Origin of the sequence: Lactobacillus kefiranofaciens, from assembly GCF_900103655.1 — a bacterium.
GTDB classification, from domain to species: domain Bacteria; phylum Bacillota; class Bacilli; order Lactobacillales; family Lactobacillaceae; genus Lactobacillus; species Lactobacillus kefiranofaciens.
The window spans coordinates 57,672-113,012 of sequence record NZ_FMXC01000004.1 but is presented as its reverse complement, the minus strand read 5'-3'; the positions used below and the strand labels follow the sequence as shown (position 1 = coordinate 113,012).

Here is a 55,341-nt window from a genome sequence, read left to right as displayed (position 1 = left end):
CAGATGTTTGGCAATGATCGTTTTGTTTGGAATCAAATGCTGGCCATGATGAATGAGCGCTATCAGAATAATAAAGCTTTGCCTTTTTTAGGCAAGTTCAAGCTGAATTATCTGCTTAAGCCGCTTAAAAAAGAATATCCTTTTTTGAAAAACAGCGATTCTTCAAGCTTGCAGGTAGTTAATGAATTTCTAACTCAGTCTTGGAAGAACTTCTTTCAAGATAAAACTGGCCAAGTAGGCAAGCCTCGTTTTCATTCACGCAAGTATCTGAAAAAGTCTTATACGGGCAAATCAACCATAAGAATTACAGGTAAAAGGTACTTGAAGATTCCCAAATTAGGCTATGTCAAAACCAGCAAGACTGGAGTTTTGCAAAACACTAAGATTAAGCGCTACACTGTTCTGCTTGAACCAACAGGAAAATATTATTTGTCTCTACAGGTAGAAATATCTGAACCAGAGAAGTACAGCTTAACTGGCAAACGAGTTGGGATTGATGTTGGCGTGGCTGATTTAGCGATTCTGTCTAATGGGCTAAAATATCCTAGTTTTAATAGCTCTTATTTTGAAAAGAAAGCCAAAGTCTGGCAAAGAAAATATTCTCGCCGCAGACATTTAGTTAAATTACTAGTTTTACAAGACAGGAATAAAAAGGTGCTTTGTCCTAGAAGCTTAGAAAGCTTTACTAATTGGCAAAAAGCGCAAAAGTCAAAAGCCAGATACCAAGCTAAAGTAGCTAATCAGCGCAGAGATTACCTGCATAAATTAACTACGCATTTAGTTAAGCAATATGATGTAATTGCGATTGAAGATTTGAAAACCAAGAATCTTCAGAAAAATCATCACTTAGCTAAGTCAATTGCCAATGCTTCATGGCGAATGTTTAGACAAATGCTAGAATACAAATGCGAATGGTATGGCAAGAAACTAATTGCAGTTGATCCCAAGAATACTTCCAGAATTTGTTCAAAATGTGGCTATAACAGTGGCGCTAAGCCATTAGAGATTCGTGAATGGATTTGCCCTAAGTGTCAAACCAAGCATGATCGAGATATTAATGCGGCAGTTAATATCCTGCATAAAGCAACGCCAACTGGTCAGGGACTGGCCATGGTAACAAGCTGAGTTCTGTGAGTTAGGTATTTGACTAGTTCAATGTAAGATCCTAAACACTACTCAGTGTTCCCAGAAACCCGGCACTTCAGTGTCGGTTTAGTTCATCAAATTAATGACCTAGCTCAAACACAACAAGTCGTAGAAGATGGACTTGAAGTAGGCTATCGTCTAGTCGATACCGCGCAAGTGTACGGCAATGAACAAGCTGTGGGGGATGCAATTAGACACAGCAACATTCCTCGAGAGGATATTTTCGTCACTTCTAAAATCTGGGTCGATGATTACGGCTACGATGCAACGCTCAAGGCCTTTGACGAGACAATGAAAAAATTGCAGCTCGATTATCTTGATCTATATCTGATTCATAAGCCATATAACGATTATTATGGCACTTGGCGTGCAATGGAGCGTTTATACAAAGAAGGCCGCATCCGCGCAATCGGCGTCAGCAGCTTTTGGAACGAACGTCTAGCTGATTTAATCACCTTTAATGATGTGAAACCTGCGGTAAATCAAATTGAAACCAATGTCTGGAACCAATAGTGGAGATCGCAGACGTATATGGAAAAAGAAGCTGTACAACCTGAAGCTTGGGCGCCATTTGCGGAAGGGGCTGACCATATTTTTACCAATCCTGTTTTAGCAGAAATTGCAAATAAGCATGGCAAGACTACAGCCCAAGTGATGATTAGATGGTTCTTGCAAAGAAATTATGTCATGATTCCAAAATCTGTTCATAAAAAGAAACTAGCAGAAAACTTCAATGTCTTTGACTTTAAGCTTGATGCTGAAGATATGGGCAAGATTAAGACACTGGATCAAGGGCACAGCGTTTTAGAGGATGAGATGGATCCAGAGATCGCAGAAAGCTTTAGATAAAAAAGAAAAGCAGTTAATTATCATCATGATAGCTAACTGCTTTTTGTTTAGTATTATTTCAAATTACTGATAAATCTTACCGTCTTGTTTTTGCTTATTCTTTTCTTCAAGTGCCTTTTCACTAGCAGCCTTCTTAGGAAGAACCCAGTTCAAGATCATACCGATGATAGTTGAAAGAGCAACTGAAGTTAATTGGAAGTTGCCGAGTTGGAGGTAAGCACCACCAATACCGATAACCAAGATAACTGAGGCAATCAACATGTTGCGCTTTTCACCAAAGTCAACCTTGTCGTCTACCAAGATCTTCAAACCGTTAGAAGCAATTGTACCAAAGAGCAAGAACGAAATTCCCCCGATTACTGGCATTGGAATTGATTCAATCAAGGCAGCAAGCTTACCAACAAAACTGAAGATGATGGCACAAACTGCGGCACCAGCAAGGACCCAAACTGAGTGAACCTTAGTCATGGCTAACACACCGATATTTTCACCGTAAGAAGTGGTAGGAGGACCACCGATGAAACCGGCAATAATTGTGGAAATACCGTCACCCATCATGGTTCTGTGCAAACCAGGATTCTTGAAGAAGTTACGCTTAGTCAATGAATTAAGCACCATAATGTGTCCCATGTGTTCCGTCATCGTAACGAAGGTGATCGGTGCCATGGCTAAAATTGCAGCTGGATACCATTTAAAGTGGTAGCTAATACCCATCACATCAAGTGAAGGAATAGAGAACCAAGCAGCATTTTCAACTCCTGAGAAGTCGACAATGCCTAAGAAGCAGGCTAAAACATAACCACAGATGATACCGAGCATGATTGAAACTAAACTAGTGAAGCCTTTGAAGCACATTTGGAAGACCAAGGTCATCACCAATGTGAAAATGGCAACACCGAAGTAAGTTAAATCATACTTTTGGTTGTTCATCATCGCATCGTTTGCGGCAGTAGTTGCAAGTGACAAACCGATAACAATGATAATTGGACCAACGACAATTGGTGGCAAGACCTTGTTAACCCAGCCAGAACCAACTTTAGCAATGATCAAAGCAACGATTACATAAACTAAACCAGAAGCAATCGCACCTTGAGCAACGGCAGGATAACCGTCAGCCTTCATCAAGGCTTGCATAGTAGCAACGAAGGCAAAACTTGAACCTAAGTATGCTGGAATCTTGAAGTGAGTCAAGATCATGTGGACTAAAGTACCAATCCCTGAAGAAAGCAAGGCGATACTTGGATTGATCCCAATCAAAATTGGTACTAATACAGTTGAACCGAACATGGCAAACATGTGCTGCAGGGACAAGAGCACGCCCTGACCAAACTCCGGTTTTTCGTAGACGTCTAAAATCGCATCCGGATTTCTAAAATTCTCTTTTTTACTCATTCAAATACTCCCTATTTGTTGATGATATCAATGCCGTCTTTATCGTCGACTTCAGTCATTGATACTTTGACTTCTTCATCCATGGCAGTTGGAATGTTTTTACCGATAAAGTCTGGACGAACAGGCAACTCGCGGTGACCACGATCGATTAAAACCGCTAAGTTGATTTTGGCAGGGAGACCCTGATCCATTAATGCGTCAAGGGCTGCTCTAATTGTTCTACCAGTAAACAAAACGTCGTCAACTAGGATCACATTCTTATCGGTAATGTCAAAATCGAGTTGTTGGCCGTGAATCATTTTTTCTTTTTCTGCTTCAGGCAGATCATCACGGTATTGAGAGATATCGATTGCGCCCACTGGCACCTCAACGTCTTCTAAATTTTTCAAGTTCTTAGCGATTCTTTGTGCTAAGTAAAGACCACGCGTCTTAATGCCGACTAAAACTAAATTCTCTGTGCCTTTGTTGCGTTCAACAATTTCGTAGGTCATACGCATAATGGCACGCTTCATGCTTAAAGCATCTACTATTTCTTTTGCCATATATTTTCCTTTCTCGGATGACCAAAAGAAAAAAGACCAGCAAGGACACTGAGTCCAAGATGGTCTTTCTGTTATTGCTAGCACAAATAAGACTAGCTAAACGCAGATTTCCTTCTTAGCCTCACGGGACTAACTTTAAAGGTCATCACTATTTTTCTTATATTAAACAAAGAAAGCGAATAATTGTCAAGTTTCAGAAGTAAAAATTTTTCTTTGACAAACATTATAGTCATCAAGCATACTATCAGTTGAAAGACTTAATTATAGGGATATGTGTATGAATAAAGGAATGATTGGATGAATAAAAGACAGATTACAATGGTCACTTGGGCACTAATCTTAGCTAATATTATGTCAGGGTTAGATGCCACGATTATCAATACCGCGATTCCGGCGATCGTGTCAGATTTGCACGGAATTCAGTATATGGGCTGGATTGTAGCCTGCTTTTTATTAGGGATGTCAGTATCGGTGCCTATCTGGAGTAAGTTAGGCGAACGCATGGGGAATAAATTTGCCTTTGAATTATCATTAGTGCTGTTTATTGTAGGCTCTATTTTAGAAGCCGTAGCACCGGATATTTATTTCTTTCTTATTTCCCGGGTATTAATGGGTGTTGGTGCCGGCGGAATGGGATCCTTACCTTATATTATTGTGGGTTATATCTATCCTAATATTAAAAGAAGAACCGTTATCTTGAGTTATATTGCAGCGAGTTTTAGTGCGGCCAGCATTGCTGGACCACTAGTTGGTGGCTGGATTGTTGATGCTTTGTCTTGGCACTGGGTTTTCTATATTAATGTGCCGCTCGGTTTAATTGCTATTATTTTGAGCATTATCTTTTACCGCGGTATTCGTAAACCCGAAAAGAATGTTCATTTTGATAAAACTGGAGCTACAACTTTGATTGTTGGCCTAAGCTGCTTTTTAATTGGGATGCAGATGTTAGGAATAGCCAGTACTACCATGGTCATCTCATTTGTAGTTCTAGGGATAATTTTACTAGCTATCTTTATTGTAGTGGAAAAGAAAGCTGAAAGTCCGATCGTACCGTATTGTAGTGGAAAAGAAAGCTGAAAGTCCGATCGTACCGTTAAGTGTTTTTGCCAATCGTGCTTTAGTAGGTGACTTTGTTTTATTCGCTCTGGCTTGGGGAGCATATATTGCGGTTAATACCTATTTGCCAATGTGGTCCCAGGCGATTCTAGGCACGTCAGCTTTAATTGGAGGTGTAACGCTGATTCCTAACTCCATTTTAGATATTGGCGGGTCTCAGAGCACTCCAGCTTTAATGCGGCACTTCAACAATTATCGTTTATTGATTTTTAATTTAACTTTATTAGCTATTTCTGCAGTTGGCTTAATTTTGGTACCAATTAATACGCCTTATCAAATTCTGATGATCATTGCTTCATTTTCTGGTTTTGGCGTGGGAGCAATTTTCGTAATTTTGCAAATTAAGGTGCAGGTTGATGCCAGTGAAAAAGATATGGCACCGGCAACTTCACTTAGTTTTTTAATCAGAATTTTAGCGCAAACTATTATGTCGGCAATTTACGGCGTAATCATGAATTTGGCTTTAGGGCGTGGAATTGCCAGTCATCACGGGATCACGATGACGATGATGAATAAATTAAGTGACGCAGAATCTGCTAAGAGTTTGCCGCAGGCTTTGATTCCTACGATGCGGACGATTTTTCATTCGGGGATCACGCAAATCATGTGGACTTCAGTCGTTTTATTAATTTTGGCATATATCGCTAACTTTATTTATAACCACCACGAGGCTAAGAAAGCAGCGGAATAAGAAAAAGCTTGAATTTTTCAAGCTTTTTTAGTTTAGATTGTTAATGACATTAATTTTGAAAAGAATTAAATTGAAAACGACGATACCCGCAGTGACGAGGAATACCGTGCTGTAGTTGGTTAGACCTGAAATCGTTGAACCTAGAAGCGGACCAAAGATATTGCCGATATACATGGCTGACTGGTTCCATGAGAAAATACGTCCAGTTACGGCAGCGGGAGAATTTTTAGTTAACATCGTTTGAACTTGTGGGAATAAGCAAGCGTCAGAAAAACCAACCAAAAAGCGCAAAATTCCTAATTCGATTGTGTTTTGTACAAAAGCGGTTAAGAAGAAGAAAATTGTTGCCGCAATGAATCCTGCAACGATGATTTTGTGAGTACCGATTTTATCACCGAGCGCTCCGAAACGGGATGCTACTGCGAATGTAGCGATTCCAGGAAGAGCAGCGATAACCCCAGAAATAAAAACAACGTTGCCGTGTCCATCAAGCAATTGCCGCACATACAGTGAAACGATCGGATTGATTGAATTGTTAGCTGCTTGAATAATTAAGGTAGTTAATAATAAACCGAAAATTAAATGAGGTGAATTAAGCGACTTGATAACACCACTGGCTTTATCCAATTTCTTGGCGGTAACTGGCTTGAAGTCATCCTCATGAACGAAGAACAAGACCAAAACTGAACAGATTAGCAGTAAACCACCCGTGATCATAAAGGTAACGCGGTATGAAAAAATCGAAGTTAAAGCTCCACCAACCAGTGGCCCAAGCAAAGTTCCAGCAGTTGTAGCAGAAGCAATAGTCCCTAGAGCTTGACCGGAATTCGTTTTTGGCGTTTCAGTGGCAACTAAGGCATTGGAGTTAGAAATAAACCCAGCAAATATCCCCTGTAACATTCTAAGTAAAAGCAGCTGCCAAACGTTTTGGACTAGCCCCATACTAGCTATTACAATTGACATTCCGATTCCGGCGCGTAAGATCATGGGCTTACGTCCTTTTTTATCAGCTAATTTCCCCCACCAAGGGGAAACAATTGCTGAAATAATGAATGTACCGGAATAAACAATCCCAGACCAGAAGTTAAGTTGCTGGTGAGAGAAATTGCCTAATGTGTTAATGTATAGCGACAAGAAAGGCATAATTTCTGAAAAGGCGATTCCTGCGATAAAAACAGCAATCGATAAGACGAATAGATTTTTCTTCCAAATGGTTTTTTCTGTCATGATCTCATCCTTTCAATATGTTTCCATTTTACTCTGCTCATCAGTAAAATAGTAAAAATATGTTAAAGCTTCATTTCTATATTTATTTAAGATGATTTTTTTAGTATACTAATACATAATTTTACATTTTAAACTAGTGAGGTATAACGATTGATTACAGTATCCGACTTAAGTCTTAAATTTGGCGGCCGTACGCTTTATGAAGATGTCAACTTAAAATTTACGCCGGGCAATTGCTACGGCGTAATTGGTGCCAACGGCGCCGGCAAATCTACTTTTCTTAAATTGCTTGAAGGCAAGCTTGAGCCTACAACGGGTTCTATTAGCATTGACCCTAATGAAAGAATGTCTAGTTTGAATCAAGATCACTTTGCCTTTGAAAAATTCACTGTCATGGACACGGTAATTCAAGGACATAAAGAACTCTATCAAGTAATGAAAGAAAAAGATGCTTTGTATGCTAAGCCTGATTTTGGTGATGAAGATGGTGTTAAGGCAGCGGAGCTTGAAAGCAAATTTGCAGAACTCGATGGCTGGAACGCCGAAGCCGATGCCTCCAAGTTGCTGCAATCATTAGGCATTCCCGAAAGCGAACATCAAATGCTAATGAAGGAATTGCCAGAATCCGAGAAGGTGAAGGTATTGCTTGCTCAAGCGCTTTTTGGCAGTCCCGACATTCTTCTCCTTGACGAACCAACCAATGGTCTTGATGTGCACACGGTTGAATGGCTAGAAAACTTTTTAGCTGATTATCCTAACATCGTGATCGTTGTTTCCCACGACCGGCACTTTTTAAACCAAGTATGTACCGAAATGTGTGATGTTGACCGCGGCAAGATTCAATTATATGTGGGTAATTATGATTTCTGGTACGAATCAAGCAAATTGGCTAACGAATTAGCTGCTAACCAAAATGCTAAAAAAGAAGAGAAGATCAAGCAGCTGCAAGAATTTATTGCGCGCTTTTCTGCCAATGCTTCTAAGTCACGGCAAGCAACATCTCGTAAGAAACAACTTGATAAGATCACTTTAGACGACATCAAGCCATCATCACGCAAGTACCCATTTGTTAAATTTGAAATGCACCGTGATTTGGGCAATGACCTTGTTAAGGTAGAAAATGTTTCCTACTCAGTTGATGGGGAAAAGATTTTAGATAATGTTTCTTTCATTGTGCGTCCTGGTGATAAAGTGGCGTTTTTATCACGTAACGCCTTGGCTACGACTGCTTTGCTTGATATTATTGCAGGCAAAATTAAGCCAGATTCTGGCAGAGTTACCTGGGGTCAAACTACTGCCTTCAATTACATGTCACGTGACTTGAATGCTAACTTTAACAACGATGATCTGACTATTCTGGATTGGCTGCGGCAATATGCGACAAAAGAGCAGGACGACAACACATTCCTGCGCGGCTTTTTAGGTAGAATGCTCTTTAGTGGGGATGAGATTGAAAAGAAGATCAAAGTCCTTTCCGGTGGAGAAAAGGTTCGTTGTCAATTGTCACGCATGATGCTCGAGCCAGCCAATGTCTTAATCATGGATGATCCGACTAACCACCTTGATTTAGAATCTATTACCGCATTAAACGATGCATTGGTTGCTTACCCTGGTTCAATTCTATTTACATCCCATGACCACGAATTTATTCAAACTATTGCCAACCATATTATTGAAGTTGGTCCTAGGGGAATTGTCAGCAGGCAAGATACTAGCTATGATGAATTTCTGGATAAAAAGAACATTCAGGAGCAAGTTGCTAAGATTTATTAATAATTGTGCTGAAAACTAGCTGCAAAAGGCTAGTTTTTTATGTTAACTTAGTTATAATAAAAACTAAGAGTTATGAGCGATTTAGGGGGATTAATAATGGAAGAACGTGAGGATAATATAATTTATGAGGACTTTATCCAAGATCGTGAAGTTAAGATGATCAACGAACTTTGTCCTAAACTTAAAAGACACGTGTATTTGGTCCATGTTCAGGTTTTTACAACTGATAATTTACCTTTTTCGCCAATGACTGGTAAAATGGACCACATCTTTTTTAACTATAATCAAGTGAGTACGGAAGACGTAGATATTAAAGGAGTAGTTGGCAATTTTTATAATTCAATTACTCATAAATATGAGACAACTGATCATACATTTGTAGTTGGAGTGACTAGACGAAATGATATTGCAGAAAAGACAGCAATTAGATTATTGCGCCAAGCCGCTAAAAAAGTAATTGGAGAGTTGAATAAACGTGTTGTTATGCCACATATGGCTCGACCACATATTTTGACTGATGTGCAGAGAGCAGAACAATTGCTGACTGATCGTAACGTGAAGATAACCAAGTTAAGCAGAAAAACGGGAATTCCTGCTTTTACTTTGTATAATTATCGCAAGAATCCAGAAGCATTAAAGAAAACATCACATGTTAATATTGAACGATTAATGACGCAATATTACGAGACCTACTTTAACCGTAATGAAGTAGAACGTTTTCGCTTTATGCTAATTAAGACGGTGAGAGCTTACTTGAAGGAAACTAAGAATAATCCGATAGTTTATAATCCAGTTTATTAGCTCTACATGATGTGTCAACATGGTGATTGGCATCGTTTAGCTAAGATGGAAGAATTGTGGAGGGCAAGTTATATAGCAGATAATCAATTTTAGGGAGAATTTTATGCGTGTTAATGTGTTGCAGCATGCACCAAATGAGGGCCCAGGTTCTATCCAAGATTGGTGCCATGCAAGAAATAATAAGATGTTTGTTTATCACCCAGCCGATTTTGGTATTTTGCCTACAGTAGATGAGACTGATTTATTAGTTATTCTAGGTAGCCCCAATAGTCCTAATGATGATTTGGACTGGATTAAGAAGGAGCGCGTTTTAATTAAGCAGATGCTCGCTGCTTCTAAGCCAATTCTGGGCATTTGTTTTGGCAGTCAGCAGATTGCGAAGACGTTAGGTTGCCAAGTTCTAGATGCACCAGCTAAGGAAGTAGGTTGGGCACTTGTTTATTTACAAAATCAGATAATTAACGGCTTGCCGCATCAGTTAACGGCGCTTCATTGGCATCAGCAGATGAGTGAGATTCCGGCCAAGGCTAAGTTACTGTTTTCCAGTGATTTAGTTAAAAATCAGGGTTATCTCCTGGGAAATAATGTAATTGGGCTGCAATTCCACTTTGAACCTAAAGAAGATAATGTCCGTGAAATTGCTATTAATGATGGCGCTTATGCTTTAGAGAATAATGATTTGCAGCAGACGCCAAGTGAGATTATGAAGCACGGCGTACCTAAGGAAAATAAGACCGTAATGTTTAAGTTACTAGATTACATTACGAGATAAAGAAAAGGATTGACATGTATTTAGAATGTCAATCCTTTTTTGTCATTACTTTATTTCTTTAACTTTCAAGCCAGGAATTTTACCAAACCATTTATTAACTAAACGATTGTAGGTCCCGTCTTTTTCTAGCTGGGTTAAAGCAGAATTGATCTGCTGATGCATCTCAGTTTGTCCTTCGTTAACGGCGATTCCATATGGTTGATCGGTGAAATTGCCCCCGACTAATTTATAGCCTGGGTTATCACGCAGAATACCGGCTAAGATCCCGTTATCCGTAACAAAAGCATCCCCCTTGTCCTGCTTTTAGCGCAGCAAAGGCTTGGCCGTAGTCGTCAAACTGCAAGATTTCTGCCTTAGGTGCGAATTTTTTAACGGCATCTGCCGAAGTTGTCCCCTTAACGATTAATACCTTTTTATTGTTTAAATCTTTGACGTTTTTAATCTTACTGTGATCATTAACCATGATTGATTGCCTGGCAGGAAAATAAGGCTTGCTAAAATCGACTTGTTTTTCACGTTCAGGCGTAATTGTCATTGCTGCAATGGCGGCGTCGATATTTTTGTTTTTTAATAATTGAATCTTGGTGTTGGCTGTCGTCGTGACAAAATTGGCTTTTACCTTTTTGCCAAACATCTTTTTAGTTAGTGCTTTGGCTAAGTCGATTTCAAAGCCGTTGATTTGGCCAGTTTTGATGTTGATCGCGCCAAAGAGTGGCGTATCTGCCTTTACGCCCCAATTAATCGTCTTAGTTTCTTTTACTGTTTGATAAACGTTTTGCTTTTTCTTTTGACTGCACGCAGTCAATGTGAAAGCGAGCAGGATAGTTAAAAAAGTAGCAAAAAATAATTTCTTTCGCATATATATCCCACCTCTCGTATAGTTGTAATAAAACTAGTATAACATAGTCATTGACATTAGTCCCTATGCGTACTATTATTTAGTACATATGTAGACTAATAGTAGCGGGGCGGGCCAATATATGAAGGTAAATGATTCAGAAAAGTTAAATCTTGCAATTATTCACGGAAATAGGGCATATAAGCAATGGGAACAAGATCATGATATTCCCAACTATTTGATGGTAATTCTATATGAATTGCTTTTACGAAAAAAATTGACGCAAAAACAGTTGGTAGATTTAAGCGATTTGCCCAAGCAATCGATTAATAAAGGAATTAAGAAACTGTGTGAGGCTGAATGTCTTACGATGAGTGTGGATAGTCATGATAAGCGAGTACGTTTTTGTGAATTAACTCCTGCAGGAAAAGAATACGCGCGAGAAAAAATGGGTCCCTTGTTTAAATTAGAAGAAAAGACGGCACAGAAGATGGGTGCTGAGAAAATGAAACTCTTAACTAGTTTGAGTGAAGAATGGAGTAATACTTTTTGGCAATTTTTAAACGAAGAAAGGGGTAAATAATGCAAACATTCAAAATATTAATGCCGCACTTCAAGCGATATAAAAAAGACGTTATTGCGGCCCTAGTGGCAATCATCGTCTCTGCTTTTGCCAGTCTGTATCAGCCCAGGCTGCTAGAAAATATTCAGCGTGCGATTATGGCGGACCAAAAAGAAGGTGTCATGCGTGATGGAATTATTCTGGTAGTTCTTGGCATTGTTGCGATTATCGCGGGAATCTTCAACGTTTATTATGCAGCGCGGATTGCTCAAGGCGTGACTAGTGACTTACGTGAAGAGACTTATGCCAAAATTCAAAGCTTTTCATTTGGCAATATCGAAAAGTTCTCCGCTGGGTCATTGACAACGCGCCTAATTAACGATATGAATCAAATTATGAATATGATTATGCAGCTTTTTATGCAGCTGCTCAGAATGCCAATTTTGATTGTTGGTTCCTTTATTTTTTGTATCGTGATTATTCCGCGCTTTTGGTGGGCAACGGTTGTGATGGTTGCCTTAATTATGGGTTTTGGTATTTTCGTCTTAAAACGAATGAATAGTTTGTTTGACAAGTTTCAGAAGACGATGGATAAGATTTCGAGTCAAGCTCAAGAAACTTTGCAAGGCGTGCGGGTAGTGAAATCGTTCAACCAAGAAGGACAAGAGATTAAAAAATTCAATCAGACTTCGGATCGCTTAAACGACTACAATATCGTCATTGGTTATTGGTTCTCAGCTATTATGCCAGCCTTTCAATTGATTGCTTATTTAGTAATTACCTTGGTTGTCTTTTTAATTGGCCAAAGCATTAGCCAGCATCCAACCGATGTCGCGGTAGTTAGTCCATTTGTTAACTATATTTTGACATTATTGTGGACGATCATGATTGCAGGGATGACAATGATGCAGTTTGCCAGAGGGAATATTTCCTTGGGTCGAATCAAAGAGGTTTTGGACACGGAGCCGGATGTAAAGTTCGTAACCAGTGGCTCGGTTGCACCATTAACGGGATCAGTGGAATTCGATCATGTTTCCTTTACCTATCCAGATGGTGATGATGAAACCCTCAAAGATATTTCGTTCAAGATAAAGCCTGGCGAGATGGTCGGTATCGTTGGTGCAACCGGCTCTGGCAAGTCAACCTTAGCGCAATTAATCGCTCGTTTATACGATCCAACTAAGGGTGAAATTAAAATCGGCGGACAAAACATTAAGGATGTAACTGAAACGGCTTTGCGAAAGACTATTTCTTTTGTCTTGCAGCGTGCAGTGCTGTTTTCTGGGACGATTGCTTCGAATCTACGTCAAGGCAAGAGCAGCGCTAAGTTGCATGAACTCCAACGTGCGGCTGGCATGGCTCAAGCGTCGGAATTTATCGAGCGTTATAACGATTCGTTCGATCATGAAGTAGAAGAACGTTCTGCCAATTTCTCAGGTGGACAAAAACAGCGTCTTTCAATCGCGCGTAGCTTGATTGCTAAGTCGCCAATTCTAATTTTGGATGATTCAACTTCAGCGCTAGATGCCGAGTCTGAAAAGAAGGTGCAGCAAGCACTTGAACATGAATTACCGGACACAACGACCTTTATCATTGCAGAAAAGATTGTTTCAGTAATTAATGCCGATATAATTTTAGTGCTTGATGATGGAAAACTGGTTGCTCAAGGCACGCATGAAGAACTACTGAAGACCTCGCCAATTTATCAAGAGATTTTTAAGACTCAAAAAGGCAAGAGAGGTGAAAAGTAATGGGCGATACTAGAAAGACAATTCGCTATTTTATTAAGTATTTGAAGTCGTACTGGAAAGGAATTACCATCGTAGTTATCCTATCGCTGGTTTCAAGTGGTGCGCAGGTTTTGGCCCCGACTTTTTTAGGACAAGCCGTCACGGATTTGACTAATTATTTGTCTGATTTAAAAAAAGAAACTGTCAGTTTAAATACCTTCTATGGCGCCTTAGGATCAATGTTGGTCTTCTATGTTCTAAGTCAAGTTGCAATCTTCATTGCCTGGATGGTAATGTCGAAATTTAACGCTGATTCAACTAACGACATGCGAGAGAATTTATTCTCTAAGTTTCAAAGAATGATGATACGCTATTTTGATACGCATCAAGATGGTAAGCTGCTGTCTCTGTTTACATCAGATTTGGATAACATTTTTAACGCGATGAATAATGCTATCTTTGAAATTATTTCTCAGGGAATAATGTTCATCGGTACGATTATTGTGATGTTCACGGTTAATGCACAGCTGGCCTGGACGACGATTGCTTCAACGCCGCTGATTTTAATTGTCGCAGTTTTAATTATGAAAAAGGCTCGGATCTATTTGGATAAGCAGCAAGATGAAATTGGGGACCTTAACGGCTATATTACTGAACAAATTAACGGTGAGAAAGTCATTATTACCAATAATCTGCGGCAGGAATCGGTAGCTGGCTTTAAGACTTATAATAATCGCGTGAGAAAAGCAATGTTTAAGGGTCAATTCTATTCGGGGATGCTGTTTCCGCTAATGAATGGTTTAAACCTGCTTAACTTAGCTATCGTCATTGCCATGGGAGCCTGGATGATTATTTCTGGTCAAGTTAGCCAAGCTATCGGTTTGGGCTTGATCGTTACGTTTGTAGAATATTCACAAAATTATTTCCAACCGTTGACGCAGATTACCTCGATTTATTCCATGATTCAGTTAGCTTTGACCGGCGCCAGAAGGTTAGCTACGGTTGAAGAGCAGAAAGATGAAAATGCCGTACCAAATGGTAAAATCTTGCATGGCGTGCAAGAGGGAGTAAAGTTGGAGAACGTTCACTTTGGCTATGATCAAAATAAAGAGATCTTGCATGGCGTGAATATTGCTGTAGCTAAAGGACAATCAGTTGCCCTAGTTGGACCAACCGGATCAGGAAAGACGACCATTATGAATTTGCTTAATCGCTTCTATGATGTGAACTCCGGCAAGGTCACCTTTGATAATATTGACGTGCGCGACATTCAATTAAAGTCTCTGCGTGATAACGTCGGTATTGTCTTGCAGGATTCTGTCCTGTTCAGTGGTACGATTGCCGATAATATTCGCTATGGCAAGCCCAATGCCACTATGGATGAAGTAATTAGTGCAGCTAAGCAAGCGAATATTCATGATTTTATTGAGAGCTTGCCAGATGGCTATAACACGCGAGTTAATGATGCCAGTTCTGTCTTTTCAACGGGGCAAAAGCAGTTGGTTTCAATTGCCAGGACAATTTTAACTAATCCGGATTTCTTAATTTTAGATGAGGCCACTTCGAATGTGGATACGGTGACTGAAGAAAAAATTCAACAGGCCATGGATGCCGTAATCGCGGGACGGACCAGTTTCGTAATTGCCCACCGCTTAAAGACAATTCTCAATTCAAATAAGATTGTCGTGCTAAAAGATGGCAATGTCATCGAAGAAGGCAGTCATGAAAAATTGCTGGCTGATAAAGGATTTTATTATAAACTTTATACAGATCAGACAGCCTTCAATTGATGTGTTATACTAAAAATAATTAAATAATTTTTGTCACTAGGGGTGCTTAATAGCTGAGAAATACCCTTCGAACTTGAACAAGTCAATGCTTGCGATAAGGAAAGTGCTTTTTAATAATGATGTTTTTGTGCTCCTACTGACAAGCTAGTTAGGAGCTTTTTTATGTTTACTCGTTCAGCAAAATGGAATGTTAAATCAATTATTTTAGTTGCTTTAATTGGAATCATCATGGGGGTAATTTATACCTATGGTTTCAACAATGTGTATAACTGGGTTAAGCTAGGCTTTTTGCCTACCGGTTATGCTCCAGTTGTGGATAATATCTTCACAGGATTGTGGTATATGGCAGCACCGCTAGCCATGTATTTTGTTCCAACAGTTGGTTCTGGCACGATTGGTGAATTACTAGCCGCAACGGTTGAGATGGCAATTGGCGGTCAATGGGGTGCACTTACTATCTTGGAAGGTTTAATCGAAGGAGCAACTAACGAGATCGGCTTTTTCCCTAAAAAAGAGCGTTATGAAAAATTCTCTTGGAAGAGCGTCTTAACTGGAGCTTTCTTTGCCAATTTAGGTGGCTTCATTCCATCATATTTCTTGTATGGCTGGAGTCATTATAGTGTTAAATTACAAATTATGATGTTCATTACCAGTATTATTTCCGCATTAGTCTTTGATGGTGTTTTAGTTAAATTAATTACTAACTTATTCGATAAAGCATTGAAACCGAAGATCAATTAAATTATAACCAATCCCTTTTCAATCTATAGATACTTTTCTAAAAATAGTCATGTGCTACAATATAATAAGAAAATAGTGTATACGTTTACAGAAAAGAAGGGGATTTTTTGGGTGCGCGAACGAATAAGGAAAAAGAGGAAGAAGCGGAAGCGATTAAGAATTGGGATCCGCGTTATCACAAGAATGTAATTATTTACTTGTGGATCTATGGCATCTTAGGTGCTGTTACCGGGATCACTAACGATGCGGCTCTATCTTACTATAAGATTGTAGCGCCACATCTAATTTCAGGATTAAATATTTTTAATGCAGCGATTGCTATTTTGATGTCGTTAATGATTGCGACAGTTCACAAGTATGGCTACCGCAATATTTTGTTGGTTTTACCGCCGATGACCGCGATTTTTATGGTATTGACTTGTATTACGACTAATCAACTGATCATTATGATTGCCTATACCATTTCTTGGACGGCAATTGGCGTCTATGACTTGATGTATCCGTTAATGTGGACATCTTATGTGCCCGGCAAGATTAGAACGAAGATGTTCTCAGTGGTCATGATTGTTAACTTGATTACGCAGACGATTTGTACGTTCTTAGGTGGCAAGGCAGTGGTTTGGTTCTTTAGCTTATTGCAAGGCTCATCCTATCACGCAGCTTCAATTTTATCGGGTCGGCCTGAATTAATGCAGGGGGCAGGAGTTAGCTAATTACACGAATGCTTATCGAATTCTATTAATTATTACGGCATTAGTTACGATGCTAGCCTTCGTCTTGGCTCTGTTTATTCATGACGTACCACGTGATTATCGTTCAGAAAGCAGTGAACAACGTGATACGCCTGCCAAAAAAGCAGCTATGTATAAGAAACTGCTTAATAAGCGGACGATTATGTGGATTGTTTATATCGCTGGAGTGCAATTGGGTGCACGATTAATCGCGGTTTATGTGCCAATTTATTTGAATAATTATTTGCATATCCCGCGGGATGTTTCATCAACGATCAATACCTTCGTGCAAGCAGCTATGCTGATTGGGTATTTCTTCGCACCGTTTTTGGAAAAGAAGATGGGTGCGATTGTCTCGGTTGCTGCTGGAACATTAACCTGTGTCCCAGTTATGCTGCTGCTAGCTAATGGACGCCATTTAGGCAGCGGGATGGTCTTATTCGTGATTGTTGGCATCTTGCTCTTCTTGAGAACGGGTTTGGCTAACGCCACGATGCCGATTCAGCAGGAAGTCCAGATGGTTATTGTGGATAAAGATTTGCGTCCTGCCTTTACTGGAGTAGTGCAGATTGCTTATGCGGTAGTTGGCATTATTGATGGACTCTTCACTGAGTTCTACTTATTTAATACGCAAGATGGCTATGCTAACGCATATTATATTGCCGCAGTAATTTATGTGATTGCCAGTGTATTGCTTTTGGTCTTCTTTGCTAAAAAGTACAATCGTATTCTAGAAAATAGCCATGCGTCTGAAGAAAAATAAGGCAAAAAGAAAAATGGGTTGACGCCCATTTTTTGTTTATTTCAAAACTGATTGTAGCTTAGTTGTTAACATGTCGATGGCTACATCATTTTCTCCGCCTTCTGGTACGATGATGTCAGCGTAACGCTTGGTAGGTTCAATGAATTGGTTGTACATTGGCTTAACAGTGCCTAGATATTGATTGATTACAGAATCTAATGATCGGCCTCGCTCCTTCATGTCTCGTTCAAGACGGCGGATAAAGCGAATGTCATCGTCGGTGTCTACGTAAACTTTGATATTCATTAGATTGCGAATATCTTCATTAAAGAGAACGAGAATTCCTTCCAGAATGATAATGTCTGCTGGTTCAACGTGAATAGTTTTATCGCTTATGGTGTGCGCGGTAAAGTCATAAGTTGGCATCTCGATCGGCTTGCGGTGGATCAATTGATTTAGCTGTGCTTCAAGCAGTGGCATGTCGAAGGCATCAGGATGATCATAATTGATCTTCATTCTTTCTTTCATTGGTACGCCAGTGTTGTCTTTATAATAAGAATCTTGGGTCATGATCATAATCCGGTCATGATCCTTAATGTTGTTGGCAATTTCATGGGCAATAGTGGTCTTTCCACTGCCAGAGCCACCGGCAATACCGATAATAACGGGTTTTTCAAGTTGTCCCATAATTAACTCCTTTATTTTTTCTATATCATAAACATTCTAAGCTATTTTTCGAATATCAACAGTAGAAAATCAAAATAAAAACGAATACATTATAAATATGAGAAATATAACTTGCATTTTTAAGCAAAATAATGTTAAATACATATAAACAAATTAGAAAGCAATGAAAAAGACGAGTAGATGATTCATTCTTTGCAGTGAATTAACGATAGTGTGAAGTTAATAGACCCTGAATCATTGAATAACACTTTTAGCACCTCACCGAAATAATCAGGATTAGAGTAGGTCGAGACGTCGCCGGTACGTTACTACGCCGGTAGAGCATGATTGTGCTCTATGAGCAGGTCTATTAGAATAGACAATCTGGGTGGTACCGCGGAAAGAAGCCTTTCGTCCCTATAAGAATCAGGGGGAGTGAAGGGCTTTTTCTTTACTCAAAAAAGTTGGGTAAAAAGCCGAATGAAATATTGAATAATTATCTTTAATGTCTCATTTTGACTGAAAGAAGTATTTAATTTTATTCTTAAAAAAGGTAAAATGGTAGTAATGCGAACGAAAGAAAGGTAGAAGCCATGACAGCAATTATTGAATTCAAGCACGTTGATAAATATTATGGAAAACTTCATGCATTAAAAGATATTAATTTAAAAATTGATGAAGGCCAAGTGGTTTCAATCATTGGATCATCAGGTTCTGGTAAGAGTACTTTAATCAGAACTATGAACGGTTTAGAACCAATTAATAGTGGTCAATTAATCGTAACCGGTTATGACTTAGCTGATAGGAAGACCGATATTAACAAGATTCGTAAGAATGTGGGAATGGTGTTCCAACACTTTAATCTTTACAATAACCACACAGTATTGGAGAACGTAATGCTCGCTCCGAAGATCGTCTTGAAGCGTCCGGATGATGAAAACCGCAAGGTAGCGATGGAATATCTAGAAAAAGTTGGCATGGCCGATAAGATTAATTCATTGCCACGTCAATTATCCGGTGGGCAAAAGCAACGTGTAGCTATTGCTCGATCCTTAGCTATGCATCCTAAAGTTATCTTGTTTGACGAACCAACTAGTGCCCTTGACCCAGAAATGATCGAAGATGTTTTGGAAGTTATGCATTATGTTGCCGAACAAGGGATTACCATGGTCGTGGTTACTCACGAAATGGGTTTTGCTAAACAAGTAAGCAATCGGTTGATCTTCTTTGACCAAGGTCATATTCTTGAAGATCGCAAGCCAGAAGAATTCTTCGCTCATCCTGATACAGAACGTGCACGCCAATTCTTAAGCAAGGTTATTTCTAAGGATTAAGGTGATGTGCTATGAAGAAACTAAGAAAATTTCTTTTCTTACCTTTATTAATATTGCTCGCCTTTACTCTGACTGCTTGCGGCAAGAGTAGTGGCAATGTCTATCAGAAGGTAAAGCAAAGCAAGCAAATTATCTGGGGCGTCAGAGCTGACACTAGGTTGTTTGGTTTAACTAACGTTAAAACCGGTCAAATTGAGGGGTTTGAAATTGATTTAGCCCATGCCTTAACTAAGCAAATGCTCGGTAAGGACGCTAAGGCCGAATTTGTCACGACGACTGCTAACACGAGAATCCTATTACTTAAAAACGGCAATGTTGATGCGATGCTAGCAACGATGACGATTACCCCAGAACGTGCTAAGCAGGTAACTTTTTCTAAGCCTTACTTCCCAGCTGGTTCATCACTATTGGTGCCTGATAAGAGCAAGATCAAGAATGTTAAAGACTTGAATGGTAAAGTTGTCTTAGCTGTTAAAGGGACAACCGCAGTCGATGACGTGCATAAATATGCACCTAAGGCCAAAGTCTTGCAATACGATGACTATGGTCAAGCGATGTCAGCCTTGAAGGCTAACCAGGGTGTGGCCTTAACAACTGATAACGGTCTGCTGGCTGGTATTGCTCAGGAAAACCCTGGCTACAAGTTAGTGGGCGGCGTTTATAGCAACGCCCCTTATGGAATTGCCGTTAACAAGGGTCAAACGGATATGATTGATCATATTAATCAAGCTTTAAATGAATTACAGCAGAACGGTACTTATGACCGGTTGATTAAGAAGTGGTTTGCAGGAATTCCTGGTTTTAGTCTGAAAGGAGTGTTGAAGTAATGTGGCAAATTATTACTAATAATTGGGGAGCCTTCTTAACAGGGTTCTGGAATACGATTTTGTCCAGTATTATTGCTTTAGTTTTCAGTCTGATCTTGGGTGTATTCTTCGCCTTGCTGGAAGTAGCTCCACCTAAGTTTGGTCGCGCTATTGCCAAAGTCTATATCTCTATTTTTAGAAATATTCCATTGCTAGTTATTGTCATGATCTTCTATTTAATTGTCCCTCGTTATATTGTTAAGTTATCTGGTTTTCAAGCTGGGACGATTGGCTTAACGCTCTATACTTCCGCCTTTATTGCAGAAACGGTGCGTGCCGGGATCAACTCCATCGGTACTGGACAGATGGAAGGTGCTCGCTCTAACGGAATGACCTACACGCAAGCAATGCGTTACGTTATTTTGCCTCAGGCGATGAAGATTGTGATTCCACCACTTGGCAACCAGTTCGTTAACTTGGTTAAGAACTCTTCGGTTTTAGCCTTTGTAGCTGGGTTTGATTTAATGTATCAAGCACAACTGATCGCATTCTCAACCTTCCAGACAATTGATACTTATATCATCGTTGGTCTGTTCTACTTGATCTTGACCCTGCCGCTTAGTTACTATATGCGACACCTTGAGAAAAAGTTAGCTAAATAGGAAGGGGATCGAAAATGGAAACTTTTATTCATGCATATTCATGGGTCGATATCCACTTCTTATTGCAAGGACTTTGGGTAACGATTTATGTATCATTGATTTCAATTGCGCTTAGCTTTGTGGTTGGTCTGATTTTAGGCTTGCTTCGCTACATGAAGATTAAGTATGTTTCAGCCATCGTCGGTTTTATCATTGATATTATTCGTAACCTGCCGCTTTTGCTGATCATCTTTTTTACCTACTTTGGTTTGCCCCAATTAGGGATTGTGACTAATCCGACAACGGCATCAATTGCGGCCTTGGTAATTTTTGAAGGTGCGATGCTAGCTGAAATTGTGCGTTCCGGAATTGGCTCGGTTGATCCGGGACAAATGGAAGGTGCCCGTTCTAATGGGATGAGCTACAGTCAAGCAATGTATCACGTCGTCATGCCGCAAGCTTTGCACAACATGATTCCAGCACTTTTGTCACAGTTCGTATCTTTAGTAAAGGATACGTCTTTAGCCACGATTATCGTGTTGCCAGAGCTTTTATACCACGCTCAGATTATCTACAGTCAGAACACGACTTACTTGATTCCAATGTATGTCATCATTGCGGTGATGTACTTCATCGTCTGCTTCTGTCTGTCACAAGTGGCAAACTATTTGCAAAAGAAATATAATTAAAATTTCAAAATTATTCAAGAAAACTAACTCATGCTACTATGGTGGTAAAGTTAGTTTTTTAGTTTGGGCAAAAATATGAAAGTAAATGAACAATTAACCGATTTTGAGCGGGTCGAATTGACTAAAAAAGCTTATGATCAATTGCAGCTAGGGCAAAGCGTCGATGTGAGCAAGCACCATATTGGCACGGTCTGCCGCAGCGTTCATGCAGTGGACGGCTTGAGGGCCTATGTCATCAGTAATCCGCATGAAGTGACGCTTTTATTTAAAGGCTCATATGGCTTTAAAAAAGGGACGCCGCAAACTTGGCGGGATGAATGGCTGAAGACCAATTTGCCGATTTTAAGGGCAATGCTGTCGCATGAGAGGCGCGTGCCTAGTCAGTTGAAGACCGCGAGCAAATTATTAGATGAAACGATCCACCAATTTTATGGCACGCAGATATATATTTATGGGCATTCTTTAGGCTCAATTAATGCACAGTTTGCTTTGGCTAATTGTCATCATCCAGAAGCCATTGGTGCGGCGTATTTATATGAGGGGACTAATATCTGGCTACTGTTTACGCCAAAAGAGCGTCGCTGTGTGGCCAAGATGCGCGAGAAGATTTTTAACTATGTGGATATTTATGATCCGGTTACTTTGGGGATCACGGAAACGCACCACATGGTAGGGCAGCTACGCTACGTCGATAGTGAGCCAATGAAGCCCATCAAGCAGCATATGTGGGGCGGCTATTCCTTTAACCCTGATGGCAGTTTGAAGCTGCGCAAGGTTGATCAGGCGTTTTTGGCAGAAAGTCGCAGTGAACATAAATTGCTTAGTCGTTCGGGGGATGTCACGGAATTCATTGAAAAGATTAGTTCGGGTGACGAGATCAAAAAGATGGCTGTTCAAAAAGCTGAAAAGCTGGTGAAAAAGTATCCTGATCACAAGAGTTTGGCCAGACTGGCCGCTTTGTTTAAGGAAGAAATGCTTAGGAATGAAGATTAACGAAAGGGAGTAAATATGGCATTACCAACAAAAATTGAAGTTAGAGGAGCGCGGGTCCACAACCTGAAGAACATCAATGTCGATATTCCACTGCACAAATTTGTGGCGATTTCAGGCTTATCCGGATCTGGTAAATCATCCCTCGCCATGGGTATTCTGTATGAAGAAGGATCTAGACGTTACTTGGATGCACTATCAACTTACATGCGCCGGCGGATCAAGCAAGGTGCGCAAGCTGATGTCACAAGTGTTAAACACATTCCATCAGCCTTGGCCCTTCGTCAGCGTCCGAGTGTGCCAAACGAACGCGCAACGGTAGGGACGACGACTGAGACCTTCAATGTCTTGCGTCTGATTTTTTCAAGATTAGGTTCACCGGTTTGCCCCAATGGTCACCGTGTGCAACCGAGTTTGGCAATCGCCGAAGCAATGTCAAAGTCGGGTGAAGAGATGGGCCGTATTACCTGTCCTACCTGTGGCGTGAAATTCTATGTTCCTAGTGCCGAAGAGTTTGCCTTTAATTCCAATGGCGCCTGCACAGAATGTGGCGGTACAGGCAAGGTGCGTCAATTAGATGATAGCAAATTAATCGCTGATGAAAATCTATCCATTAAAGATGGCGCGGTTGCTTCTTGGTCTTTGCCAGGGAGAAACTTCATGCCAAATGTGGCTCAACATGCCGGCGTGCGGATCGATATTCCGTTTAAAGATTTGACTGAGAAGGAAAAAGATTTTGTCTTAAATGGTCCAGAAAAGAAATATAAGATGGACTTCTTGTCCGGCACGGGTCGCGTTTTCCACGATTTCAATGCTTTGTATGAAAATGCCCACCAGGCAGTTTTGCGGTCTGCCAAAAGCAGCAAGAGTGAACGCGCGCAAAAACGGATCGCGGAATTCTTTAGCTATTCGACTTGTCCAGTTTGTCACGGTACGCGTCTGCGTCCAGAACTGCTCAAACAATTAATCAATGGTAAAAATATCGACGAAGTTGAGCACATGCAGCTAGGCGATTTGCCTCAATTTAGTAAGGAACTATTAGCTAGTTTGCCTGCTGAAATGCACAAAATGGCAAAGTCTTTGATCAGTGAATTTGTGAATAACTTGCAGCCGTTACTTGATTTAGGCTTGGATTATCTGATGATGGCCAGAGCCGGCAACACTTTATCCACCGGTGAATTACAGCGAATTCAGTTAGCGCGGACACTGAGAACCGAAACGACCGGTGTTTTGTACGTACTGGATGAACCCTCAATTGGCCTGCATCCCGCTAACGTCGATGGTTTGATCAAGGTCATGCGTAAGTTGGTTGCTCAAGGCAATTCCTTGGTAGTAGTTGATCACAATGTGGATATCATTAAAGCAGCGGATGAAATCATCGAAATTGGTCCAGGTTCTGGTGCACAGGGTGGACAGATTCTAGCCCAAGCTAGTCCAAAAGAGATTGTGCAGGATAAAAAATCATTGATTGCGCCATACCTTAACGGCCAAGCTAAGCTGATGGCGAGAAAAACAGCTGATCAGGTGAATACCAAACGCATTACCCTTGAAGTTGATCACTATTTTAACTTGCGTGACGTTAAAGCGGCTATCCCACTTAACCAGATCACTGCGGTTACCGGCTTTTCTGGTGCGGGTAAAACTAGTTTGATCTTGGATTCTTTGGTGCCAGCAATTGAAAAGCAAAATAAGGGCGAAAAATTGCCTAAGCAAATTAAACAATTTAATTCACCTGTGCATAACGTAGTTAGCGTGGACGCTTCGCCAATTGGCAAAAGCACGCGTTCAACGGTCGCTACCTATACCTCAATTATGGATAATTTGCGTAAGCTTTTTGCTCGTCAGCCACTGGCTAAAGAAAAGCACTACACGCCGAGCTACTTTTCTTATAACAATAAGGAAGGTGCTTGTCCAAGCTGTGGCGGTACCGGGATCGTCACGCTGGATATCCAGTTTTTGCCAGATATGCAGCAGACCTGTCCTGAATGTGGCGGCAACCGTTACGCGAAAAAGATCGAGGCAGTGAAGTGGCACGGTGTGTCGATCGTTGATGTGTTGAACATGGACGTCAATGAAGCTTTGCCAGTTTTCAAAAAGGCACCGAAGATTGAACGGGAACTTAAGCTGCTAAAAGAAGTTGGCTTGGATTATCTGCACTTAGGTGAAAGCACGCCAACGCTGTCTGGTGGGGAAGCTCAGCGCTTGAAGCTGGTAACGCACCTTAGTCACAAGGAAGACGATACTTTGTTTGTCTTTGATGAACCGACGATTGGATTGCATCCATTGGACGTGAAGGTCTTGGTTATTGTGATGCAGAAATTGCTGGATCAGGGCGCTACGATCATTACGATCACGCACGATTTGAACTTGATCGTCAATGCCGATTACATGATTGATTTGGGACCGCGCGGTGGTAAGAACGGTGGTCAGATTGTAGCGGCGGGGATGCCGCAGGAATTAGTCAAGCAGCCTGATAGTTTGACGACTAGATATTTGGCTGATTATTGGCAACAATTTAGGTAAGAAAAAAGAAGCTCCGAAAAATGGAGCTTCTTTTTGACTGTTCTAATAATTTTATTGCTTCCAAGCAGCATCAAGCTTTTGCTTGCCCACCCTGATATCGCTGTTCCAATTTTGCTTCTTGCTTGCCTTAGCCAAGATAGTTTGCATATTAGCATTAACTTGGTCATATGCAGTAATTGAGTTCTTAGTTACAGGTAAGAAGTAAAGATTCTTTGAAGTCTTAGCCAAAACAGCTGGGATTTTGCTGTCCTTTGCCTTTTGATACTCAGTATCAGTCAAAGCAGCAGTGTTAACTGGCATGTAACCAGTTTGCTTAGCCCAGTAAAGTTGTGATGACTTAGAGGTCAAGAACTTAAGGTACTTGAAGGCAGCGGCCTTTTGCATTGCACTAGCCTTTTTGAACATGTAGATGTCAGTACCTTGCTGAACGTTCATCGTGCTTGGACGAGCAGCCACGCCGTATGTGTAGCCTTTCTTTAAACCTTGCTTGAGGTATGCTTCATTAGCAGTTGAACCGATGAACATGGCTACGCGGCCATTATTGAATGGAGTAGACATGTACTTTTCTGTTCCGGCTTGCATGAAGTAGCCTGCCTTAACGCCTTCTGCGTAGTAGTTAATGGCCTTAACAGAATCCTTAGCAGCAAAGTTCAAGTTCTTGTTGAAGTCCTTGCCGTAAGTTTCCTTCATTTGCATCATATAGTAGTTGTTTAAAGCGTCAAAGCCTACGCCGCGCACCTTGTGGTGGCTTTCACGGTAGATTTTAGCTGATGCACTGGCCAGTTCACTCATATTGGTTGGCACTTTGACATTGTACTTATCCAGCAAAGTTTTGTTATAGAAAAGTACTTCAACTGACTTGTTAAATGGCACGCCGACTTGAGTACCGTTGATCTTGGCACCGTCCCAGAGAGCTTTCTTAATTCCACTATTCTTGTATGAACCCCAGCCAATTGACTTGTTGTTAACGTAAGGAGTCAGGTTAACGAGCATCTTATTCTTAGCGGCGTTGTAGAGCCAGCCTGGATAAGCTTGCGTAATCGTTGGCAAATCCTTAGGTGATTGTAAACCGGAAACTAACTTGGATTGCAAATCAGAGTAGTTGCCGCCTTGGCTTTGCAGCTTAATCGTAATGTTAGGGTTCTCCTTTTCAAAATCTGTGGTCAACTTTTTCAGCGCACTTTGAGAGGTACCGGTTAATGAGTACCAGAAGGTAACGTTAGTCTTCTTGGAGATCTTAGTCGGAATCTTCGTTGAAGAACTTGAGTTGGACTTATTGTTTGAACAGGCACTCAGACCGACAGTGGCTAAAACAGCCGCACCGCAGAGTGCTAATTTTTGATAGAATTTCATTATTTCTGCCTTTCAAAAATCTCTTTTCAGGAGTATTATACCATAATTATCCGGACTATTCATTGACAAAATAAATAAAATGTTCTTAATTGACACTTAGAAAGATCAATTTTACTATTAAGTTAAGTAAAAGTTTAAAAATAGGTGACAATGATGGACAAAAATCCTTTAGTATATGAATATTCAATCGGCAAGCGTAAGCCATATGATTACGACTATGGTAATCGGCAGGGTAACCAGAGCGCGGGCTGTCCCTTCTGTGATGTGGCGCATTTGGTCAACATTTTTGAAAAAGAGGGCGACAAGATCTGGTTAAAAAACAAGTATCCAACCTTGAAGGATACTGACCAGACGATTCTAATTGAATCCAGCGATCACCAGGGTGATATTTCTACATATACTTATGCACATAATCGTCAGTTGATGAAGTTCGCACTGAAGTGTTTTCAAAAGATGAATAATTCGGGGCGTTATGAGAGCGTGCTCTGGTACAAAAACTTTGGGCCAAAATCTGATGGTTCCTTAACTCATCCGCACATGCAGATTGTCGGGCTATACCACAAGAATGGCTATCAAGACATCGGTGCTGATAACTTTACGGGTTTTGAAGTTGGCCAAGCTGGTTCTGTAGAAATGAATTTATCTGCTCATCCTGTGCAAGGCTATCAAGAAGTGAATATTCTGACTAAAGATAATAGCAATCTTTATACCTGGGCTGATTTGATTCAAAAGGGGACGCAATATGTCCGTTCCGTTCTCTCACACGGGGTGGATTCTTACAACTTGTTTTTCTATCCAATCAACGATGGGCAAGGGACTTGTTGCAAAATCATTCCGCGGTTTTATGCTTCGCCGTATTTTGTTGGTTACAAGATTTCGCAGGTCGATGATGCCGATACTTTGAAGTGGGAAGCTGAGCGGTTGAAGGGCTTCGTTAATGGTGGTATTTTACAGTAGAATTTCAAAAGGCGCATTCGGATAAATGAATGCGTTTTTTTGCTATAATCAATAGTGAAAAATACATTTCTAAGAAGGGATGCTCAATGAAGAAGATTGTAGTTATTGGTTCTAGCAATGTCGATACGACGTTGCACGTAAAGGACTTTCCAAAACCGGGCGAAACAATTAACGCCTTAGATGTTACTACTGCAGGTGGCGGCAAGGGCGCCAACCAGGCCATCGCCGCCGCTAAGAGTGGCGCGGAGACTTACTTTATTAGTCGTGTTGGTGAAGATAGCGCGGGTGGTTTTATTACCCATCAATTGAAGAGCTATGGCGTGGACGCAACTTATGTGCAGACCACGATGGGCAGCAAGACTGGCCATGCTTATATCACCTTGAGTGAAGCCGGACAAAATAGTATTGTGATCGACCACGGCGCTAATTATGAATTGACGGTCGAGGACGTGAAGGCAGCTAGTGACTTGATTCAAAACTGGGACTGCGTCATTGCTCAATTCGAGACGCCAATCGAGGTAACCTTAGCGGCCTTCAAGATGGCCAAAAAGGCAGGCAAGATCACAATCTTGAACCCAGCACCAGCCATTGACAAGATTCCTGCTAAATTGCTCGGATATACTGATATCATCACGCCAAACGAGACCGAGAGCGCCAAGATTACAGGTATTCCAATTAAAAACAAGTCAACCTTGGCCACGAATGCAGAAAAATTGCATTTATTGGGTATTAAAAATGTGGTCATTACCTATGGCGACAAGGGTGCTTATGTTTCAACTCCTGATGTGGAAGAATTAGTGCCAGCTTACAAGGTAGAGGCAGCAGATACAACGGGTGCTGGTGACACTTTCATTGGCTACCTGGCCAGCAACTTAAATAGTGATCTGACCAACTTCACAGAGGCAGCTAAGACTGCCAGTCGCGCCTCATCAATTGCTGTTCAGCGCTTAGGTGCCCAGCCATCAATTCCAACTGCTAAGGAAGTTAGAGATGCAATGGAGGAAGATGAATAATGGATAAGCAAGAACAAGATCGTTTGAAAAAAGAAGCTGCTGAAAAAGCCGCAGCTGCAGTCAAGTCTGGCATGATCTTAGGCGTCGGGACCGGTTCGACTGTAGCCTTCTTTATTGATGCCTTAGGCAAGCGCAAAAATGAAGATGGCTTAAAGTTAAAGGCCGTCGTGACAACCAGTAACCGCAGCAAGAAGCAGCTAGAGGGCTTAGGCTTTAAGGTTAGTGAATTAGCTGACATCGACCAGGCCGACCTGACTGTTGATGGTGCTGACCGGGTAGCCGATAACCTTGATGGGATCAAGGGAGGAGGCGGCGCCTTGACTTTGGAGAAGAACGTTGCTATTAATTCCAAGAGAATCATCTGGATCGTTGATGAATCAAAATTGGTTCACCGGTTGAGTGGCTTTCCATTGCCAGTCGAAGTACTGCCAATCTCTTGTGAACAAAACTTCAAACGCTTCAAGCAAGAAGGCTTGAAGCCACAATGGCGCATGGATGGCGATAAGCGCTACATTACCCACTACGGCAACTACATTATCGACTTAGCAGCTGATCCAGTACCTGCACCTCATGGTTTAGCTGACTATCTTGATCACACCGTCGGCGTAGTCGAACATGGTTTGTTCTTAGATATGTGTGACGAAGTAATTATTGCTCATAGCGATGGCACCATCGAAGACAAAAAAAAATAAATGAATATATTAAAAATCATTTTTTCTATACTAGTAAAAATTTATCTAAAAGGACCTGATGAAAGATATGAGTAAAACTAAAAAGCAAAAACTTACTTTTGCTGGCTTATTGATTGCCATTGGGATCGTGTACGGCGATATCGGTACGAGTCCGCTGTACGTAATGAAGTCGATTGTGACTGAAAATGGCGGGATCAGTAACGTCAATCGCGAATTAATCGTGGGCTCAATCTCGCTAATTTTGTGGACGGTCACCTTGCTGACGACTGTTAAGTACGTCCTGATTGCACTAAAAGCAACTAACCACGGTGAAGGTGGGATCTTCTCGCTCTATGCTTTGGTTAGAAAAAGAGCCAAGTGGCTGGTCATTCCAGCTCTAATTGGTGGAGCAGCGTTACTGGCTGACGGGACCTTAACGCCAGCCGTAACGGTAACGACTTCTATTGAAGGTTTGAAGAACATGCGCTTTGGCGAAGTAATTCCAGTGCAAACGCAAGATATGGTCATTGCAATTACGATTATTATCTTGCTTCTGCTGTTCTCGATTCAGCGGATGGGGACGAGCGTGATTGGTAAGGCCTTTGGACCCATTATGATGATCTGGTTCACTTTCTTAGGCGTGATTGGGATCATGAACTTAAGTCATGATTGGAGTTTGCTAGAAGCTATTAATCCGATTCATGCGATTAGAATTTTATTTAGTCCTGCCAATAAGGTGGGGATTTTGATTCTGGGTTCAATCTTCCTGGCTACTACGGGTGCCGAAGCCTTGTATTCTGATGTCGGCCACGTTGGTAAGGCCAACATCATGGGTTCTTGGCCCTACATCTTCGTTTGCTTGACCTTGAACTATCTTGGTCAGGGCGTATGGATCTTGCATAATGGCAGCTACCACGCTGGTAACGGCGACTTCAACCCATTCTTTGAAGTCGTGCCTGGTTCCTGGCGCTTGTTTGCTATTGTCTTAGCCACGATCGCTGCGATCATTGCTTCACAGGCCTTGATCACTGGTTCATTCACCTTGGTAGCCGAAGCAAGTAGCCTGAAGTTCTTGCCAAGAATGAACATTATCTACCCATCTACGGAAAAGGGCCAGATCTATATTCCTTCAATTAATAAGATGATCTGCGTGGTTACGGTAGCGATTGTCTTATTATTCAGAACTTCGCATCATATGGAAGCAGCCTATGGTTTGGCTATCACGGTAACGATGCTGATGACGACGATTTTGCTCTTTGAATACTTAGGCAAAAAGAGTAAGCCACTCTACTTGCGTTGGATCTTTTTAATTGTCTTTGCTTCTATTGAAGGGATGTTCCTCATCTCCAGCTTGACCAAGTTCCTGCACGGCGGCTACGTCACGGTCTTAATCGCCGGCTTCATCTTGGGCATCATGTATATTTGGTTCTATGGCAATAAGATTCGTGACAAGCGTGAAGAAAAGAACGCTTATGTCCGCTTAGATGAATATACCGATATGTTAACAGAGCTGAGTCACTGTGATGATTATCCGTACTATGCTACCAACTTGGTCTACATGGCTAAGGTTAAATACAACAAATTCATCAAACGTGAGATGTTGTACTCCATCTTGGATAAGCGGCCCAAGCGCGCTAAGGCTTATTGGTTCGTCACGGTTAATGTTACGAACGAGCCTTATACGGCTGAGTATGCCATTAACACATATGGCACCAAGAATGTAATTAACATCCAGCTCTATTTAGGCTTTAGAAAGCAGACTAGCGTAAATGTCTACTTGCGGCAGATTGTGCATGACCTCATTGCTGATGGTACGATTGAGGGACAACCGCAGCGTTTTACCACTACTCCAGGTAGGGATGTTGGCGACTTCTCCTTCGTCATCGTTAACGACGTGATTAGTCCATTAACTAAGTTGACCGCTTATGAGAAGTTCATGGTGGAAGCCAGAGTATGGCTGCAGAATCTATCCTCTAATCCCGCTTCTTGGTTTGGTCTGGAATATGCGGATACGATTGTTGAACGTGTACCGCTAGTTTTAGGTGATCATAAGGACAGTCGGATTAAGCGAATTAAGCGAATTAAGCCGAAAAAATATAATTGATGATTGAAATTAAGGATTTTGTAGGTAAGAATTACGGAATTCTTTATATAGAAAAGTCCTCGTATCAAATCCAGGAGGCGATCAACCAGACACTCCTGAGCAACCAGAAAAGGCATCTACTTACTCTACAAGAAAATACTGATACTCCTAAGAACGAGCCTGGACGCCTGTTAAGCGAAACTGTAATTTCTGCTCAGAAGAATAGTCAATTGCCACAAACTGGTGAGAAGCGCAGTTCTGCTTTAGCCGTTGGCGCAAGCTTAGCCTTTGCTAGAACACAATTAAGACTCAATCTGTAATGGTTGAGCCTTTTTTGTACGGTCAGTAGTGAAGGCACTAGACTTCTAATTCTTTCAGCATCCCTGTATAATTAAGTATTGAAGTAAACCAGATAGAATGTTGGTTAATTAATCCTAGTAAATAAACCGAACCATTTTAATTATTGGTCCGGCTTTTGTAGTATAATGATATTAAACACACGCGTAGAAGAGGAAAATATTAATGAAGAAAAAACCTTTAATTATTAGTACCGACCCCGGCATCGATGACATCGCGGCCATGACGATCAGCCTTTTTGCTAAGAAACTGGACGTTAGAATGATCGTGCCGACTTGGGGCAACGTCGCGCTTGAATATACACTGCAGAACACGCTTAATTTAGAGCAATTCTTGCACACTAAGGTGCCAGTAGTCGTTGGCGCCAATCAGCCACTAGTAGCACCGATGATCAGTGCCGCTGCCGTTCATGGACAGACAGGCATTGCTGGCTTTGACTTTGAACAAGCAAATGATGACTTGGTAAAGCCAGGCTTAGCTGCAACCTTGATGGCAAATGAAATTGAGAATAGCCCAGCCAAGGTAACGCTCCTAGGAATCGGACCTTTGACTGATTTTGCCTTATTGCTTAAACAATATCCAGCAGTGAAGCAGAACATTGAGCAGATCGTGATCATGGGTGGCAATATTGGTCGCGGGAATCATTCACCGCTAGCTGAATACAATATCGCTGGCGATCCGGAAGCCGCGCAGGTTGTTTTCCACAGTGGTTTGCCAATTAAGGTGGCGCCACTTGAGATTGGCAACAAGGCGCATTTGACTCCGGAGCAAATGCAGCAAGTTAAGGAATGCGGTAGCGTAGGGAAGATGCTGTATTCACTTTTCTCCCACATCCACGAGCCTGATGGTGATCCGAGAATTAAGATTTTCGATCCTACGGCCGTCGGCATTTTGCTTCATCCCAAAATGTACACGATGAAAAGAGCACACGTGGAGATTGAATTGCGCGGGCAATTTACTTATGGCGCCAGCGTAATCGACTTCATGGATCAGGGCAACGCCAACAGCGAGATTGCGACCGATGTAGACTTGGCGCAATTTGCTAAATGGTTTATTAATAGTATTAAAACAGCAGAGCAAGGAAGAGAATAATGGCTAATTACGTTTATCGGACAGTCATGCGTGACATTAAGCAGAATATTTTGAACAATAAGTATGAAGGGATGCGGATACCCAATGAGCGTAGCTTAGCTAAGTATTACGATGTCAGTCGTTCATCGATGAAGCGGGCCCTGGAACTGCTCGCCCAGCAGGGAATTGTTTTTAAAAAGCGAGGCAGCGGCACCTTCATCAATCCGCTTTATCTCAGAAATCAAGCAATGTTTCGCTATGATGGCTCGAACCTAGGGATTACTGACAGTTTTAAAGTACCAGGCAAGAAGCAGCAGATTAAGCTCCTTAACTTCCACGTCGTGAAGGCAACTAGGGAGATTGCGGAAGATTTATTCTTGAATGAAAATGATTTTGTGTATAAGTTCAAGCGTCTGCGACTGTTAGATGAGCAGCCTTTCTTGATTGAGACGGGCTACTTGCCAATTAAGATCATGCCGGAACTTAAGCCAGAAACTTTGCAGAGTTCGCTGTTTAACTATCTAGAAGATGAACAAAGCAAGACTGTGACCAAATCCTTCTTAAATATTACCGTGGAACCGTCAAATGAGGAAGATCAAGAGCAGCTGGTGTTGAAGATCAACGAGCCAGTCGGCGTGATGGAAGGGATCTTCTTCCTGGATGACGGTACGCCCTTTGAGGTGTCGAACATGCGCGTGCATTATCAGTATATGAACTTTAATACTTTTGTTAATTTAGGGAAGTAAAAAGATGAATTTGCAAGAGTTAACAGCTTTAAAAGATAAAATGAATACTTTTCGTCCTTTAACTATGGATGAAATAAAAGCAATTGAAAAAGATAAAAAGATTGATCATATTTGGTCCTCTAATGCGATTGAAGGTAATTCGTTGTCCAAATATGAAACAGCAGCATTATTGGAAACAGGTTTAACGGTTCATGGCAAGCCTTTTGCGGATCATTTGGCTGCCCTTGACTTAAGCAGAGCGTATGATTATGTGCAAGAATTAGCTACAGGTGAATTGCCTTTAGATGAGATAGCTATCAGGGATATTAATCGCTTGGTCACTTATTCGGATGATCCTGCTAAACGAGCTGCAGCTGGACAATATCGGCAAATTAAAGTATGGCCTAATGGAGTTAAAGATGTCCATTATGCCGAACCCAATGATATCCCCGCAAAAATGCAAGATTTAATCTCGTGGTATAAAAATGCAGAAGACAAAGAGCATCCCGTTAAGTTAGCAGCTTTATTGCACCTGAAGTTTGTCACTATTCATCCCTTTAGGGATGGCAATGGCAGAACGGCTAGATTGCTGATGAATTTTGAATTGATTAAGTATGGCTATTTGATTATCAATATTCAGCCAGATAAGGACAGTCGCAGTGCTTATATGGAAGCTCTGCGGGTCGCACAAGCTCAGGATAATGTTGCACCATTCATTTCTTTAGTGGCAGATTATGAAGTTGAAGAATTGAATGAGCGAATTAGTCTGTTGGAACGAATTGAAAAAGAAAGAAAGTTCGCAAAAGGTCAAACCAGGTTGGATCAATTTGAAGACCATCCTTGATAAATTCGAGCAAAAAATTAGGATCATTCAGTATCATAATGCTGAATGATCCTTTTTTAAGCATTTTATTTTTCAATTTCGTAGTGTTTGTTAATGATGTAGTCAGTAATTACTATAAATGCATCAGTATTGTGCTCAAATAATCTTAAGATTTTTTTCTAGGCGTGCCTTTTTTTGAAAACTAAGGTAAGAATCTGGAGTTTTTCCTAACTATTTCAAGTATCCGTCTAAAACTTCCAGTACCCCATCATCATTGTTGCTTGGTGCGATGTGCTTGGCTACCTTTTTTAAAGCTGGCTCGCCGTTAGCCATCGCATAGCTGTAATCGGCTAATTCCAGCATTTCTTTATCATTCATTCCGTCGCCAAAAGCAATTAGTTCACTCGGCTGAGCGTTAAAATAGCGCAGGAAGTACTTGAGTGCGTTTCCTTTATTAACGCTGTAAGGGACAATATCTAGCAGACCGAAGCCACTTGAAGTACAGTGAATCTTTTCAGCATGATGCTTGTTGAATTCTTGCTCTAATTCCTCAGAGAAGTCACGCTGATAACTCAAGGTGATCTTAGTGACATTGTCGTGTGGGCTAACTGCCTGAATTAAGTCAGGTACTTCAACTCTGTTCGGATAATAGAAATTCATCGTTTGCTTAAAGTCCGGCGAAGCATCAAGGGTAGTGTATGAACTATTAATCCCTGTGACAATGACAGAGCTATTAGGATAATGGACCTGGATGAATTCCAATAGCTCTACCGTCGTCTTGTGGGTGAGCAGGTGAGTACTGATAATGTTGTCATCTTGAATTAAGAGCGAGCCGTTGTCGGCGATCATGTCAATTCTGTCTAAAAAGCCGGCAAAATCGCGTCTTAATCTGGAGTATGGCCGGCCACTGGAGACGATGAAGTGAGCGTCATTCTCATGAATTTGGTCCAAAATGCGATCAAATCTTTTGTAATCGAAAGTCTGATCATCCCGCATGAAGGTACCATCCATATCAGCAGCAATAACTTTAAAAGGTAATTTATTCATAATTCTTCCTTCTAGTAATCAATCTATATCTTTTCTTAATTATAAAATAAAAAGTCGAGCAGGTCTCTTGCTCGGCTTAATTTGGATTCACTTTTTTCATCTAGAGCAGGTCTAGATCTAACTAAATATTAACAAATTGCTTCTCTGAATCAAGAGGACTTAAGTAAACGTAAGAAAGATTTACGTATTTTGTAGCTTCGGTCAGTTTTTTCATTAAATTCTCTTGCTCGCAAGTTAAATGCAAGTGATTCATGGCTACTCTGGCTTGGATGTACATCACGAGCTTGCTGGTGTATTCCAGTGGGTGGTCGTGACTATCGAACTTGTTCATCACTAAACCAATCGCATCACGAATAGGACGATAGCGCCCGATGTTCATCTCGTTATAGATATCACTAAAGAAACTATTGTAGAACTTCTTTAAATCTTGGTAGACCATTTTAGTATTAGAACTAGTCGATTTGTTTAGATTAAATAGACTGAACATAAAAATTCACTCCTTCATAATCGGTATAATCTGAGTTTTAGGATCAAAAAACTGTCGCTGTTTATCTGTTAGAGGCGTATCAGTGATTAAGACGTCGATTTTCTCTAACGGAGCCGACATATATGGAGAGGTTGAATCATTAGTGAATTTGTATTTTTCCGCTACTAGCACAATTTGGTTGGCATGCTTGATTGCCGCACGTACAATCTCCGCGTCTTCCATTCTTGGTGCATATACGCCATCTGCTCTGACACGCGAAGCCCCAATGAAGGCCGTGTTGAAATGAATCTTGCGAATCGTCTCCAGGGCTGCTTCAGAGTAGATGTAACGCTGCGATTTGTTGATTAGCCCGCCCAATAGTCTAACGGAAGGGATCGGACTAGTTAACATGCTCAATGCATTGTCGATTGAGTTAGTCACTATCTGAACATCTGTGCCGTTAAGCAAGGGACAGAGCTGCTTGAGTGTAGTAGAAGAACCAATAAAATCACACTGGCCGGGATGGACGAATCTTTTAGCCATCTGGGCCATTTTTAATTTAATCGGCGACTGAATCTGATTCCGGGCTAAAAAGTCAGGCACGCTATTTTGGTTGATTTCCATCAACCCACCATGAATGCGAACCGCTTGACCAGTTGTAGTCAGATGAATCACATCTCGCCGTGCCGTATCAAAAGAAACTTTGAAATGCGTAGCAATCTTTCTGGTAGAAAGCTGATGCTTTTCTTTTAATAGCTGTTTGATTTGGATTAGTCGTTCTTCTTGTGTCATTTCGCTCTCCATCAATTAATCTAACATGTTCAATCATTACTGTAATTACTTAATCAGTATTTGATATTTATTAATCAGTACTTGTCAGTATTTGTTCATTCAAACACTTATATTAAAGATGGAGAATGGTATTGGTGCAAGGTTTTTGGACTAATGACCAATTTTAATACACTTATTTAAAGTTGGTAGGATCCAATTAAAATAATGGTTGACATTTACTCAAAAATTGGTATGATAAATATGTAAACGAAATAAGAAAACAAATATCTCATGATTTATAAGGAGAAAAATAATGGTTGATTACGATTCTAAGGACTACCTGAAGAGTGTTGACGCCTATTGGCGTGCTGCCAACTACTTGTCAGTTGGTCAATTGTTTTTGATGAAGAATCCACTTTTAAGAGAAAAGCTGGTCGCTGAAGACGTTAAGCCTAAGCCAATCGGTCACTGGGGCACGATTGCACCGCAGAACTTCGTCTATGCTCACTTAAACCGGGTTATTAAGAAGTACAACTTGAACATGTTCTACATCGAAGGCTCCGGTCACGGTGGTCAAGTAATGGTATCCAACTCATACCTTGACGGCTCATACACTGAACGCTACCCAGAAATCACCCAAGACGTGAAGGGCATGGCTAAATTGTTCAAGCACTTTAGTTTCCCAGGCGGCACTGCTTCACACGCTGCTCCTGAAACCCCAGGCTCAATCCATGAAGGTGGGGAATTGGGCTACTCCCTTTCACACGGTACCGGTGCTATTTTGGATAACCCAGATGTCATCGCTGCAGTTGAAATTGGTGATGGCGAAAGCGAAACCGGTCCATTAGCTGGTAGCTGGTTCAGTAACCGTTTCATCAATCCAATCAAGGATGGTGCGGTTTTGCCAATCGTTCAAATCAACGGTTTCAAGATTTCCAACCCAACTATCTTGGCTAGAATGAGCGATGAAGAATTAACCGAATACTTCCGCGGCATGGGCTGGGACCCACACATTGTTTCAGTCTTCAAAGGCGGCCGTTTTGACGGCGAAAAGGACCCAATGGAAGTTCATGAAGAAATGGCTAAGACCATGGATGAAGTCATTGAAGAAATCAAGGGCATTCAAAAGCATGCTCGCGAAAACAATGACTCTACCTTTGCCCACTGGCCAGTCATCCTCTTCCAATGCCCTAAGGGCTGGACTGGTCCTAAGAAGGATCTGGACGGCAACCCAATCGAAAACTCCTTCAGAGCTCACCAGATTCCAATTCCAGTTGCTCAAGGCGATATGAAGCATGCCGACATGCTTACCGACTGGCTAGAAAGCTACAAGCCTGAAGAATTGTTTGACGAAAACGGTGCTCCAACTGCTATCGTTAAGGAAAACACGGTCAAGGGCGACCAAAGAATGGCCATGAACCCAATCACTAATGGTGGTATTGATCCTAAGCGCTTGAACTTGCCAGACTATCGCGACTTTGCTTTGAAGATTAAGAAGCCAGGCTCTGTAGAAGCTCAAGACATGGTTGAATGGGCTAAGTACTTGGACGAAGTTGCCAAGCTCAACCCAGATTCATTCCGTGGCTTTGGTCCAGATGAATCCAAGTCCAACCGTTTGTTCAAGCTCCTTGATGACGACAAGCGTCAATGGGAACGTGAAATTCATGAACCAAATGATGAAAACTTGGCTCCAAGCGGTCGTGTAATTGACTCGCAATTGTCAGAGCACCAAGACGAAGGCTTCCTTGAAGGCTACGTTTTGACTGGTCGTCACGGCTTCTTCGCAACTTACGAAGCCTTCGGTCGTGTCGTTGACTCCATGCTTACTCAGCACATGAAGTGGCTGCGTAAGGCTAAGGAACAATACTGGCGTCATGATTACCCAGCTTTGAACTTCGTAGCTACTTCAACTGTCTTCCAACAAGACCACAACGGCTACACTCACCAAGATCCAGGCATCTTGACCCACATGTTCGAAAAGGACCGTCCAGACTTGGTACACGAATACTTGCCATCTGATACCAATACGCTTTTGGCAGTTGGCGACAAGGCCTTGCAAGAACGCGAATGCATCAACATCTTGGTAACTTCCAAGCAGCCTCGTCCGCAATGGTTCACCATTGAAGAAGCTGAGAAGCTGGTTAACCACGGCTTGGGCTACGTTGACTGGGCTTCAACCGACAAGGGCGCTAAGCCAGACGTTGTCTTTGCTTCAACTGAAACTGAGCCAACCATGGAAACTTTGGCAGCGATTGACATCTTGCATGACCAATTCCCAGACTTGAAGATTCGCTACATCAATGTCATTGATGTCATGAAGTTAATGAGCCCTAAGGACAACAAAAATGCCATTTCTGATGAAGAATTTGACCGCTTGTTCCCAAAGGACGTGCCAACCATCTTTGCATGGCACGGCTTCAAGACCATGATGGAATCCATTTGGTTCGCTCGCAACCGTCACAACGTTCATATTCACTGCTACCAAGAAAATGGTGATATTACTACCCCATTTGACATGCGTGTCTTGAACCACCTTGACCGTTACGACTTGGCTAAGGACGCTGTTGAAAACGTTGATAAGCTCAAGGGCAAGCACGCCGACTTCATCAATAAGATGGACAGCTTGCTTGCAAAGCACCACCGCTACATCCGTGATAACGGCAAGGACATGCCAGAAGTTACCGAATGGCAATGGAAAGGCTTGAAGTAGATTCTGCCCTCCTCGATTTGATTTGAATATTAAAGTATTTCCTTAAATTATAATTAAAAAATGCTAATTCATAAACTTATAACTACTACTTATCTATTAAAGAACGCAAGAGCACTGAAACTTAATGCTCTTGCGTTTTCTTATGGATTAGCATAAATTAGACCTATGTTTGCAGCATAGGTCTTTTTTGGTTAAGGAGGAAAAATGAAGTCTGGTTTAGTCTTAGAAGGCGGGGCGATGCGCGGACTTTTCACCGCGGGCGTGCTCGACGTGTTAATGGAGAATAATATTAGCTTTGATAGTGCGGTTGGCGTTTCAGCAGGTGCGGCTTTTGGCGTGAATCTGAAGTCGCGGCAGATTGGTCGGGTATTGCGCTATAATTTGCGTTTTGCCGGCAAGCCTTATTATGCCAGCTGGAAATCTTGGCGCAGATCAGGCAATTTGTATGCGGCTAATTTTTGTTACCATGTGTTGCCTGACAAGTTAGATGTGTTTGACAAAAAGACGTTTCAGGCTAATCCGATGAACTTTTGGTGCGTAGCAACCGATGCGACGACAGGTGAGCCGGTTTATCATCAGTTGCGAGACGCTGGCTACCTTGATTTGGAATGGATTCGAGCATCATCGTCGATTCCGTTTTTCGCTCACCCCGTAGCAATTGGCGGGCATTATTATTTTGATGGCGGCGTGTCGGATTCGATTCCGTATGATTTTTTACAGAAAAATAATTTTGATAAAAAGATTGTGATTACCACTCAGCCAAGAGAATATCGTAAGAAGCAGAGCCTGATATTTCCGCTGAAAAAAGCATTGTTGCATCAATATCCGGCGGTTTTGAAAAAGCTGGCGACTAGAGCAGAGGACTATAATGCTGTCTTGGACGATATTGAAAAAGATGAAGATGATGGAGAAACTTTTGTAATTCGGCCACCTTTTGCGTTAAATATTGGTACGCTGGAAGACGATAAGGATGAACTTAAACGGGTGTATCAAGTAGGGTATCGTGAAGCAGAAAAGGCTTTGCCCAATTTGGTTGCTTATTTGAATAAGTGAAAAATACTTCTTAAAATCTTTATTTCATGAAATGAAATATTTTGCCAGTAATTTTATATGTATAAATAGCTATAATGGCTAGCATATAATTTGACAACTGTTATTTGTATGTAAACCTTTTTCTTAAACATAGGCCATTAAAGGACTTGAATTAACTAAAATAACTAATTAAGAGTAATTTAATTGCCTGAAATATATTTCACCTTTTGAAAAATTAATTAAATACTATGAAAGTGCATTCAGCTTTTTTAAAAGCGCTTACATTAGTTTGAAACTATGGTATAAATAAAAATGTAAGCTAGCTACTGAGGTAGAAATAAATTTAAAGTTGATCGTTTAGATTTTCTATCTTAACCAATTAGTTCGAGGAGTAATATTTATGAGTTGATCATAAATAGCTGCCAGTTGTCCGAGCACCTTGCAACTAGCTAATTTGAGGAAATAAAAATAGGTGTAGATGTAAGAATAAGTTATTTAGTTAATTTTTTCTTCAGAGGTAAAAGATTATGATGCAAAAGATTCAGCGGTTTGGGGCCGCAATGTTCGTCCCAGTCATGCTGTTCTCGTTTGCGGGTATTGTCGTAGCCCTCGGGGGTTTGTTCAATAACCCAACATTGTTTGGCTCAATTGCCAATCCAGGAACAACATGGAACTCAGTTTGGGACACAATTTCAGCCGGTGGTTGGACAGTCTTCAACCAGGAAGGTATTTTATTCACGGTAGGTTTGCCAATTGGTTTAGCTAATAAGGCTAGAGGTAGAGCTGCCATGGAGTCAGTAATTGCTTACTTGACTTACAACTACTTTATCGGTGCAATGCTTACCCACTGGGGTGCAGCATTCGGTTTGCCAAACTTCGCCAAGGTTCAAATCGTAGCTAACGCTACTAACCATGGTTTAACTAACATTGCTGGTATCAAGACCCTTGACACTAGTATCTTAGGTGCCTTGGTTGTTGCCTTGATCGTTGCATGGCTCCACAATAAGTACTTCGACAAGAAGTTGCCTGACTGGTTAGGTACTTTCCAAGGCTCAACTTATGTTTATGCTATTTCATTCTTCGTAATGATTCCTTTAGCATTAATTACTTGCTGGGGCTGGCCAAAAGTTCAGATGGGTATCACCAGCATGCAACACTTCATCGTTGACAGTGGTTTCATCGGTATTTGGATTTACCAATTCTTAAACCGTGTATTGATTCCTACTGGTTTGCACCACTTGGTATACATTCCATTCCAGTTCGGTCCAGCTGTTGTTGAAGGCGGACTTCAACCATACTGGTTAAAGCACTTAGCAGAATACGCAGCAAGCACCAAGCCATTATCACAAATCGCTTCCGTTGAAGGCTTTCAGCTTTACGGTAACGAAAAGGTCTTCTTGGTACCATTTATCTGTCTTGCCTTCTACGCAACAGCCAAGAAGAACAAGAAGAAGCAAACTTCTGCTTTACTTATTCCAGCTGCTTTAACTTCTGTTTTAGCAGGTATTACTGAACCTATTGACTTTACTTATTTGTTCGCTGCACCAGTTCTTTGGGTAGTTTACTCAGTATTGTCAGCCACAATGAACACCGTAATGTGGGCATTTGGTTTAAGAGGGTTCATGTCGGATGGTGCGATTGGTATCGCCTCTATGAACTGGCTGCCGTTATGGCAAAATCACTGGCACATCTATGTCATGCAATTCATCGTTGGTATTATCTTCGGGATTATTACCTACTTCGTCTTCAAGATTATGATCGAGAAGTTTAATTACATTACTCCAGGTCGTGAAGCTGATGACCAAGATGTTAAATTAATCAACAAGAAGGAATATAAGCAAAAGATGACTGCTAAGGCTGCTGGCAAGGATGCTAATGATCCTTACATTGCTAGAGCTACAGCTTACCTTGACTTGTTAGGTGGTGCTGAAAACATTACTGAATTAAGTTCATGTGCTACTAGATTACGTGTATCTGTTGCCGATCCAGATAAGGTTGCTCCAGACTCACAATTTAAGGCTAATAAGGCTGTTAACGTGGTTCACCACGGCAAGGCCTTACAAGTTATCGTTGGTCTTGACGTACCACAAGTTCTTGATGAAATGAATCAATTGATGCAAGAAAGTGGCAACACGGCTAAAGTGACAACTGAACAAGATAATCCATATATTGAAAGAGCCACTGGTATCGTTGACTTGCTTGGTGGTGGTGAAAACATTAAGGACTTAGTTGCTTGCTCAACTAGAGTAAGAGCACATGTCTTTGACACCAAGAAGGTAGCTCCTGATGCAGAATTCAAGAAGATTGCAGATTCTTATGAAGTTCAACATAGAGATAACAACGAAGTTGACATCGTTGTCGGATTGGATGCCGATCAAGTCGTTGATCAAATGAAACAATTGCTATAAATGAAACAATTGCTATAATTGAAAGCGCTTGTGGTATTATTAATATATAGATTATATATTGATAAGGGTACAGGTGTTATGGCAGATTTAAGATCAATGGTTTATGACAATAGTAATAAACTAAATGATTCTGAAAAACAGATAGTTCAGTTTGTTTTAAATAATCCGAAAGACTGTAGCAGATTAAGCCTAGCTAAGCTAGCTAAAAAGCTCTACGTTTCCGAATCAGCAATCTTTCGGTTATGTAAGAAGTTAGGGCTTAGCGGCTATAGTGAACTAAAATTTGATTTGATTGAACTAGCACAATCAAGACAAAAGCCAATTAAGATCGAAAATAATTTCGCTAGAGAATTAAGTAGAGTAAATGATGATGTATTGAAGTATTTTAAGCAACGCGATTTCAATAGTTTATATCGTGAGCTTGAGAATGCAGGTACGGTCTACATTTATTCGACTGACTGGCAGCAAGAACTGATCGCGCAATATTTAGCTCATGAATTATTTGTAGTGGGTAAGCATGCGACGGTTTTGCCATCAGCTTTAGACGAATTGAAGGCGGCTAGCCGCTTTGCTAAAAAGGGCGATGTCTTGTTCATCATCTCCTTTACCGGGAATAATAAGACGATCAATGAAGAAATTACTAAGCTGGAACTAGTTAATGACAAGTTCAGATGTGTATCGTTTACCAACATGAAGCAGAATAAGTTAGCTTCTTTGGTGCAGCACAATATCTATTTTCCAACGATCGCCTTTACTGATGACGCTGACTATAAGAGCGGCAAGGTAGCCTTTACGCCAGCATATTATTTGATTGATTTATTAATTAGTGAATATGTAGCTTGGCAACAGAGCCAAGGAGAGGATGTTGAGATTAATGTGGGCAATTAGTAAGCAAAAAGTTGCAAACTTTATCGGCCGAATGACCCAAAGCATGCATTTGGATACTAAGAAGATTCTTACTTGGTATTCCTACATACTATTCATTGCCCCAATATTGTTCTGGGCATTGATTGCAATGCGGAGTGCGGCTTCAGGTCAGACGTTAAGAATGATTATCATGAAGCAGCCAGCAGTCGCAATCGCCACGATTATTGCCATTGTGGACTTCGTCCTGGGCTACTACTTATTACTGAACAAGCAGAAAGTATTAATTAACCGACAGACTTACCGCTTCGTAATGGTCAGTCAGATGTTGGGCCAGATGCTTGTGGGTAATCTGCTATGTGTTGTTTTAGCTATCTTGGGAGTGTATCGCGCTAAAGCTTTGCCTAAGACGCAAGCTAGCGTTAACCCAATTATGATGGCTGCTTCGATTGCAGCAGCTGTGTTATTATTAGGTTGCTTTATGTTGATATTGCTACTTGAATTTTAGAAATCCAGAGGTTATAGATTATGTTTAATTTTTTCAAGAAAAAGAATAAAGGTATGGAAGTTGATGCAGTGGTTGATGGCAACATTATGCCAATCACTGATGTTAAAGATGATGTCTTCTCAACGAAGATGTTAGGTGATGGTTATGCTATTAAGCCAAGTGACAAGAACATCTATGCTCCTGTCAGCGGCACGATTTCTACGCTCTTTCCAACTAAGCACGCTATTGGCATTAAGACTGATAAGGGATTAGAGATCTTAATCCACTTAGGTCTTGATACTGTTGAATTAAAAGGTGCTCCGTTTACAGTTGCTGTTAGCCAAGGCGATAAAGTTGAAAAGGGCCAACCTTTAGGAACCATGGATTTCCAAATGATTACAGATAAAGGCTATGATGATAGTTGTATCGTCGTTTATACCAACATGGACCTAGTAAAGTCGGTTACACCGATTGAAAAGGGCACTGTGCAACATTCCCAAAAGGTACAAACTGTAGAATTGAACTAGTCGTTTTCCCCTCTCTCAATTAAGAAATCTGATAGACAAGTTAAATTATGGTTTTGAGCTTAGCTTCTTAGGTGAAGCTAAGCTTTTTTGTTAAAATAAAAGAGGTAAAAAAGGAAAGAGGACATAGCATGAAAAAATATCGGCCAAATACAAAAGCAGTGGTTGTTGGACTTGCTTTTATGCTAGTGGGAATTGCCTGTTGGGTAATTAAAGCATCATTTATTCCTAAGGGCGCTGTCTTTTTATTCTCGATCGGGATGCTCTTAATTTGTATTGGTGGGTTGACTTTAACCATTACGGCTTTTATTGCAATGAGAAAAAATGACTTAGCAATGAACGCAATTATTAAAAAACAAGATGAAGAGCGTAAAAAAGAAGCGGAAAAGAAAAAGCAAACTTCTGCTTTTTAATTAGTTTTTTGCTTATAATTAAATACGAGATTAATTTTATAGGGGTTGATTAAAAGATGAATTTTAAAGAAGTTTATGAAGGCGAACATGTAACACGTAAGTTCAATAATAGAAAGATTCCTGAAAAGACAATTGCAGAAATTATTAAAAAGGCGCAACAATCACCATCACTGCTTAATTCTCAGCCTTGGCGGGCTTACGTATTAATGGGGGATGCTTTGGAGCAATTCAAGCAGGCTTCTGCTAATAATGTGGACCAAGGCATTAAGCCACATGAAGATTTTGCTTCCATGTTATCGCTGGATTGGGATACCTTCCCAAGCAGCAATATGGCAACAATGGGTGCTTCGCAGAGTTTCTTCTTCAGAAATAAACTGAATCTGTTCGCTGAAGCTAATAAGACGATGTTCAACGCACCAGCGATTGTATTTTTGACAGTACCAAAGAAGTCACCAGCTTGGTCTGTCTTTGACTTAGGAATTTTTGCTCAAAGCATTATGCTCTTAGCTGTTAACCGCGGATTAGGGATCATGCCGGCCCACTCAATGGTTTCTTATCCAGATCTAGTTAGAAAATATGCTCGCATCCCTGAAGATGAATCTGTAGGGATGGCTATTGCTTTAGGCTACATTGATAAAAATGCCGAAGTAAATGATCCAGTTTATATTCCTAAACGAGTACCATTTGATAAAATTTACAAAGTAACTAAATAAATTACCATCACTTGTGCTAAACTGAACTATTTCAATTAATAAATGGTAGAATAGGTTTTAGTAAATAATTTGTAAAAAGGTGGTAAACTTTGAGTCCAGCTCAAATAACAACTAATTTAGCTACAACTTTATTAATATTTGTCGTTGCGGCCTTTTTCGTCGCAGCTGAGTTCGCTTTAGTTCAGACTAGACCAAGTCAGCTTGAAGATATGCTGGCTAAGGGTCAAGGCAATAAGAAGAAGTTAAAGCGTGCATTGCATATGACGCATAATCTGAATGAGTATCTGTCGACTACACAGGTAGGTACTACTCTGGTCGGAGTAGTCTTAGGTTGGTTCTCGGCTGATACCTTCGCTGCGATTTTGGAAGATGCTTTTCATTTAATGCCAATGAATGAGTCACTCATTAAGTCAGTTAGTGCTATTTTGGGTGTGATTTTGTTAACTTATTTAGAAGTAGTGTTGACTGAAGTTGTGCCTAAGAATATTGCGATTGACAAGCCAGTTGCGATGATGATGGGAATTGTAACACCGCTGCATGTCTTTCACACGATTGTTTATCCTTTCGTTTGGCTGCTTAATTCTAGTTCCAATGGCATTTTGAAGCTGATGGGTTTTGCTCCAGCTGATGAAGAAAATGAGGTCTATTCTCAATCTGAAATTATTAAGCTATCTCGTAATGCCGTTCATGGTGGTTCCCTGGATAAGGAAGATTTAACTTACATGGAACGTGCTTTCGAATTAAATGACAAGGTTGCCAAGGATATTATGACTGACCGGACGAGGTTGTCAGTACTTGATTCAACCGATACGGTTGATTATGCTTTAAAGAAGTATCTAGAAGAAGGCTTCAGTCGCTTTCCAGTTGTACGTGATAATGATAAGGATGATGTTGTAGGTTACATTTATTCCTATGATATTGTCCAACAGAATCAAGTTGACAGCAGCATTCCAGTTACGAGAATTATCAGAACGATCATTACCGTGCCAGAGTCAATGCCAATTCAAGATATTTTACACTTGATGATTTTTAAGCACACGCCAATTGTCTTAGTTGTGGATGAATATGGCGGCACTAGTGGCATTGTAACGGATAAGGATATCTATGAAGAACTCTTTGGTTCTGTTAAGGATGAAATCGACGATGTCTCTGATGATTACATTATCAAGGATAAGGATGGTAATGTGCGCGTTTCAGGCAAGACGACTTTGTATGACTTTGAACGCTACTTCCATACTGATTTGAAGGCCTTCCAAGATAGCGATATTATTACTATTGGTGGCTACATGATGGAACATTATCCGAACTTGAAGAAGAATGAATCTATTACTTTAGAAGGCTATAAGTTTACGCTAGACAGCATTGAACAAGGTTTCATGCGTTGGTTCATTGTTGAGCCGGTAACGGTAAAAAGCAAAAAAGCTGAACAAATCAAGAGCAAAAAACAGAATTAACATGAAGAAGCGTCAATTTTGACGCTTTTTTTGTTTAAAGATGTTATAATTTTTTTATTAATAATTGAAGACAATGAATAGAAGGGTAAATAATGGTTAAAGGCGACAATATTAACGATATTATTGATCATAAGTTATTTTCTGAAGATGACATTCATGAGATGTGCGTGCGTTTAGGCAAGCAACTGACTGAGGATTATGCAGGTAAGAAGCCCTTAGTTGTGGGTGCGTTGAAGGGTGCAATTTACTTTTTGACTGATTTGACTAGACAGATGGATGTGGCACATCAATTAGACTTCTTAGATGTTTCCAGTTATGGTGATGGCTTTGAATCAACGGGCAAAATCAAGGTGGTAACCGATTTGGCTGCTGATGTTAAGGATCGTGACGTATTGATCGTAGAAGATATCGTTGACACTGGCTTAACCCTGAAGTTCATGAAGGACTTAATTAAGGGCCGTGGCGCTAAGAGCGTTAAGTGTTGCGCAATGTTGAACAAGGAAGCACGCAGAAATGTTGACGTTGATGTTGATTACTACGGCTCTAAGGTAGGCAATGAGTTCGTGGTTGGCTATGGCCTTGACTTTTTGAATATGTACCGCAATATTCCTTATGTTGGAGTATTGAAACCAGAAGTTATTCAAAAGTATGTTAACAAGTAAAAAATAAGGGTGGATTAAATTAATGTCCATCCTTATTTCTCTTTTGCATATAATAATAAATTGGCAATCCTAATAGGGTTAAGATAATCCCAATTGTGGATAAAATGAATTGATTGATAATCGTAGAAACGACAATAAAAATACCACCTAGGATTGAAATGATAGGAATAAGTGGATACCAGGGTACCTTGAACGGACGCTTTAATTCAAGCTCACGTTTTCTTAAAATGACTACTGCCACTGAAAGCATGGTGTTGAAGGTCCACATTACGAAAACCAGCATGTCGGTTAAGACGGTGAAGTTGCTGAGTAGGATCATGATAATGGCGATAGCATCAACGATCAGGGCGCCGATGACTGGAACGCCGGTATGAATATTGGCCTTACCGATTTTGCTAGAGAAAGGAAGGAGATTGTCCTGCGCTAGAATATAAGGCGTACGCATTCCCGTGAGCATGAAGGCATTAACCGCGCCGTATACGGAGATTAGAATTCCAATCGTGATAATTTTTCCGCCCATCTGACCGAATAGCTTCATTGATGCTTCAAAGGCCGCATTATTATTGTTGGCTAATTCATGGATTGGCAACACGGTCAAAAAAGTATAGTTGATCAAAACATAGATTAGCGTGATTGCCGATAAGCCAAAAATGATGGGCCGAGACAAATCCTTTTCAGGATTTTTAACCTCATTAGCTAGATTAGTGACTACGATCCAGCCTTCAAAGGCAAACAAGGCTGATAGAAGTCCCTGACTAATTGCAGTAGGAAAAGCCTTACCTGCACCGACAGTTAAGGGAATAATTGGTGCACTAATTTTATTTTGATTAAAGAGGCCCCAGACAATAATTAAGGCAATAGGAATAATCTTCAAGATTGTAATGACTGATTGCATTTTGCTAGAAAATTTAGTTCCAATTAAGTTGATTCCTAGCAAGAAAATCACTAAACCAATTGCAATTAAATTTGCGTACTGATTTTTTAGCCCAAATAAGGAAACAAACTGAACGCCAAAAATAGAACTTAGTGCGCCAATCTGCGCGGGAAAGTACACAATCATCTGCGCCCAACCAAAGAGAAAGCCCCAGACGCGGCCATAAGTATAATCTAAGTATTTAATTGCGCCATTGATTTTTAAGCTTGCCGCAATTTCCGAAATTGTTAAGCCAGACGCGATTGAAATTAGTCCGGCTAAAATCCAGACAAATAGAGTCATTGAGCTGCTGCCAGTCTGTGCGGTAATCGTACCGATCTTAAAGAAAACTCCGGCACCGATTACGGAGCCTACCACGGTAGCTAATGCCTGACCAAAAGAGATTTGTCGTTTCACATGCTTCACCTTCAAATAATATATTTAAGTTATTTTAGCACATTTATTTTTTAGAGTTGGATAATAAGGTAAAATTTGGTTAAAATATTGGCAGGGGGAAAGGCCATGAAAAGATATCATCATAAGTATACTTTGCCAACAATTATTACTTTGCTTATTTTGGCAATTGCGTTTCTTTTAATTGGCTTTTTTAATTTTAAGAGGCAAACCACTTTGCCTCCGGATGCCAATACTAGTGCTATTGGTATTCAGCTTAATCAAGAGATTGATTATGTAGATTTGCATAAATTGCAGGCTAATGGCATCTCCTTTGTCTATTTGAAAGCAACGCAAGGACGATCATATTTTGATGAGAATTATTTATCCTACCGTGATCAGATTCTGGGAACCAAGTTGGCCTTCGGCAGCATCATTTCTTATAGCAATGAATCAACGCCTCTGCAGCATTATCGCTATTTCTTTAAACAAGTTGGTGATAATACAGGTAGTCTGCCAATTTTGGTTGTTCCAGCAGTAAACAGTCGCTCGAGTAAATATCTCAAGTCAATGAGCAAATTTGTGGGGATGCTGCAGCAGCGCAATAAGAAGGTCATGGTCGAGGTAGATCAACGTTATCGGCGTTACTTCGATAATCAAACGATGTTAATGTCAGAAGATAGCAAGGCACCTAGCAAGGCACCTAGCAAGCTGAAGTATTCATTCTGGCGTTATACCACTAATGGACGCGTGAAGAATGTTGCCGGTTTAGAAAAAGACATTACCATGTACGCGTATAACGGAACCGTTAGTCAATATAAAGAGAGATATGGACAGTTAACACAATAATGTATCAAGCAGAAGTTAAACAAGTTTTACAAAAAGAGCATAAAGATCAGCCTACTTTAATTCAAAAAGCTAGCTATGAAGCAATCAGAAATGGCGCAAGTGTAGTCGGCTTAGCCAAAACAGGGACAGGCAAGACGCTGGCCTATGCTATTCCGGTATTAGAGCGGACGCTAAAAGGCAAGGCTAACAGCGTAGTTATTTTAGCACCAACTACGGAATTGGCAGTGCAGATTCGTCACGCGATCAATCCTTATTTGCACGCACTTGGCTTAACTGGAGTTAGTCTAGTTGGTGCCGGCAACCGGAAGCGTCAAGAAGATAAGTTGAAGAAAAAGCATCCCGAAGTAGTGGTTGCTACACCAGGAAGATTTTTCGACTTTTTCTCAGCTAACCGGATTAAGACTAGTCAGATCAAGAGTTTAATTATTGATGAAGCAGATGATATTTTAGAGTTTGCCAAGTTAGAACTTTTATCCGCATTAGGTCAGAATTTAGATCCAGATAGCCAGATTCTGCTCTTTGGAGCGACTGATTCTGAAATTACTAAGAACTGTGAAGAGATTTTTGCGCGCAATTTTTTATTAATCGATGTGCGCCAGGAGCAAAAATCGACCACGAAGCATTATTTCTTACAGGTTGATAATCAACATAAGATTGAATTCTTACAGCGAATGACTAAGCTGGATCACTTCAAGGGCATTTTATTTTTTGATTCTAATAAAACGATGATGCGCTTTGCTGGGATTTTTGGTCATACTAAGACTAGATTTGAATTATTGGCGAATGAATTTGGCAAAGAACGGCGTGAAAAAGCCTTGCATGATTTAGCAACGGGCAAGGCTAAGCTGCTTTTGGCAACGGACTTAGCTGCCCGCGGTTTAGATATCCCGGGCGTAACTTATGTCATTAATTTTGACATTCCTAGTGAGTCTAATACTTATTTGCATCGAGCAGGTAGAACCGGTCGAATGAATGCTGAAGGCTATGTAGTTACCTTAGGTGATGACCATGATTTTCGTGATTTGAAGAAATTAATGGCTGATGAAGTTGAAATTAAGCGGGTTTATTTTGCAGGTTATCATTTGACTACTGACCGGCCTAAGAAGAAGGCTAAGCATGTAGAACAGCAAATTGAAAAAGCTGTACTTAAGAAAAAGAAGAAGCGCAAGAAGCATAATAAAAATAAGGGATATCATCCTCATTATTTGAAAGGGAAGAAATGAATCGATTAGTTAGATGGCTGGAAGATTATGTTTTGCCGTTGGCTAGCAGGTTGGGTCAGATTAGATGGTTGGTGGCTCTTAGGGATGCCTTCATTTCCTTAATGCCGATTACGATTGCTGGATCTTTAGCGGTTTTAATCAAGAGTCTGGTTATCGCCGCTCGGGATCATCTAGGCTGGGAGACATTCGCTTATCTAATGCAGCCCCTAGTTTCCATCAGTAATTTAGTTTGGCGCGGAACTTTTTCGCTCTATGCATTCTTCTTTGCTTTAGCTTTAGGCTATCAACTAGCTAAAGCATTTGAGGGCAACCGCTTAGCTGCAGCGATTGTGTCGCTGTCTTCATTTGCCTTAAGTATCGCAAATGTAGCTCAAATTAAGTTTCATGGTGACAACATCGCGGTAAAAAATGCCTTTGATATTAGTCAGTTTTCGACAACTGGTTTGTTTACGGCTATTTTATTTGGTTCGATTGGTTTTGCAATTTATCTAGCCTGCTATAAAGGTCGAATTATGATCCAGATGAAGGCTAATTTGCCTCATGCAGAGCAAGCGGCCTTTGATTCAATGATTCCGGCAATGATTGCAATTTTTAGCATCGGCGGAATTAATTATTTGTTCCAGGTAATGAAGGGTAAATATTTTGGCAATTGGTTATTAACCAGTATCCAAGAACCTTTGGTAAAATGGGGCCAAGGTTTTGGGACCGTCCTATTGGTTACTTTGCTAGTACAGGTCTTTTGGTTCTTTGGAATTAATGGTTTAGGAGTATTGTCGCCGATTTTTGATTCAATCTGGCTAACTGCACAAAACGGCAATATTACGGCGATTTGTAATGGTCATGTCCCACCTTACTTGTGGGTGCGTGGCTCCTTTGATGTCTTTGCCTGGTTTGGCGGAGCTGGAGGCACATTAATGCTGATTGTGGCGATTTTAATCTTTTCTAAGCGAACAGACTACCGCACAATTGCTAAAATCTCCTTAGCACCGGGCATCTTTAATATTGGGGAACCGATTTTATTAGGCTTGCCAGTAGTGCTCAATCCGGTTTATTTGATTCCATTTTTACTAACGCCGGTAGTTAATGTGGCTTTTTCTTATTGGATCAGCGTAATGGGGCTGGTGAATCCCGTCCAGGTAGCGGTGCCAAGCATCATGCCACCAATTATCGGGCCATTTTTAGCTTGCAATTATGATTGGCGAGCCATTATTTTGAGTATTGTTGATATGCTGATCGCCTTGGCAATTTGGTCACCATTTGTTATTGCAGCGGATAAAATTGCGGATACGAATAATCCAAAAACATTTTTTAGTACACAATTTTAGAAAAAAAGATTAACTATTTTGCTATTTTTTGGTAAAGTTAATCTTAGGTTTGACCCCGTAGTTCATCTGGATAGAACAATGGTCTCCTAAACCGTAGAGGTGAGTTCGAATCTCACCGGGGTCATAGAAAAAGTCATCTGGGTACTTCCAGATGACTTTTTGTTAACCTAAAGGGTTAAGCATAATATATGTGATTAATCCCCAGACAAGAAAGACGCAGATCAATGCGGTATACAACAAGTATTTTCTTGTTTTAGGTGGTTTGGCTTTATCCAGACCAAACACTAAGCAAAAACAGCCAATAATGATAAACAGAGCTGTTGTGAGTAAAAAAATTAAACTAGAATTCATAAATATATCCAACTTTCTTTTGATACATCTTTTATTAAAGCATATTAACAGGATGCATGATAGTAAGAAATTGGCGGAGGAAATATTATGGACAAAATAAAGGTAATGACGGTCTTTGGCACGAGACCAGAGGCTATCAAAATGGCACCGTTAGTCTTGAAATTAAAAAAGGATAAACGTTTCGACGAGGTAACAGTTGTTAGTGCGCAGCATAGGGAAATGTTGGACCAGGTGCTAAATATTTTTAAAATTAAGCCAGACTATGATTTCAACATCATGCACAAGAATCAAACGTTGGAAGATATTACTTCCAAGGTGATGATTGATTTATCTAAGGTGATTAAAGAAGAAAAACCAGATATTGTGTTGGTACATGGCGATACGACGACCAGTTTTGCAGCTAGCTTAGCCACTTTTTATCAGCAGACGACATTAGGTCATGTTGAAGCTGGTCTTAGAACGTGGAATAAGTATTCCCCTTATCCTGAAGAGATGAACCGGCAAATGACTGATGATTTGGCTGACTTGTATTTCGCTCCAACTGAATTATCTAAGAGTAATTTGTTAAAAGAAAATCATCATGCGGAAAATATTTTTGTCACCGGTAATACTGCAATCGATGCTTTGGAGCAAACCGTGCAAAAAGATTATCATCACGCAGTCATGGATGAGATTACACCAGGGAATAAGGTGATTTTGGTAACCATGCACCGACGCGAAAATCAAGGTGAACCAATGCGCCGGGTATTTAAGGTCATGCGGCAAGTAATTGACAGCCATGATGATGTAGAAATAATTTATCCAGTGCACTTATCACCCAGAGTACAAAAGGTTGCCAATGAGGTTTTAGGCGGTGATCCCCGGATTCATTTGATTGAACCATTGGACGTAGTCGATTTTCATAATTTAGCTAAGCGCAGCTACTTTATCATGACTGATTCTGGCGGCGTGCAGGAAGAAGCACCAAGCTTGGGCAAGCCAGTTTTGGTATTGCGCGATACAACTGAGCGGCCAGAAGGGGTGAAAGCTGGTACTTTAAAGCTGGTGGGCACTCAGGTAGAGCAAGTGCGCGAGAGCATGCTGGAACTGCTTGAAAATAAAGCAGCCTATGAGAAAATGGCTAATGCTAAGAATCCGTATGGTGATGGTCATGCTAGCGACCGTATCATGGATGATATTTACTATTACTTTAATAAAAAGACAGTGCAAAAACCAAAAGATTTTGAATAAATAAAAAAGAAACGGATTATTTACCGTTTCTTTTTTGCTTTTGTTCTTGAAGTCGCATTTTCGCGCGTTCAATCATTGTATGTTCTTGTTTTTGAAAGACGGATCTGGTAGTAAGGTAGTTAAATACCCCTACTAAAACTTGATCGATAATCTTGACTAGCAGAGCATTGAGATGAAGCCAGGATAAGCCGACCAACATAATCAATGTATCAGGGATCAAACTGATAATGCGGTAAGTGAAAAATACGATTAATTTATGCCACGTAGTGTGTTCATGATCTACATTGTTAATAAAAACTGCCTTCTGATTAAAATAAAAAGAGACAAGATTAGAGACAATGAAGGCGATAGTATTAGAAATCACCATTACACTGTGCCACCAGGAATGCAGCACCATGAAGACAAGAGTATTGATTAAGGCAGCGACAAATCCAAAAATCATGTACACCCATAAATTACGGTGACGCTTGATTAACTTTTGACCTAATTGGCGAATCTGCGCTTGATCAATTGCCGTGACTTTTTTTTTATTTTTAGCCATTTAGTTGATCATTCATTTCCTCAGCTGCTTGGTCGATTAAATCGATCGCAGCATCATCTGGTGCGTTTTCAATCGTGACAGGCTTGGTAATTTCTTTAGCGCCACATGCCTTAAATGCTTTTTCGTAATCAAAAACATTTTCGCAAAAATGCTCGCCATAAGTCTTGTCGCCGGATCCCATCACGGCGAAGTATTTGCCTGTGAGATCTAGTTCTTTTAATTCATCATAAAAGTCTGCTAGTTCATCGGTCATTGCACCTTCACCATAAGTATAGGTGACGAAAATACAAAGATCAGATTCTAAATAATCGCTGGCGTCAGTAAAACCTACATCGCTAGTTTCAACGTCAAAGCCATAATCTTGAAGATCTTCTTCTAAAATATCTGCCATATCTTCATCGTTGCCAGTCATGCTGGCGTAGACAATTCTTGCTTTCATGATTATCCATACCTTTCACTGCAGTATACGTGATTTATTATACATGAAACTAAGAGATTTTAACGAAGTTTTGCTAAACTTTTAAAAATATTCAATAAAACGTTATAATAAGAAATAAAATATTTGAAAAAGGAGAAATAATTTTGATTACTATTAAATCAATTCGTGAACTTAAGGGGATGCAAGCTTCCGGACATTTGCTTGCTACCATGTTTGAAGGCTTGCGCGATGTAATTAAGCCAGGTATTTCAACCTGGGAAATCGAAGAATTTTGTCAAAAATTCGTTAAGAGTCGTGGTGGCCGTCTTTCAGAACAAGGCTTTGAAGGCTACAAGTATGGTACTTGTATCTCAGTTAATGATGAGATTGCCCACCAAACGC

Annotated in this window: 49 protein-coding genes, 1 tRNA gene, 4 pseudogenes, 1 riboswitch and 1 other annotated feature (1 of these 56 cut by a window edge); of the genes and pseudogenes, 41 read left to right on the top strand and 13 right to left on the bottom strand. The window is 40.6% G+C overall.

What is annotated here, in order from left to right; genetic code table 11:
* Together BLP58_RS03285 and BLP58_RS03280 are read left to right on the top strand one after the other, a co-directional pair.
* The coding region (locus tag BLP58_RS03285) for an RNA-guided endonuclease TnpB family protein (RefSeq protein ID WP_143000308.1) at window positions 1–1,125 on the top strand (1,125 nt) is incomplete at its 5' end.
* 54 nt (window positions 1,126–1,179) lie between these two features.
* Window positions 1,180–1,995 (top strand): annotated as a pseudogene (locus BLP58_RS03280) (aldo/keto reductase).
* Window positions 1,996–2,058: 63 nt separating this feature from the next.
* Here the strand turns inward: BLP58_RS03280 and BLP58_RS03275 are convergent.
* Together BLP58_RS03275 and pyrR are read right to left on the bottom strand one after the other, a co-directional pair.
* Complete coding sequence (locus BLP58_RS03275) at window positions 2,059–3,387, bottom strand: solute carrier family 23 protein (RefSeq protein ID WP_013854550.1); 1,329 nt, start codon at window positions 3,385–3,387, stop codon at window positions 2,059–2,061.
* Between the two features lie 11 nt (window positions 3,388–3,398).
* On the bottom strand, window positions 3,399–3,929 hold the full coding sequence (gene pyrR / locus BLP58_RS03270; RefSeq protein WP_013854549.1) for a bifunctional pyr operon transcriptional regulator/uracil phosphoribosyltransferase PyrR: 531 nt from the start codon (window positions 3,927–3,929) through the stop codon (window positions 3,399–3,401).
* A 297-nt stretch (window positions 3,930–4,226) separates the two neighbouring features.
* On the opposite strand from pyrR, the pseudogene BLP58_RS03265 reads away from it, so the two are divergent.
* A pseudogene (locus BLP58_RS03265) lies at window positions 4,227–5,736 on the top strand (MFS transporter).
* Window positions 5,737–5,763: 27 nt separating this feature from the next.
* On the opposite strand, the gene BLP58_RS03260 reads toward BLP58_RS03265, so the two are convergent.
* Window positions 5,764–6,963 carry a multidrug efflux MFS transporter gene (locus BLP58_RS03260; protein ID WP_013854548.1) on the bottom strand — a complete coding sequence of 400 codons (1,200 nt, stop codon included), beginning with the start codon at window positions 6,961–6,963 and terminating at the stop codon, window positions 5,764–5,766.
* A 150-nt stretch (window positions 6,964–7,113) separates the two neighbouring features.
* Between BLP58_RS03260 and BLP58_RS03255 the strand changes: the two genes are divergently transcribed.
* The 3 genes from BLP58_RS03255 (at window position 7,114) to BLP58_RS03245 (ending at window position 10,309) form a co-directional block, all read left to right on the top strand.
* Window positions 7,114–8,736, top strand: coding sequence for an ABC-F family ATP-binding cassette domain-containing protein (locus BLP58_RS03255; protein ID WP_013854547.1), 1,623 nt, complete (start codon window positions 7,114–7,116; stop codon window positions 8,734–8,736).
* A gap of 96 nt (window positions 8,737–8,832) precedes the next feature.
* Window positions 8,833–9,537, top strand: coding sequence for a helix-turn-helix domain-containing protein (locus BLP58_RS03250; protein WP_013854546.1), 705 nt, complete (start codon window positions 8,833–8,835; stop codon window positions 9,535–9,537).
* A gap of 103 nt (window positions 9,538–9,640) precedes the next feature.
* Window positions 9,641–10,309, top strand: coding sequence for a type 1 glutamine amidotransferase (locus BLP58_RS03245; protein WP_013854545.1), 669 nt, complete (start codon window positions 9,641–9,643; stop codon window positions 10,307–10,309).
* Between the two features lie 45 nt (window positions 10,310–10,354).
* Here BLP58_RS03245 and BLP58_RS03240 read toward each other — a convergent pair.
* Window positions 10,355–11,168: pseudogene (locus tag BLP58_RS03240) on the bottom strand (transporter substrate-binding domain-containing protein).
* A 121-nt stretch (window positions 11,169–11,289) separates the two neighbouring features.
* Here BLP58_RS03240 and BLP58_RS03235 point away from each other — a divergent pair.
* The 5 genes and pseudogenes from BLP58_RS03235 to BLP58_RS12615 all read left to right on the top strand — a co-directional run bounded on the left by BLP58_RS03235 (window position 11,290) and on the right by BLP58_RS12615 (window position 17,464).
* On the top strand, window positions 11,290–11,730 hold the full coding sequence (locus tag BLP58_RS03235) for a MarR family winged helix-turn-helix transcriptional regulator (RefSeq protein ID WP_013854544.1): 441 nt from the start codon (window positions 11,290–11,292) through the stop codon (window positions 11,728–11,730).
* The gene (locus tag BLP58_RS03230) at window positions 11,730–13,460 is read left to right on the top strand and encodes an ABC transporter ATP-binding protein (RefSeq protein ID WP_013854543.1); all 1,731 of its coding nucleotides are present in this window, start codon (window positions 11,730–11,732) and stop codon (window positions 13,458–13,460) included. The genes BLP58_RS03235 and BLP58_RS03230 overlap by 1 nt, the downstream gene beginning before the upstream one ends.
* On the top strand, window positions 13,460–15,229 hold the full coding sequence (locus BLP58_RS03225; protein WP_056956866.1) for an ABC transporter ATP-binding protein: 1,770 nt from the start codon (window positions 13,460–13,462) through the stop codon (window positions 15,227–15,229). The genes BLP58_RS03230 and BLP58_RS03225 overlap by 1 nt, the downstream gene beginning before the upstream one ends.
* 28 nt (window positions 15,230–15,257) lie before the next feature.
* A riboswitch (TPP riboswitch) is annotated at window positions 15,258–15,348 on the top strand.
* Between the two features lie 43 nt (window positions 15,349–15,391).
* Entirely contained in the window at window positions 15,392–15,970 is a 579-nt protein-coding gene (locus BLP58_RS03220; protein ID WP_013854541.1) for an ECF transporter S component, read from the top strand.
* A 326-nt stretch (window positions 15,971–16,296) separates the two neighbouring features.
* A pseudogene (locus BLP58_RS12615) lies at window positions 16,297–17,464 on the top strand (MFS transporter).
* Between the two features lie 36 nt (window positions 17,465–17,500).
* Here the strand turns inward: BLP58_RS12615 and udk are convergent.
* Entirely contained in the window at window positions 17,501–18,133 is a 633-nt protein-coding gene (gene udk / locus BLP58_RS03210) for a uridine kinase (RefSeq protein WP_074484240.1), read from the bottom strand.
* Between the two features lie 151 nt (window positions 18,134–18,284).
* Window positions 18,285–18,531, top strand: a binding site (T-box leader).
* Between the two features lie 171 nt (window positions 18,532–18,702).
* Between udk and BLP58_RS03205 the strand changes: the two genes are divergently transcribed.
* The 6 genes from BLP58_RS03205 to BLP58_RS03180 all read left to right on the top strand — a co-directional run bounded on the left by BLP58_RS03205 (window position 18,703) and on the right by BLP58_RS03180 (window position 25,092).
* Window positions 18,703–19,443, top strand: a complete 741-nt coding sequence (locus tag BLP58_RS03205) for an amino acid ABC transporter ATP-binding protein (protein ID WP_013854539.1) — start codon at window positions 18,703–18,705, stop codon at window positions 19,441–19,443.
* A gap of 11 nt (window positions 19,444–19,454) precedes the next feature.
* Entirely contained in the window at window positions 19,455–20,270 is an 816-nt protein-coding gene (locus BLP58_RS03200; RefSeq protein ID WP_013854538.1) for a transporter substrate-binding domain-containing protein, read from the top strand.
* Window positions 20,270–20,911 carry an amino acid ABC transporter permease gene (locus tag BLP58_RS03195; RefSeq protein WP_013854537.1) on the top strand — a complete coding sequence of 214 codons (642 nt, stop codon included), beginning with the start codon at window positions 20,270–20,272 and terminating at the stop codon, window positions 20,909–20,911. The genes BLP58_RS03200 and BLP58_RS03195 overlap by 1 nt, the downstream gene beginning before the upstream one ends.
* A 14-nt stretch (window positions 20,912–20,925) precedes the next feature.
* Window positions 20,926–21,579, top strand: a complete 654-nt coding sequence (locus BLP58_RS03190; protein WP_013854536.1) for an amino acid ABC transporter permease — start codon at window positions 20,926–20,928, stop codon at window positions 21,577–21,579.
* Between the two features lie 75 nt (window positions 21,580–21,654).
* On the top strand, window positions 21,655–22,572 hold the full coding sequence (locus BLP58_RS03185; RefSeq protein ID WP_013854535.1) for a hypothetical protein: 918 nt from the start codon (window positions 21,655–21,657) through the stop codon (window positions 22,570–22,572).
* Between the two features lie 15 nt (window positions 22,573–22,587).
* Window positions 22,588–25,092, top strand: coding sequence for an excinuclease ABC subunit UvrA (locus BLP58_RS03180; protein ID WP_013854534.1), 2,505 nt, complete (start codon window positions 22,588–22,590; stop codon window positions 25,090–25,092).
* A gap of 51 nt (window positions 25,093–25,143) precedes the next feature.
* On the opposite strand, the gene BLP58_RS03175 is transcribed toward BLP58_RS03180, so the two are convergent.
* Window positions 25,144–26,445 (bottom strand): extracellular solute-binding protein, encoded by a 1,302-nt coding sequence (locus BLP58_RS03175; protein WP_013854533.1) that lies wholly within the window; start codon window positions 26,443–26,445, stop codon window positions 25,144–25,146.
* 153 nt (window positions 26,446–26,598) lie between these two features.
* Here BLP58_RS03175 and BLP58_RS03170 point away from each other — a divergent pair, with 153 nt between their 5' ends.
* From BLP58_RS03170 to BLP58_RS03135, 8 genes are all read left to right on the top strand, one after another.
* The gene (locus tag BLP58_RS03170) at window positions 26,599–27,402 is read left to right on the top strand and encodes a DUF4931 domain-containing protein (protein ID WP_013854532.1); all 804 of its coding nucleotides are present in this window, start codon (window positions 26,599–26,601) and stop codon (window positions 27,400–27,402) included.
* An 86-nt stretch (window positions 27,403–27,488) separates the two neighbouring features.
* A complete protein-coding gene (gene rbsK, locus BLP58_RS03165) occupies window positions 27,489–28,415 on the top strand; it encodes a ribokinase (protein WP_013854531.1) in 927 nt (308 codons plus the stop codon).
* Window positions 28,415–29,107, top strand: coding sequence for a ribose-5-phosphate isomerase RpiA (rpiA, locus tag BLP58_RS03160; RefSeq protein WP_013854530.1), 693 nt, complete (start codon window positions 28,415–28,417; stop codon window positions 29,105–29,107). The genes rbsK and rpiA overlap by 1 nt, the downstream gene beginning before the upstream one ends.
* Window positions 29,108–29,174: 67 nt before the next feature.
* Window positions 29,175–31,190: a KUP/HAK/KT family potassium transporter gene (locus tag BLP58_RS03155; protein ID WP_025084089.1), complete on the top strand. Its 2,016-nt coding sequence runs from the start codon at window positions 29,175–29,177 to the stop codon at window positions 31,188–31,190.
* Entirely contained in the window at window positions 31,190–31,489 is a 300-nt protein-coding gene (locus BLP58_RS03150) for an LPXTG cell wall anchor domain-containing protein (RefSeq protein ID WP_013854528.1), read from the top strand. The genes BLP58_RS03155 and BLP58_RS03150 overlap by 1 nt, the downstream gene beginning before the upstream one ends.
* Before the next feature lie 202 nt (window positions 31,490–31,691).
* Window positions 31,692–32,618, top strand: a complete 927-nt coding sequence (locus tag BLP58_RS03145) for a nucleoside hydrolase (protein WP_013854527.1) — start codon at window positions 31,692–31,694, stop codon at window positions 32,616–32,618.
* Window positions 32,618–33,343, top strand: a complete 726-nt coding sequence (locus BLP58_RS03140; protein WP_013854526.1) for a GntR family transcriptional regulator — start codon at window positions 32,618–32,620, stop codon at window positions 33,341–33,343. The genes BLP58_RS03145 and BLP58_RS03140 overlap by 1 nt, the downstream gene beginning before the upstream one ends.
* Before the next feature lie 4 nt (window positions 33,344–33,347).
* Complete coding sequence (locus tag BLP58_RS03135) at window positions 33,348–34,166, top strand: Fic family protein (RefSeq protein WP_013854525.1); 819 nt, start codon at window positions 33,348–33,350, stop codon at window positions 34,164–34,166.
* Between the two features lie 210 nt (window positions 34,167–34,376).
* Here the strand turns inward: BLP58_RS03135 and BLP58_RS03130 are convergent, their stop codons facing one another.
* The 3 genes from BLP58_RS03130 to BLP58_RS03120 form a co-directional block, all read right to left on the bottom strand.
* The gene (locus BLP58_RS03130; protein WP_013854524.1) at window positions 34,377–35,192 is read right to left on the bottom strand and encodes a Cof-type HAD-IIB family hydrolase; all 816 of its coding nucleotides are present in this window, start codon (window positions 35,190–35,192) and stop codon (window positions 34,377–34,379) included.
* Between the two features lie 121 nt (window positions 35,193–35,313).
* The gene (locus BLP58_RS03125; protein ID WP_013854523.1) at window positions 35,314–35,679 is read right to left on the bottom strand and encodes a bacteriocin immunity protein; all 366 of its coding nucleotides are present in this window, start codon (window positions 35,677–35,679) and stop codon (window positions 35,314–35,316) included.
* Between the two features lie 6 nt (window positions 35,680–35,685).
* On the bottom strand, window positions 35,686–36,450 hold the full coding sequence (locus BLP58_RS03120; RefSeq protein ID WP_013854522.1) for a DeoR/GlpR family DNA-binding transcription regulator: 765 nt from the start codon (window positions 36,448–36,450) through the stop codon (window positions 35,686–35,688).
* Window positions 36,451–36,739: 289 nt separating this feature from the next.
* Between BLP58_RS03120 and BLP58_RS03115 the strand changes: the two genes are divergently transcribed.
* From BLP58_RS03115 to hpt, 10 genes are all read left to right on the top strand, one after another.
* Entirely contained in the window at window positions 36,740–39,139 is a 2,400-nt protein-coding gene (locus BLP58_RS03115) for a phosphoketolase family protein (RefSeq protein WP_025084090.1), read from the top strand.
* 204 nt (window positions 39,140–39,343) lie between these two features.
* Window positions 39,344–40,192 (top strand): patatin-like phospholipase family protein, encoded by an 849-nt coding sequence (locus BLP58_RS03110; RefSeq protein WP_013854520.1) that lies wholly within the window; start codon window positions 39,344–39,346, stop codon window positions 40,190–40,192.
* Window positions 40,193–40,698: 506 nt separating this feature from the next.
* Window positions 40,699–42,579 carry a PTS sugar transporter subunit IIBC gene (locus tag BLP58_RS03105; protein WP_056956864.1) on the top strand — a complete coding sequence of 627 codons (1,881 nt, stop codon included), beginning with the start codon at window positions 40,699–40,701 and terminating at the stop codon, window positions 42,577–42,579.
* Between the two features lie 78 nt (window positions 42,580–42,657).
* Window positions 42,658–43,467: a MurR/RpiR family transcriptional regulator gene (locus tag BLP58_RS03100; RefSeq protein WP_025084091.1), complete on the top strand. Its 810-nt coding sequence runs from the start codon at window positions 42,658–42,660 to the stop codon at window positions 43,465–43,467.
* Complete coding sequence (locus BLP58_RS03095; RefSeq protein WP_013854518.1) at window positions 43,454–43,951, top strand: hypothetical protein; 498 nt, start codon at window positions 43,454–43,456, stop codon at window positions 43,949–43,951. The genes BLP58_RS03100 and BLP58_RS03095 overlap by 14 nt, the downstream gene beginning before the upstream one ends.
* Before the next feature lie 20 nt (window positions 43,952–43,971).
* The gene (locus BLP58_RS03090; RefSeq protein WP_013854517.1) at window positions 43,972–44,457 is read left to right on the top strand and encodes a PTS sugar transporter subunit IIA; all 486 of its coding nucleotides are present in this window, start codon (window positions 43,972–43,974) and stop codon (window positions 44,455–44,457) included.
* Between the two features lie 128 nt (window positions 44,458–44,585).
* The gene (locus tag BLP58_RS03085; protein ID WP_013854516.1) at window positions 44,586–44,867 is read left to right on the top strand and encodes a hypothetical protein; all 282 of its coding nucleotides are present in this window, start codon (window positions 44,586–44,588) and stop codon (window positions 44,865–44,867) included.
* Window positions 44,868–44,923: 56 nt separating this feature from the next.
* Window positions 44,924–45,580: a nitroreductase gene (locus tag BLP58_RS03080; protein WP_013854515.1), complete on the top strand. Its 657-nt coding sequence runs from the start codon at window positions 44,924–44,926 to the stop codon at window positions 45,578–45,580.
* A gap of 89 nt (window positions 45,581–45,669) precedes the next feature.
* The gene (locus tag BLP58_RS03075; protein ID WP_013854514.1) at window positions 45,670–47,034 is read left to right on the top strand and encodes a hemolysin family protein; all 1,365 of its coding nucleotides are present in this window, start codon (window positions 45,670–45,672) and stop codon (window positions 47,032–47,034) included.
* Between the two features lie 92 nt (window positions 47,035–47,126).
* On the top strand, window positions 47,127–47,696 hold the full coding sequence (hpt, locus tag BLP58_RS03070) for a hypoxanthine phosphoribosyltransferase (RefSeq protein ID WP_013854513.1): 570 nt from the start codon (window positions 47,127–47,129) through the stop codon (window positions 47,694–47,696).
* 19 nt (window positions 47,697–47,715) lie between these two features.
* On the opposite strand, the gene BLP58_RS03065 is transcribed toward hpt, so the two are convergent.
* The gene (locus BLP58_RS03065; protein WP_013854512.1) at window positions 47,716–49,026 is read right to left on the bottom strand and encodes an APC family permease; all 1,311 of its coding nucleotides are present in this window, start codon (window positions 49,024–49,026) and stop codon (window positions 47,716–47,718) included.
* A 105-nt stretch (window positions 49,027–49,131) separates the two neighbouring features.
* Here BLP58_RS03065 and BLP58_RS03060 point away from each other — a divergent pair, with 105 nt between their 5' ends.
* The 4 genes from BLP58_RS03060 to BLP58_RS03045 all read left to right on the top strand — a co-directional run bounded on the left by BLP58_RS03060 (window position 49,132) and on the right by BLP58_RS03045 (window position 52,523).
* Window positions 49,132–49,851: a GH25 family lysozyme gene (locus BLP58_RS03060; protein ID WP_013854511.1), complete on the top strand. Its 720-nt coding sequence runs from the start codon at window positions 49,132–49,134 to the stop codon at window positions 49,849–49,851.
* Window positions 49,851–51,074, top strand: coding sequence for a DEAD/DEAH box helicase (locus tag BLP58_RS03055; RefSeq protein WP_013854510.1), 1,224 nt, complete (start codon window positions 49,851–49,853; stop codon window positions 51,072–51,074). The genes BLP58_RS03060 and BLP58_RS03055 overlap by 1 nt, the downstream gene beginning before the upstream one ends.
* The gene (locus BLP58_RS03050; protein WP_013854509.1) at window positions 51,071–52,399 is read left to right on the top strand and encodes a PTS sugar transporter subunit IIC; all 1,329 of its coding nucleotides are present in this window, start codon (window positions 51,071–51,073) and stop codon (window positions 52,397–52,399) included. Before BLP58_RS03055 ends, BLP58_RS03050 begins: the two co-directional genes overlap by 4 nt.
* Window positions 52,400–52,450: 51 nt before the next feature.
* A tRNA-Arg gene (locus BLP58_RS03045) sits at window positions 52,451–52,523 on the top strand.
* A gap of 38 nt (window positions 52,524–52,561) precedes the next feature.
* Here the strand turns inward: BLP58_RS03045 and BLP58_RS12270 are convergent.
* A complete protein-coding gene (locus BLP58_RS12270) occupies window positions 52,562–52,750 on the bottom strand; it encodes a hypothetical protein (RefSeq protein WP_074484239.1) in 189 nt (62 codons plus the stop codon).
* An 87-nt stretch (window positions 52,751–52,837) separates the two neighbouring features.
* Here BLP58_RS12270 and wecB point away from each other — a divergent pair, with 87 nt between their 5' ends.
* A complete protein-coding gene (gene wecB / locus BLP58_RS03035; RefSeq protein ID WP_013854508.1) occupies window positions 52,838–53,980 on the top strand; it encodes a non-hydrolyzing UDP-N-acetylglucosamine 2-epimerase in 1,143 nt (380 codons plus the stop codon).
* Between the two features lie 16 nt (window positions 53,981–53,996).
* Here the strand turns inward: wecB and BLP58_RS03030 are convergent, their stop codons facing one another.
* Together BLP58_RS03030 and BLP58_RS03025 are read right to left on the bottom strand one after the other, a co-directional pair.
* On the bottom strand, window positions 53,997–54,521 hold the full coding sequence (locus tag BLP58_RS03030; RefSeq protein WP_013854507.1) for a GtrA family protein: 525 nt from the start codon (window positions 54,519–54,521) through the stop codon (window positions 53,997–53,999).
* Window positions 54,514–54,960, bottom strand: coding sequence for a flavodoxin domain-containing protein (locus BLP58_RS03025; RefSeq protein WP_013854506.1), 447 nt, complete (start codon window positions 54,958–54,960; stop codon window positions 54,514–54,516). Before BLP58_RS03025 ends, BLP58_RS03030 begins: the two co-directional genes overlap by 8 nt.
* Window positions 54,961–55,103: 143 nt before the next feature.
* On the opposite strand from BLP58_RS03025, the gene map reads away from it, so the two are divergent.
* Window positions 55,104–55,341, top strand: partial view of a type I methionyl aminopeptidase gene (map, locus tag BLP58_RS03020; protein ID WP_013854505.1) — the start only. It continues 590 nt past the right edge of the window; 238 of the gene's 828 nt are visible here — the first part of the coding sequence; it begins with the start codon at window positions 55,104–55,106; its stop codon lies off the right edge, out of view.

Coding starts and splice junctions, on each gene's coding strand:
- BLP58_RS03275 (WP_013854550.1), bottom strand. CDS start 3,387: ATGAGTAAAAAAGAGAATTTTAGAAATCCGGATGCGATTTTAGACGTC.
- pyrR (WP_013854549.1), bottom strand. CDS start 3,929: ATGGCAAAAGAAATAGTAGATGCTTTAAGCATGAAGCGTGCCATTATG.
- BLP58_RS03260 (WP_013854548.1), bottom strand. CDS start 6,963: ATGACAGAAAAAACCATTTGGAAGAAAAATCTATTCGTCTTATCGATT.
- BLP58_RS03250 (WP_013854546.1), top strand. CDS start 8,833: ATGGAAGAACGTGAGGATAATATAATTTATGAGGACTTTATCCAAGAT.
- BLP58_RS03245 (WP_013854545.1), top strand. CDS start 9,641: ATGCGTGTTAATGTGTTGCAGCATGCACCAAATGAGGGCCCAGGTTCT.
- BLP58_RS03235 (WP_013854544.1), top strand. CDS start 11,290: ATGAAGGTAAATGATTCAGAAAAGTTAAATCTTGCAATTATTCACGGA.
- BLP58_RS03230 (WP_013854543.1), top strand. CDS start 11,730: ATGCAAACATTCAAAATATTAATGCCGCACTTCAAGCGATATAAAAAA.
- BLP58_RS03225 (WP_056956866.1), top strand. CDS start 13,460: ATGGGCGATACTAGAAAGACAATTCGCTATTTTATTAAGTATTTGAAG.
- BLP58_RS03220 (WP_013854541.1), top strand. CDS start 15,392: ATGTTTACTCGTTCAGCAAAATGGAATGTTAAATCAATTATTTTAGTT.
- BLP58_RS03205 (WP_013854539.1), top strand. CDS start 18,703: ATGACAGCAATTATTGAATTCAAGCACGTTGATAAATATTATGGAAAA.
- BLP58_RS03200 (WP_013854538.1), top strand. CDS start 19,455: ATGAAGAAACTAAGAAAATTTCTTTTCTTACCTTTATTAATATTGCTC.
- BLP58_RS03195 (WP_013854537.1), top strand. CDS start 20,270: ATGTGGCAAATTATTACTAATAATTGGGGAGCCTTCTTAACAGGGTTC.
- BLP58_RS03190 (WP_013854536.1), top strand. CDS start 20,926: ATGGAAACTTTTATTCATGCATATTCATGGGTCGATATCCACTTCTTA.
- BLP58_RS03185 (WP_013854535.1), top strand. CDS start 21,655: ATGAAAGTAAATGAACAATTAACCGATTTTGAGCGGGTCGAATTGACT.
- BLP58_RS03180 (WP_013854534.1), top strand. CDS start 22,588: ATGGCATTACCAACAAAAATTGAAGTTAGAGGAGCGCGGGTCCACAAC.
- BLP58_RS03175 (WP_013854533.1), bottom strand. CDS start 26,445: ATGAAATTCTATCAAAAATTAGCACTCTGCGGTGCGGCTGTTTTAGCC.
- BLP58_RS03170 (WP_013854532.1), top strand. CDS start 26,599: ATGGACAAAAATCCTTTAGTATATGAATATTCAATCGGCAAGCGTAAG.
- rbsK (WP_013854531.1), top strand. CDS start 27,489: ATGAAGAAGATTGTAGTTATTGGTTCTAGCAATGTCGATACGACGTTG.
- rpiA (WP_013854530.1), top strand. CDS start 28,415: ATGGATAAGCAAGAACAAGATCGTTTGAAAAAAGAAGCTGCTGAAAAA.
- BLP58_RS03155 (WP_025084089.1), top strand. CDS start 29,175: ATGAGTAAAACTAAAAAGCAAAAACTTACTTTTGCTGGCTTATTGATT.
- BLP58_RS03150 (WP_013854528.1), top strand. CDS start 31,190: ATGATTGAAATTAAGGATTTTGTAGGTAAGAATTACGGAATTCTTTAT.
- BLP58_RS03145 (WP_013854527.1), top strand. CDS start 31,692: ATGAAGAAAAAACCTTTAATTATTAGTACCGACCCCGGCATCGATGAC.
- BLP58_RS03140 (WP_013854526.1), top strand. CDS start 32,618: ATGGCTAATTACGTTTATCGGACAGTCATGCGTGACATTAAGCAGAAT.
- BLP58_RS03135 (WP_013854525.1), top strand. CDS start 33,348: ATGAATTTGCAAGAGTTAACAGCTTTAAAAGATAAAATGAATACTTTT.
- BLP58_RS03130 (WP_013854524.1), bottom strand. CDS start 35,192: ATGAATAAATTACCTTTTAAAGTTATTGCTGCTGATATGGATGGTACC.
- BLP58_RS03125 (WP_013854523.1), bottom strand. CDS start 35,679: ATGTTCAGTCTATTTAATCTAAACAAATCGACTAGTTCTAATACTAAA.
- BLP58_RS03120 (WP_013854522.1), bottom strand. CDS start 36,450: ATGACACAAGAAGAACGACTAATCCAAATCAAACAGCTATTAAAAGAA.
- BLP58_RS03110 (WP_013854520.1), top strand. CDS start 39,344: ATGAAGTCTGGTTTAGTCTTAGAAGGCGGGGCGATGCGCGGACTTTTC.
- BLP58_RS03105 (WP_056956864.1), top strand. CDS start 40,699: ATGATGCAAAAGATTCAGCGGTTTGGGGCCGCAATGTTCGTCCCAGTC.
- BLP58_RS03100 (WP_025084091.1), top strand. CDS start 42,658: ATGGCAGATTTAAGATCAATGGTTTATGACAATAGTAATAAACTAAAT.
- BLP58_RS03095 (WP_013854518.1), top strand. CDS start 43,454: ATGTGGGCAATTAGTAAGCAAAAAGTTGCAAACTTTATCGGCCGAATG.
- BLP58_RS03090 (WP_013854517.1), top strand. CDS start 43,972: ATGTTTAATTTTTTCAAGAAAAAGAATAAAGGTATGGAAGTTGATGCA.
- BLP58_RS03085 (WP_013854516.1), top strand. CDS start 44,586: ATGAAAAAATATCGGCCAAATACAAAAGCAGTGGTTGTTGGACTTGCT.
- BLP58_RS03080 (WP_013854515.1), top strand. CDS start 44,924: ATGAATTTTAAAGAAGTTTATGAAGGCGAACATGTAACACGTAAGTTC.
- hpt (WP_013854513.1), top strand. CDS start 47,127: ATGGTTAAAGGCGACAATATTAACGATATTATTGATCATAAGTTATTT.
- BLP58_RS03060 (WP_013854511.1), top strand. CDS start 49,132: ATGAAAAGATATCATCATAAGTATACTTTGCCAACAATTATTACTTTG.
- BLP58_RS03055 (WP_013854510.1), top strand. CDS start 49,851: ATGTATCAAGCAGAAGTTAAACAAGTTTTACAAAAAGAGCATAAAGAT.
- BLP58_RS03050 (WP_013854509.1), top strand. CDS start 51,071: ATGAATCGATTAGTTAGATGGCTGGAAGATTATGTTTTGCCGTTGGCT.
- BLP58_RS12270 (WP_074484239.1), bottom strand. CDS start 52,750: ATGAATTCTAGTTTAATTTTTTTACTCACAACAGCTCTGTTTATCATT.
- wecB (WP_013854508.1), top strand. CDS start 52,838: ATGGACAAAATAAAGGTAATGACGGTCTTTGGCACGAGACCAGAGGCT.
- BLP58_RS03030 (WP_013854507.1), bottom strand. CDS start 54,521: ATGGCTAAAAATAAAAAAAAAGTCACGGCAATTGATCAAGCGCAGATT.
- BLP58_RS03025 (WP_013854506.1), bottom strand. CDS start 54,960: ATGAAAGCAAGAATTGTCTACGCCAGCATGACTGGCAACGATGAAGAT.